This is a genomic window from Streptomonospora alba (genome assembly GCF_000826685.1).
Classification (GTDB): domain Bacteria; phylum Actinomycetota; class Actinomycetes; order Streptosporangiales; family Streptosporangiaceae; genus Streptomonospora; species Streptomonospora alba.
Map to the genome: position 1 here is coordinate 57,443 of NZ_JROO01000020.1, position 43,128 is coordinate 100,570.

Genomic DNA, 43,128 nt, shown 5'->3' on the forward strand with positions numbered 1-43,128 from the left:
AGATCGCCTACCGGGCGGCGATAGGCGCCGGGAACTGATCATGAGACGTGAAGGGAGACGTCGGTGAGCCAGCAGCGGCGCGGTCTGGGCAAGGGCCTTGGCGCATTGATACCGCAAGCGCCCGAGACAGCGAGCCTGGACGCTCCGACCGAGTTCGGTCTGGAGCAGCGGGCGCCCGAGGCCGTCGGCGGCGCTTACCTCGAGGAGATCGAGGTCGGCGCAGTCACCCCCAACCCGAGGCAGCCTCGGCAGCACTTCGACGAGGAGGCGCTCGAAGAGCTGCGCGCCTCCATCGCCGAGGTGGGGCTGCTGCAGCCCATCGTGGTTCGAACGCTCGGTTCGGGGCGCTACGAACTCATCATGGGCGAGCGCCGGTGGCGCGCCAGCAAGGAAGTGGGGCTGGAGACGATCCCCGCGATCGTCCGCGACACCACCGACGACGAACTCCTGCGTGACGCCCTTCTTGAGAACCTCCACCGGCAGCAGCTCAACCCTCTGGAGGAAGCCGCCGCCTACCAGCAGCTGCTGGACGACTTCGGTGCCACCCACGACGAACTCGCCAAGCGCATCGGTCGCTCGCGCCCCCACATCACCAACACCCTGCGCCTGCTGAACCTGTCGCCGTCGGTGCAGCGGCGTGTGGCCGCCGGCGTGCTGAGCGCCGGGCACGCCCGCGCACTGCTGTCCGTAGAGGACTCCGACACCCAGGACCGCCTGGCACGCCGGATCGTCGAGGAAGGGCTGTCGGTTCGGGCGTTGGAGGAGATCATCACGCTCGGCGAGACCGACGAGAAGCGTTCGGCGTCGCGCCGGGCTCCGGCGAGCAGCGCCCCCAGTCCGGAGATGGAGGAGTTGTCCCGGCGCCTCTCCGACACCTTCGACACCCGGGTGAAGATCAACCAGGGGCGGAACAAGGGCAAGATCGTCGTGGAGTTCGCGACGAAGGAGGACCTCGAGCGCATCATCGCGGCGATGGCGCCCGGGGCGGCCGAGGAGGAGTAGGCCGGCGCGCCGCCGCAGAGTCGGGGACCAGGCCGGGACGTCGTCATGTCGACCGGCGGGTGTCGACAAAACCTCATGGCTGCACATGAACGAAGCGACGACGTGCTTCCGTGCTGTGAGCCCTGATCGAACACCTCGCATAAAGAAGTGCCCCCGAGCCCGGTGGCTCGGGGGCACTTCTTGTTCGGGATGAGGCGGTCGCTCGGCGAGGCTGTTTCACGTGAAACGGGCGGCCACTGGCGTTTCACGTGAAACCGCTGCGCGGCGCCTGCGCCTCAGGCCCGGGAATTCAGCCGATGAACTCCTCGAGGTCCTGCAGCAGCTTGCGCTTGGGCTTGGCGCCGTGGATCTGCTTGACGAGCTCACCGTTCTGGTAGACGTTCATCATCGGGATCGACATGACGCCGGCGTCCCGGGAGGTCTCCGGGTTCTCGTCGGTGTTGAGCTTGACGATCTCCAGCTTGTCGCCGTGCTCCTTGGCGATCTCCTCCAGAATCGGGGCGACCTGGCGGCACGGGCCGCACCATTCCGCCCAGAAGTCGACCAGCACCGGCTTCTCGCTCTTGAGCACGTCAGCCTCGAAAGTGCTGTCGGTGACGTGCTTCAGGTCGGCCATGGTGTACTCCTCATCGGTTCGTCGGTCGCATGCGTTCGGTGTGGTGGAAGTCGAAGGGGCGCTGCAGGCGCGCGCGTCACCGGCCCTGATCGGCCAGGAAGCGCTCGGCGTCGAGCGCGGCGGCGCAGCCGGTGCCGGCGGCGGTCACCGCCTGACGGTAGTTGTGGTCGACGACGTCGCCGGACGCGAAGACGCCGGGGATGTTGGTTCGCGTGCTCGGGGCGTCCACCGCCAGATATCCCTCGGCGTCGAAGTCGAGTTGGCCCTCGAACAGCTCCACCCGCGGGTCGTGTCCGATGGCGATGAACAGGCCGCTGAGGTCGAGCTTGCTCTCCTCGCCGGTGACGGTGTTGCGCAGGCGCACGCCCGTGACCTTGGACTCGCCGACGACCTCGGTGACTTCACTGTTCCACAGGAAGTCGATCTTCTCGTTGGCGAAGGCGCGCTCCTGCATGATCTTGCTGGCGCGCAGCTCGCCGCGGCGGTGGATGATCGTCACCGAACGGGCGAAGCGGGTGAGGAAGGTGGCTTCCTCCATGGCGGTGTCGCCGCCGCCGACCACGGCGATGTCCTTGTCGCGGAAGAAGAAGCCGTCGCAGGTGGCGCACCAGGAGGTGCCCCGCCCGGAGAACTCCTCCTCGCCGGGGACGCCCAGCTTCCTGTAGCCCGAGCCGGTCGCGATGATCACCGTGCGGGCGTAGTGGACGTCCTTGCCGACCTTGACCACCTTGGGGTCGGCGCTCAGGTCGACCTCGGTGACGTCGTCGGCGACGAGTTCGGTGCCGAAGCGCTCGGCCTGCTTGCGCAGGTTGTCCATCAGGTCGGGCCCCATGATGGCGTCGGGGAACCCGGGGAAGTTCTCGACGTCGGTGGTGTTCATCAGGGCGCCGCCGGCCGTGATGGAACCTTCGAACACCAGGGGTTCGAGCTCGGCGCGCGCTGCGTAGACAGCCGCGGTATAGCCCGCGGGGCCCGATCCGATGATGATTACGTTGCGGACGTCGCTCACGATCGTCGCCCTCCGGTCGGCTCGGCGGGCAGGTCGCTGGCGGCTGCCCGCGGGGGAAAGTCGTCTGTCTCAACAGATGGTAGGTGCGTCTGATTCCCTCCGGTGCGGGGGGACGTACCGACCCGGCGAACCGTGGGCGCGGACGTGCCGTCGAAGGGCGCACTCGGTTGGCGGCACACGTGGAACAGCGGCGGTCGCGGCGTTCTTCCCCGGCGTCCCCCGCACATGCGACGGCCCTCGCCGAGGGACGCGGCGAGGGCCGAAGGAAGGTGCGTGCGCCCGTCTGCGGGGCGGGCCGACCGGCTAGGGAGCCGGAACGGTCGTCCGTGTGAGGACGTCGTCCTCGGGCGCGGAGTCCTCGGTGCCGCAGCCCGGTGCGAGGACGACCACGTCGTAGGAGTCCTGCGCCTCGTCGCCGGGCCGGGAGCCGTAGTACATCGCCCAGGCGGTGTCCGTCGACCCGCCGGAGGAGTACTCGGCGAGGTCGATCAGCAACGGTTGGTCACCGGAGTCGCCTGCGAGGCTCTGGACGCAGGAGGAGACGTCGGGAGGTATGTCCGAGGAACCTGCCCGGCCGTCCTGTGCCGAGCCGTCAGCGTCGCCCTGAGGGGCGCCCGAGCCGTCCGAGGCGGCGGGGTCGGTCCCGTCGAGCACTGAGGCGGCTTGCTCGTCGATCCCCGCGGCGGTGTAGACGGTCCCGCTCCGGACGACCAGCGGCTGGTAACTCAGCGCTGAGTCCTTGTGGGCCGAGGACTCGGCCGCCCCTCCGCCTGCGGGCCCGGACAGCTGCTCGCCGGCGGTCGGACCGACGGCCAGGTTGCGGACGACGGCGCTGCCGCCGCCCACGACCACGACCGCGGCCGCGGCGACGGCGAGGTAGTTGATCCACCGGTGGGAGGAGCCGAACCGGCGGCGCATGGGCACGACGTCGCCGGGAGGTTCAGAGCCGGCGACGCCGGGCGCTTCGGCCGCGGAGACACTGCCGCCGGAGTCTTCGGAGCCGCCGCTGCCGCTGCGGTTGCCGGCCTCGGCCCGCAGCACGTCGTCGAGGCGCGCGGCGATGGAGTCGGGGAGCGGGGGCGCGGACACCTCCGCCAAGACCTGTGGGACGTCGGCCAGTTCGGATCGCTGTGCGGCACAGGTGGCGCAGTCGGCCACGTGCTGCTGGACGGCGTCCTCCTCGTGGTGCTCCAGCAGCCCTTCGGCCGACAAGGCGAGAGTCTCCGCGTCCACATGAGACGTCACGATGCCCTGTCACCTCCTCTCGGAGATGTGACGTCTCGGGCGGGCCCAGGGTTCCTCAGGTGGGACAGATATGGCAGAAGTCTCGCGCGTCCCCGTGCACAGCGGCTTTTCACCGTTCCCGGAGCGACCTCGAGGATGTCGGCGGCCTCGTCGACGCGATAGCCCATCATGTCGACGAGCACCAGCGCCAGGCGCTGATCCTCGGGCAACCGGCCCAGCGCGGCGTGGACGTCCATCGCCGAGTCGCTGCTGCCGGTGGGATCGGGGGTGCTGACCTTGGTCCGCTCATTGGAGATGACATCGAGGGTGGCGTCGTCGGTGGGGACGGCGGGGCGGACCATCTTGCGGCGCATCCGGTCGTGGCAGGCGTTGATGACGATGCGGTGCAGCCAGGTGCTGACCTGGGCCTCGCCGCGGAACCGGTGCGCCCCGCGGAACGCCGAAAGGAAGGCGTCCTGCAGCGCGTCGGCGGCCTCCTCGGAGTCGCCGAGGACGCGGATCGCGACAGCCCACATCCGCTCGCGGTGGCGCCGGACCAGTTCTCCGAAGGCCCGGTCGTCGCCCTGAGCGTGCCTGGACAACAGCTCCTTGTCCGGGAGCTCCTGAACCGCGTCAATCACCGTAGTCACGTTTTCCCGCGCAGCTCGACCTCGTTGACGATTCCTCGATACCTGGATCCGTCCTGGGGCAGACTAGTGAACCATACGACGACATAGCGTCCCTCGGCAGGCTTGGAGAGCTCGAAGTCGACCTCGCCCTGGACACCGCTCTTGGCGGCTGCGGGGGAGTCGCCGGCGCCGAGCGCGGCGGGATCCTCGGAGTCGCCTACGAGGATCTCCGTGTCGTGGGGGCCCTGGCCCAGGTTGAGCGAGACCTCGTGTACCTCGGTGCTCTGGCCCAGGTCGACGCGCAAGCCCACGCCCGACTTCAGGCCGCCGAGGTCGGCGGAGTTGTATCCCTGCGTGTTCCACGCGGTGGTGGGCTGGCCGTCGATGGCCTTGCCGGCGATGTCGTTGTGCTCGTCGCCGTCGTCGCCCATCGGGTCGAATCCGTCGGCCCCCTGGGGCTCCAGCGTCGCCAACTCGGCTTGGTCGTCCTGGCCGCCCGCCGTGGTCTGGCCGCCGGGACCCTCGTCGCCGCCCGTGCCGTTCAGGTTGGTGCCTATGTTCCAGGCGACCACGACGACCCCGATGAACACGATCAGCGCCAGACTCCCGACCAGCACCCGCGTGATCCCGGCGGGCACGCCGGCCTTGGCGCGCCGCCGCTGGCGCGGAGGGGGCGCCTGCTGCTGCCGGGAGGCCGGTGCCGGCTGGGGTTGTGCCGGGAACTCGCCCGAGCGCCGCGACGTTCCGCGTACGGGTTCGGGCGCCATGGGCGCATTGGGCGGCGAGACGGGCAACGGGACCATGCGCGGGACGTCGGCCAGCGCGTCGGCGACCTCGCGGGCGCTGGAGAGCGCGCCCCCGTGGAGCGGGGCGAGGAACGCCGAGCGGCACACGAGGTCGTTGAGGTGCTGGGAGACGCCCGAGTTGAGCTGGACGGGTTGGCAGGGCGCGCCCGCCACGAGCGGCGCGGCCGGCAGCCCGTTGCGCGCCTCCGCGGGCCAGTAGGCGGTCAGCGCCGCGTACAGCAGTCGGCCCAGCCCTTGGGCGTCGGCCGCTGCGGGGTTCTCCGCGCCGACACCGCGCAGTGCGGCGTCGACGCCGATACCGGTGACCTTGACGGCGCCCCCGAGGCTCCAGATGAGTTTTCCCGGGGTCAGGTTGAGGTGGTACAGGCCGGCGGCGTGGGCGGTGGCCAGGGTCTCCGCCGCCTCGGCCACCAGTCCGGCGGCGCGTGCGGGTTCGAGGGGGCCCTGCCCGAGGAGGTCGGTAAGGGACTGCCCCGCCACCCACTCCTCGACGACGTAGGGGGTGGGACCGCTGTCGTCGGCGTCGAACACCTGGGTGACGCGGGAGTCGGCGATGCGGCTGGTGGCCCGCGCGGCCCGGACGACCTCGCTGGTTCGGGGGAAGTCTTCGGTGAAGGTCCACACGGCGACGAGCCGCGCCAGGGTCTCGTCGGTCGCCTTCCACAGGGTGGCCCCTGCGGTCTGGCTCACCGGGTTGTCGAGTCGGTAGCGGCCTGCGAGACGGGCGCCGGGCTCAATCATGAAGGTGCTCATGCCGGGAGTGACGGACGTGACGGCCGAAGGCGGGCGCTCCCGCGGGGAGCGACCTGCGGAGCGGGTCCGGCCGTGTCTGTGCCTGTCCCCAACCTCCCTTCGGGCAGCTCAAGAAACTCATGGGCGGCGGCATAGAACTGCCGTTCCATGCTAGGACGCCTCTGTGGTCCCTTCGGTGGCCAGGAGTGGGCGGATGAACGAGCATTTGGGTCCTTATGTCGATTACGCAGGGTCATGTCCGCCCGGTGATCAGCGGCTGAGCAGGCGGCTGCGCACCATTTCCAAGAACGTTGTGACTTCAGTCACACCGATGCGTTTGGCGACCAGGACGAACAGCAGCGCGCCCACCGCGCCGCCCGTCGCCATGCCCAGGAGGTTCGGCAGCAGAGTCCCCGGAAGCAGGCCGAAGCCCAGCGCCATGGCGATTGCGAACAGCGCGCTGGGAACACTGGCCGCGTAGAGCAGCAGCAGGGTGCGCAGGATCCGCCGGCCGTCCATTCCGTTGAGCCGGCGGCGCAGCCCTCGCCAGGCCAGGGCGGACCCGACCACGTAATAGGACCCGTAGGCGATCGGCAGGAGCACCACGATCAGCTGCGCGGGCGCGAGGAAGAGCAGCGCGACGGCGAGCGCGGCGTGCGCGGCCTCGGCGGGCAGCGCGAACAGCGACGGCGTCCTGGTGTCTCCCAGCGCGTAGTAGACCCGCATCTGCAGCTGGAACATCGTGAAGGGGATGAGCATCACGGCGAACACCATCAGGATCCGCCCGATCGAGCGGGCGTCCTCGACCGAGGTGTTGCCGTTGGCGTAGATCATCACGCAGAAGGGGATGGCGAAGACGATCATCGCCACCGACAGCGGAACGATCAGCACCGCCGACAGCCGCAGGCCGCGGGAGAAGTCCAAGCGCACCAGGTCCTTGCGCCCGTCGGCGACGTGGGCGCTCATCCGCGGCAGCAGCGCTGTGATCACCGAGACCGCGATGATCGCGTAGGGCAGCTGGAAGAGCATGGACGCGTACTGGTAGGCCGTGATGCCGGCCCCCGCCACCGACTCGCCCTCCTGGGCCGCGCGCACGCCGGCACGCGTGGCGACGTTGGTGGTGACCAGCAGGCCCGCCTGTGCGACACCCACGTAGACCAGCATCCAGGCGGCTGTGCGCACCGCTTCGCCCAACCCGGATCCGCGCAGGTCCAGTCGCGGCCGCCAGCGGAACCCCGCGGCGAACAGCGCCCACACCAGCACCAGTGCCTGCAGTACCTGGCCGCCGGCGGTGCCGACACCCAGCAGGGTCAGCTGGCCGTCGGTGACCGAGTCCGGTGTGGCCGGCCCGGTGATCACCAGGAACATCACGCCGACGCCGATGATGACCAGGTTGTTGAGCACGGGTGCCCACATGGGCGCCCCGAACCGGTTGCGGCTGTTCAGCATCGCGCTGGCGATGCCGCTGGCGCCGATGAAGAAGATCTGGGCCAGCAGGAAGCGCGCCAGCAGTGTGGCCGCATCGTGCTGAGGGCCGGTGAAGTCGCCGGCGTAGATGCGGATCAGCCACTCCGCCGCGGCGATGGCGGCCATCGTCATCACGGTCAGTACCAGCAGGACCACCGTGAACAGCCGCTGCTCGGTGGCCGTGCCGCCGTCGGCGTCCTGCTTCTTGCGCTTGACCAGGAACGGCACGAACACACTCGCCAGCAGACCGCCGATGAGCAGGTCGTAGACGGCGAACGGCACCATGTTCGCCGTCTGGTAGGCGTCGCCGAGAAGCTGTGTGCCAAGCGCGGCGGCCAGGACGATCGTGCGGATGAACCCGGTGATGCGCGAGACGACGGTGCCCGCGGCCATGATCGCGCTGGAGCGCAGCAGGTTGCCCGGTGCCGAGTGCGCGGCACCGCCGATCTCGTTGCCCTCTTCGCCGGGGCGGTCGGCGGTGCCCAGGTCGCCGTAGTCGGAGGGATCGTGGTCGGGGTGCAGGCCGGGCTCGGGCTCGGTGCCGGGCTCGGAGCGCTCCACCGCATCGAGGAACTCGTCGGGCATGGGCAGGCGCCGCCTGCGGGCCGCTTGTGCCGAGCCGTCCGAGCCGGTGCCGTCCTCGGGCTGGCCGTCGGCCACAGGTTGCGTCATGTCGCTGGTGCTTCCTCGTGGGGTGGCGGGGAGCCGCGGGTGGGGGCGGAGCGGGCGGCCGCGGTGGTCAGGGGCCGCGCCGGACTACCGCCGCAGGCGTGCGCGCACCAGGGCCACGGCGTCCGACAGCTCGGGTACGAGCGGCCGGGCGCAGAGGAAGAACAGCAGAGCGCCCGCCAGGCAGCCCACGACCGGTGCTCCGATGTTGGTCGCCGCACCTCCGCCAAGCCAGGTGGTGAACAGCCACAGCACACCGATGCCGACGACGACGCTGGGGATCGCGGCCGCGTGCAGGCGCAACAATGTTGCACCGATGCGCCGCCCGTCAAGCCCGCCGAGTCGGCGGCTGAGGACGAATCCCGCAATGGTCAGCCCGGAGACGAAGGAGAGCATGAACCCGGCTGCCACGCCCACCACGACGAGGTTGGGCGGCAGCACGAGGAAGGCGATGCAGGCCAGTACACCGTGCACGGTGACGTTGGCGATGCTGATCAGCGCGGGCGTGCGGGTGTCGCTCATCGCGTAGAACACCCGCAGCATCAGCTGGAAGACGGTGAACGGCACCAGGCCCAGCGCCATGGCGGTCAGCACGGCGCCGATGTTGGCGGCGTCGCCGGCCGAGGTGTTGCCGCGCGCGAAGACGAGGGTGGCCACCGGCACCGAGTAGATCGCCAGGGCCAGACCAAGCGGAACCAGCACCAGCGCCGACATGCGCATGGTGCGGGAGAACCCGGCGCGCACCTCGCTCCAGTGCTGCTGCTCGGCATGGGCGCTCATCCGCGGCAGCAGCACGGTGATCAGCGAGACCGCGATGATCGCGTAGGGCAGCTGGAAGAGCGTGTAGGCGAAGTTGTAGGCGGTGAGTCCGGCGCCGACGTCGTAGCCGCCCTTCACGCTTTCGGCGCCGGCGCGGTTGACCACGTTGGCGGTGATCAGCAGGCCCAGCTGGGTCATCAGGGTGTAGACGAACATCCATCCGGCGCTGCGCAGCGCCTCGCCCAGGCCCGAACCGCGCAGGTCCAGCCGTGGGCGCCAGCGGAACCCGGCGCGCCACACCGCGACGAGCAGCACCGCCGCCTGGAGCGCCATGCCCGAGGAGGTGCCGGCGCCCAGCAGCACCAGCTCGCCCTGGGTGACGCTGTCGACGGTGCGCCCGGCACCGGCCACCCACAGGAACATCAGACCGACGCCGATGATGACCAGGTTGTTGAGCACCGGCGCCCACACCGGCGCGCCGAACCGGTTGCGGCTGTTGAGCATGGCGCTGATCAGGCCGCTGAGGCCCACGAAGAAGATCTGGGCGAGCAGGAAGCGCGCCAGATAGACCGACACCTCCACCTGCCGGGGAGAGGAGTCGCCCAGGTAGAGGCCGACGATCGGCCCGGCGGCCAGGATCGCCAGCGCGGTCACCGCGAACAGCACGATCAGTGCACCGGTGAACAGCCGGTCCTCGGTCTTGACACCGCCGTCGGCCTCGCGCATGCGCCGCTTGACCAGCAGCGGCACCAGGACGCTGGCGATCAGCCCCCCGATGAGGAGGTCGTTGATGATGAAGGGGATGGTCTGGGCGGTCTGATAGGCGTCACCGAGCAGCCGGGTGCCCAGGGCGGCCGCGATGACCAGCGCCTTAACGAAACCGGTGACACGCGAGACCATCGTGCCGGCGGCCATGACGGCGCTGGAGCGCATCATGCCGCCCGAACCGCTGTCCTCGGCCGGGCCGCCCGGCTCCTGCGCCGCGGCGGAATCGGCGGCTGCGGCCGCAGCGGGCTCGGCCCCCTCCGCGGCGCCGCCCTGACCGCGGCCGGAGGCGGCCGGGTCGTCGCTGCCGCTGGCGGTCTCGGTGGCCACAGACGGCTCCCTTCGGATTACGGGGCTTGCAAGGCTTGGCGGGTGGCGCGGGGCTCGCTCGGCTAGCGCCGGGTGTCGGTGGGGCCGGGGCCGTCCTCGCCCTCGGCCTCTGGCTCAGCCTCGGGCTCGCCGTCGGACGACGCCTCGGGAGAGGTGGAGCCGGTCGGAGGGTCGCTCGCGGAGTCGTCCTCGTCGTCCTGCACGCCGGCACTCTCCGCGGAGGTCTCGTCCGGGGCGTCGTCCGCGGGGTCGGCGGAGGCGGCGGTGCCGTCCTCGTCGCCGGTGCCGGCACCGGCGACGGCCGCGGCGGCTCCGCCCGAGCGGCGGTCGCGAGCCCACTTGCGCAGAGCGCGCGGCGCCAGCGCCACCACCAGCACCAGGGCGCCGAGGCCGCTGATGACCAGCGCCTGGAAGCCCATGCCCGTCGCGTTGACCGGCAGGTACTGCTCCTCGGAGACGGGCTCGCCGCTGAGGTTGTGCAGGTTCATCTGGATCATCGTCCGGCCGTTGACGCGCGCCGACAGCTCGACGTAGACCGTCGTCTTCTCGCCCGGACCGATCTCGATGGTGTCCTGGTAGTTGCCGACGTTCAGGCGTTCAGGGTTGTCCGGGAGCATGGACAGGTTGACTCGGACGGGGTGGTGATCGAGGTCGTTCGCCAGCGGGATCCCGATGGTGCCGGAGTCGCTGGCCAGCGTCACCGGCTCGGTGGGGATGATGCGCACCTTGTCCATGTCGCGCTGGACCGCCTGCTCGACCAGTGCGCGCGCCGGGGCGGCCAGCTCGTCCTCCCGGCGCCAGGCGGCCGACTCCAGCCGCAGCACGGCCGGGCGGAACGGGTCCGCGTCGTCCATGAGGATGCTGTTGAACAGCCGCACCCGGCCCCGCAGGTCCTTGATCGACTCAAGGTAGGACTCACCCAGCTCGGAGTCGGTGCCGCGCTTGGGGTAGGTGAGGTCCTTCCGGTCCTCGCCCGCGCCGGGGCCGGCAGGTTCGACGTCGGCCAGGTCCACGGGCTCCAGCCACGGCAGCGACTTGCTGGATTCCAGCAGCCCCTGGGCGTACTGGGCGCCGGGGTTCCAGTCGGCCGGCGGGTAGGCCACCACCGTGCGTCGGCCGCCCGGGTCCTCGCCGGCGATCATCGCGCTCTCGGCGGCGAAGCGCTGCTGGGCCAGGGCCGCCTCGCCGGGCCGCGAGGCGTCCTGGCTGAGCACCTCGGTCAGTCCCGAGTCGGCGACCAGCGCGGTGCCCTGCTCGCTTTTGCCGAGCGCCACCGGCGCCTGGGCGGTGGGAGTGTGGTCGACCTGCGACTGCGCGGGCATTGCGGGGTCGCGGAGCAGGAATGTGCTGGCGCCGTGGCGCTGGTAGAACTCCCGGGTGGCGGTGTTCATCAGCCCGGCCTGAGGCACCGCGACGGTCTCGTCGGCGGAGCGTCCCAGCACCTGCTCGACGGTGCTGCGCCCCAGCGAGATCGCGGCGTCGGCGTCGTCGGCGAGCCCGTGGCGCAGCAGCGCGGCGATGTCGGCCGAAGCGTAGGGGGTCGAGACCACCGAGTCCTCGGCCAGCGCCGCGCGGGACTGCTCCAGCCACAGCTGCGCCTCGGGGCTGGCGTCCATAGAGGAGGTGGCGGCGTCGTCCTCGGCCGGGTCCGCGCCCTCGGCTTCGGCGCCGGTTTCGGCCTCGGCGGCGGCCCGCGGATCCTCCGCCACGTTGTAGGCGCCGGTCATGCGTTCGATGTCGGCGAGCAGCCCCGGATCGACGGCCCAGGTGACGGGGACGTCGGAAGCGTCGCCGTCACCTTCGTCCTGCGCCTGCGTCGACTCCTCGGGGGCGTCCTCGGCGCCTTCGGCGTCCGCGTCCTCCGCGGGCGCCGACGCGTCTTCGGCCGAGACCGACGGTTCGGGCGAGGAGGGCGTCTGGGTCGGCGAGGGGGAGGTCTCCTCGCCGGGGGTCTCGGGCTCCAAGGAGACCGCGTCGCTCTGGGCGCCGACGGTCAGCAGCCTGCCGAGCCGCCCCTCGGGGCCGAGACTCTCCTGCAGCGAGGAGTCCAGGTAGGTGTCGTCGTCGGCGCGGTGGGGCCGGTCGCTCAGCGGCCACACCCAGGCGATGTTGATGGGGGAGGGGGCCGCGCTCCCGCCGCGGTACGGCAGGAACGTGCGTTGGCTGCCGACCTCCTCACCGGATCCGTCGATCGCCTCGACGACCATGGGGTATACGCCCCAGGAGGACAGCTCGAGGTCCGCGGCGTCGGTGCTCACCGTGTACTCGGCGGATTCGCCCGGCGCGAGCGGGGCGTCCAGCTCCGCCTGACCGGCCTCGATGCCCGGATCGGCCTCCTCACCGGAGGCGAAGGAGTCGAGATCGGAGCGCTCCCGGAACCGGTAGGCCGAATAGCTGAAACGGACCTCGATCTCGTCGAGTTCACTGCCGGTGGTGTTGGTGACCTGCCCGCTGATGCGCACCGTGCTGTTGGCGCCGATGGATTTCGGCGTGATGGACTCGATGGTCAGCGGAGCACTCTGGGCGCCGTCCTCCTCGGGATCGGCGTCGGCCGGGGCCTGGGCAGGGCCGAATGCGGCCAGTGCCGGGATGACGGCGGCGGTCGTGGCCACGACCGCGCCGATGTGGACGATTCGACGCACGCCAGAAGGTCTTCCGTGTCAGGTTGACTGTGGCCCGCGGGGGATTGGGTACGAAGCCGCTCGATGCGGCGATCTCGCGACCCGCTTCCGCACCCTCCCGGGGCGCGCGGGAGTCGCGGCGGACTGGTAAGAACGATACCCCCTTACCGGCAGGGCTCCGTTGCATTACGGCCAGGGCGGAATGTGCCGCGGTACCGTCCAAGACCGGTCCGCGCTGCCGGCAGCGGGAGTGTCCCTATGCACAAGGGCTCCCGCCGATTCGCATGACCGGGGTGCGGCCGCCTAGTCTCTGGTGGTGTGCCGAACACAGCGTTTCCCGGTGAATCCCCCCGCGAGTCGACGGACGGGGCGGCGCCGCCTTCCCCGGGCGAGCTCACCGACCAGCAGCGGGCGGCGATAGCCGAGCTCTTCGGCTCCATCGACTCCGTACTCCAGGAGCTGGGGGAGCTCTTCCTCGAAGGCGGACACGAGCTCGCGATGGTCGGCGGTCCAGTGCGCGACGCGCTGCTCGGCCGCCGGGTCCACGATTTCGACCTCACCACCGACGCCGTTCCCCAGACCATCCTCTCCCTGGTCGAGTCCTGGGCCGACGCCGTATGGACGGTGGGCATCGACTTCGGCACCGTCGGATTGCGCAAGGGCGGCCTCCAGCTGGAGATCACCACCTACCGCAGCGAGTCCTACCAGCCCAAATCCCGCAAGCCCGAGGTCCACTACGGCACCTCGCTCCACGACGACCTGCTGCGCCGCGACTTCACGGTCAACGCCATGGCCGTGCGGCTGCCTGAGCGCGAGTTCGTCGACCCCTTCGGCGGTCTGGCCGACCTCAAGGCCGGCCGTCTGCGTACCCCCGGTAAGCCGGAGGACTCCTTCTCCGACGATCCGCTGCGGATCATGCGCGCGGTGCGCTTCGCCGCTCAGTTGGGGCTGTCCCTCGCGCCCGAGGTGCGCGAGGCCGCCTCCGGCATGGCCGACCGGCTGGCGATCGTCTCGGCCGAGCGCGTCCGCGACGAACTGACGAAGCTGATGCTCAGCGACGCCCCCCGAACGGGCGTCGAGCTGATGGTCGACCTGGGCCTCGCCGTCCACGTGCTGCCCGAGATCCCCCGCATGCAGCTGGAGATCGACGAGCACCACCGGCACAAGGACGTCTACGACCACTCGTTGACAGTGCTCGACCAGGCCATCGAGCTTGAGCGCAAGCGCGGCTTCGAGCCGGACCTCGTGCTGCGGCTGGCCGCGCTGCTGCACGACATCGGCAAGCCCAAGACCCGCGCGTTCGAGTCCGGCGGCCGCGTCACCTTCCACCACCACGAGGTCGTGGGCGCCTCCATGAGCAAGAGCCGGCTCAGCGCGCTGCGCTTCCCCAAGGACGTCGTGGCCGCCGTCGGTAAGCTGGTCGCCCTGCACCTGCGCTTCCACGGCTATGGAAAGGGCGAGTGGACCGACTCCGCGGTGCGGCGCTACGCGCGCGACGCCGGAGACCAGCTGCAGCGCCTGCACATCCTCACTCGGGCCGACTGCACCACCCGCAACCGCCGCAAGGCCACCGCGCTTGCCCGCGCCTACGACGACATCGAGCACCGGATCGAGCGCCTCGCCGAGGAGGAGGAACTCGACAAGGTCCGTCCCGACCTCGACGGCAATGAGATCCAGCAGGTCCTGGACATCAAGCCCGGCCCCATGGTCGGCAAGGCCTGGCGCTACCTCCTGGAGCTGCGCCTGGAGAACGGCCCGATGGGCAAGGAGGCCGCGGCCGAGCAACTGCGCGCCTGGGCCGAGCGTCACCTTGAGGAGACCGGCGGTAGCCCAGGCTCCGAGGGCGAGGCCGCCGAGTAGCGGGGTCTCACACGCGGCCGGCCGGGCCGATGTAGCGCCGTGCCGCCGTGTCCGCAGGCCGGTTTGTCGACAGAGCGCCCTGTCGGCACCGGTTCAACCGCCTCGGGGCGTCGGCGCCGGCTCCCCGCGGCGCAGGTTCCGTGCCCGCACGGCCCAGCAGGCGGCCATCAGTGCGTAGCCCGCCGCGAGCCCGGCGACCGCTGCGGCGCTCTCGCCGGAGCGGGGCACCGCGCCGGCGGTAAGACCGGCACCGGCGACGAAAGCCGCGTTGAACAGCATGTCGTAGATCGAGAACACCCGCCCCCGGTAGGCGTCGTCGACATGTCGCTGAACCATCGTGTCGACGCTGACCTTCGCTCCCTGCGACACCACCCCCAGTACGAACCCGGCGACGGGGAACAGGACCGGCGTGAACGGCAGCCCGAAGACCAGCAGGGCCGCGCATGCCGAACCCAGCAGCAGGGCGATCCACGTGTCGGCGGAGACGCGCGCCGTGGCCCACGGGGTCGCCGCCGCGCCGACGAAGTACCCGACTCCCGAGGCCGCCAGAGCGACGGAGAAGCCCGCGAAGCCGGCGACGCCCCCGGCGGTGAAGGTGTTGTTGTAAAGCAGCAGGGTCACCAGCGTGGCGACGCCGTAGGCGAGCCGGTGCCCGGCGATCGTGGCGAGTCCGTAGCGCGCGGGGCGTCGGCTCCAGACGTGGCGCGCGCCGTCGGCCAGTCCGACCGCCACGTTGCGCACGGCGTTGCGCACCCGGTCCGACTGCTCGCCGAGGTCGGGGCCGAGTTCGCTGCGCCCGAGAGTGAGGGCGGCGGGCGCGGCCAGCGCCATCGCCGCGCCGGCCCCCAGCAGGATGAGCGCTGTGCCCGCGTACCCATCGCCGCCCAGCAGGCGGAGTCCCGCGCCGGCGCCCGCACCCAGGAACGCGGCGAAGGTGCCGCTCGTGGGCGTCACCGCGTTGGCCATCATGAGCTTGTGCCGAGGGACCACGTGCGGCAGCGCGGCTGAGAGCGCGGCCAGCACGAAGCGGTTCACGCTGAGCACCACGAGGGCGGTGGCGAAGAAGGCGGCACCGTCGGAACCGGACCACACCAGCGCTGCGGTGCAGGCGGCGGCCAGACCCTTGGCGAGGGTGGAGACAAGTAGGACCTGTCGACGTGACCACCTGTCGATAAACACACCTGCGAAAGGGCCGACGGCCGAGAAGGGGAGGAGCAGGACGGCGAAGGCGGCGGCGACCTGGGCGGCTGTGGTGTGCTGCTCGGGGGAGAAGAAGATGTAGCCGGCCAGGCCGGCCTGGTACACGCCGTCGCCGAACTGGGAGATCAGGCGAGTGGCGAACAGGCGGCGGAACCGCGGTCCCCGGAGCACCTCACGCAGGTCGCGGTAGAAGGACACCGCCCAAGCCTACGAGGACCGCGCAGCACACGGACGCGCGGCCGCGCCTGGGCGGATGTTCCACGTGAAACGCACGACGAGCAGTGCCGGGTGGCGGCCCCGGGCGTTCCCGGGGACTCCGCCTCCGCCCCGGGGGTTGCGGGGGCGCCCCGCGCCGGACTACTGCCGGTGCAGCGTGCCCCTGGACTCGCTCTCGCTTCCGTCGGACAGTGTGCCGGTCACGGTGATGTCGAGGGAGTCCTCGCCCGCGGGCTCGATGGTGACGTCGCCGCTGTCGGCGCAGTCGGGGTCGCCGCTCACCGAGTAGCTGAACGTCAGTTGGGACTCACTGCCCTGGGCGTTGGGGATCTCCCAGGTGCAGCGGCTGTCGTCGGGTCCGTCGAGACCGTACTCCTCGGCCGAGATGGTCTCCTCGCCGACCTCGATGGTGACCGACCAGGTGCCCATGGCGTTGCCGTCGGCGTCGTACTGCTCGAGAGTCCCGTCCCAGGTGCCCTCGTAGAGGGCTTTGACGCTGCCGTCCGCCCCCTGCTGCTTGACTGAACCGGAGGAGCCGCCCGAGTCGGCGAACAGCCACCACACCCCCACTCCGCCGATCACGACGAGGATGGCGAGGCAGACGGAGATGATCACCAGGACGAGTCCGGCGTTGCCCCCGCCTTCGGGTGGGCGCCCCCCGGGAGGAGGGGGATAGGGACTGCCCGGTGTGCCCGGACTACCGCCGGGCGGCGGTCCCGGAGGCGTCCCGTAGCCGGGGCCGCCGCCACCGGGGGGCTGCTGACCGGGGTACTGCGGGCCGCGGGGGCCGCCGGGCCCCGGCGGTTGCTGCTGCCACGGCCCCTGCGGCCCCGGCTGCTGGGGCCGGCCGGGGTCCTGGGGATAGGTCATCGAGGCTCCTTGCCCTGCTCGGGCGCATCGCCCGGGTCGGCGCTTCACGGGGAACGGCCATTATGGCGCGCGAAACCGGGCACGGGACCGGGGACGGCCGACCCTGGCCCCACGGCACCGGCCGCCGCGGCGCGCCGCCCCGCGTCCGGCCCCGGCGGGACCTGAGACGAGGCGGCACCGCGGCCGCGGCTCAGCGGTCGATCTCGCCCGCGATGAACCGCTCGACCATGGTGTGCCCGTCGCTGTCGCTGTGCTGCTCGGGCGGGGACTTCATGAAGTAGGAGGAGGCCGAGAGGACGGGGCCGCCGATCCCGCGGTCCTTGGCGATCTTGGCGGCGCGGATCGCGTCGATGATGATCCCGGCGGAGTTGGGGGAGTCCCACACCTCCAGCTTGTACTCCAGGCTCACCGGCGCGTCGCCGAAGGCGCGCCCTTCCAGGCGGATGTAGGCCCACTTGCGGTCGTCGAGCCAGGGAACGTGGTCGGAGGGGCCGATGTGCACCGATCCGGCGTTGAGCTCGTGGGGGATCTGAGAGGTCACCGACCGCGTCTTGGAGACCTTCTTGGACTCCAGCCGCTCACGCTCCAGCATGTTCATGAAGTCCATGTTCCCGCCGAAGTTGAGCTGGTAAGTGCGGTCCACGACGACCCCGCGGTCCTCGAAGAGCTTGGACAGCACGCGGTGCGTTATGGTCGCGCCGATCTGGGACTTGATGTCGTCGCCCACGATCGGCACGCCCGCCTGGGAGAACTTCTCGGCCCACTCGGGGTCGGAGGCGATGAAGACCGGGAGGGCGTTGACGAAGGCCACCCCGGCGTCGATGGCGCACTGGGCGTAGAAGCGGTCGGCGTCCTCGGAACCCACGGGAAGATAGGAGACCAGCACGTCGGCACGCGCGGCCTTGAGCGCGGCGACCACGTCCACGGCGTCCTCGGTGGACTCCTCGATGGTCTCGCGGTAGTAGCGGCCCAGCCCGTCGAAGGTGGGGCCGCGGTTCACGGTCACTCCCGTGGGCGGCACGTCGCAGATCTTGATCGTGTTGTTCTCGCTCGCGCTGATCGCGTCGGCGAGGTCGTGGCCGACCTTCTTTGCGTCGACGTCGAACGCGGCGACGAACTCCACATCGCGTACGTGGTAGGAGCCGAACTGCACATGCATGAGGCCGGGCACCCGAGCCTCGGGGTCGGCATCTGAGTAGTAGTGGACGCCCTGGACGAGCGACGCCGCGCAGTTTCCGACACCGACGACGGCTACACGTACCGAACCCATTGGTCCTTGCTCCTTTTTCGTTGCTGACTCGGAATTATCGCGGCGCGCCGGGGACAACGCGCCGGTCTGCGGCGGCCGGGGCCGCCCCGGTTAGTGCCGATTGTCGGTGTGCGGCGGCGCTCCCACGCCTGGCGGGGCGCTCCCGCCGATGCTCGCATCGCTGCTCGCCGACCTCTCGGCGCACCGCCGCTCTTGGCGGATGAGGGCGTCGAGCCAGTCGATCTCGCTTTCGATGGCCGCTGCCCGATGGCGGTTCAATTCAACGGTGTAGGGGTCCTGGAGCTGTCCGCTCAGGCGTTCCCGCAGGACAGACAGCCGCTCCAGCAGCCGCGTGCGCCGACCGTCGAGGATACGCAGCCGCACTTCGGCGGCGGTGCGGCCGAACAGGGTGAAGTGCACCCCGAAGCACTCGTCGTCGGTGGCCGCCGGCGTGCTCTCGGAGAGCAGCTCGTGCAGCCGGTCCCGACCGCGCTCGGTGAGGCGGTAGACGATGCGCGAACGACGCCCCCGCGCGCCGCCGCCCTCGCCCGGCGCCGAAGACGTGACCAGATCGCGGTGCAGCATCGACTTCAGACACGGGTAGAGGGACCCATAGGAGAAGGCGTGGAAGGCGCCGAGGTCGGCGTTGAGGCGTTTGCGCAGCTCATAGCCGTGCATCGAGGCTTCCGCGAGATGCCCGAGGACGGCGAGCTCCAGCACTCGCGCCCGCCCTGCACTCATCCGCGCACCTCCTGATTCGTCGCACCTTAGAAGTCAGCCGCACGGAGGCCGGATCTGTTCCCGCCGCAGGCGTTCGGTGTGCCACCCGCCCGGCGGCGAACTCCGTTCACGGATGCGGACGTCTTGGAGCGATGGGGTCAATGTGTGCTTTATGTGCGTCTGAGTATATCGCGTCGATATAACGCAACCCCCTGTTGAGTATCTAACACCCCGGCACAGGCCGGGCTCCGCGGCCTGTGCCGAAGGAGTCCGGAACGACCTGCGGATTCGTAATCGCGGGAGTGGAGTCGGGCCCCCTGCTTCGCCGAGCGGGCGCACAAGCCCTACGCTCTTCTCCACGCACGCAGGGTGTGCGGGTGCCGCCGGAGCCGCTCCGCCGAGCGGTACGCTCCCGCGTGGGTTGTGCTATCGGGCGGCATCGCTCTACCGTGACGGGTGCTTTACCCGTGAGGCCCGATGCGCCTGTGGCCCGCCCCCGAAGACGGACCCGGCGCGCGGCGGTGGGGCCGGGGCCCGCCGTGGCCGAACGGACCGTCGCCCGACCGTGCTCCGCCACGGGATCCTTGCCTAGAGGTCGCCGAGCAGGAGGAAGCAGAGGACGAGCTTTCCGGAGGGTCGAAAACCATCCGCTGCAGTCGCGCGTCCCATTGTGTGGACGCATGAACCCCCGAAACGACTGGTGCGGTTCGATCCGCGAGCCGGATTCTCCTTCGCGCGGGGCTTATCCCCCTCCCTTACCCGAGTCGCAAGGCCGATCGGCCGCTTAACAGCAATCGAGGACGCGTGAGTACCGAAAGACGACGGAATGCCGGTGGGCGCCGCCGGGCCTCTGGCCCGGCCGACGGCGCACGCGGCAACGGCGGCAGGCGCCGGGCCGGCGGCCCGGCGGCGGACGAACGCGCCGGTGATCGGCGCGGTTCGGGCAACGACGAGGCTGCCGGCTTCTGGGACGACGACCGCCCGCGGCGCAGCCGCGCCGAGGCGGCGGCCGGACCGGACGACGGCCGCAGGCGGCGTTCCCCCGAGCCCGCCAGGCAGGGCGGAAGCCGGCGGGCCGGAGCGGGAGGCGCACGCGCCGAACCCGGACCCGGGCGCCGGGCCGCACACGGAAGCGGAGGCGGCGGCCGCCGCAAGGCCTCGCGCGACGGGTTCGACGAGAACGACGACCGCGGGCCCGTCAAGCGCTTCTTCGCCAAGGCGTGGAAGCCCGCGCTGGTGGTCTGTGCGCTGATGTTCGTCACCGGTGTCGCGGTCCTGGGCATCGCCTACGCGAAGACCCCCGACCCGCGCACCCTCGACCAGCAGGACGACGCGATCCTCGCGTCCACGAGCATCGCCTACGCCAACGGCGACGAAGCCGCGACCACGGGCGAGATCAACCGCGTGCTGGTCAAGCGCGAGGACATCCCGCCGGAAGTGGTCAACGGTGTCCTCGCCGCAGAGCAGCGCAAGTTCTACGAAGAGCCGGGCATCTCGATCACCGGCACCATGCGCGCCGTGCTGAGCGGCGGCTCCGCCGGCGGCGGTTCCACCATCACCCAGCAGATGGCGCGCAACTACTACGACACGCTGTCCCAGGAGCGCACCTACACCCGAAAGCTGCGCGAGATCCTGATCGCCATCAAGGCGGGCCAGGTCATGCACCCCGACGAGATCCTGGAGAAGTACCTCAACACGATCTACTTCGGCCGCCAGGCCTACGGGGTGCAGGCCGCCGCCCAGGCCTACTTCGGCAAGGACGTCCAGGACCTCAACGCCGCCGAGGGCGTCTACATCGGCTCCATCATCCAGATGCCCGGCAACTTCGAGAACCTCGAAGAGGGATCGGAGATGGACAAGTACCTCCGCGACCGCTGGGACTACGCCCGGGACGGCCTCGTCGAGATGCACGAGAACAACCCGGAACTGGGCATGTCCAAGGCCGAGGCCGAGAAGCTGGAGTTCCCCGAGACGGTCGCCTACAACCCCGGCCAGAACGTCACCAACCAAGAGGCCTACATCCGGCAGGCCGTGGTCAACGAACTGTCGCAGCGGTACGGGGTGGAGCCCGGGCAGGCGACCACCGGCGGCTACTCGGTCGAGACCTCGCTCGACCCCAAGCTGATGAAGCAGGCCAGCAAGGCCTTCGGCCAGACCCTGCCCGACATGCCCGATGCGACGGTGCAGCACTTGGCCTCGGTCGAGCCGCAGACGGGCGAGATCAAGGCCTTCTACGGCGGTGAGGACTTCAGCTCCGACCCCAACAACTCCCTGCGCCTCGACGCGCAGGCCGGTTCGGCCTTCAAGCCCTACGTGCTGGCGACGGGTCTCGAGCAGGGGATCGGGCTGAAGAGCACCTTCAACGGCGACTCCCCGCAGGAGTTCCCCGGTATCGCCGAGCCGATCCAGAACGACAGCAACCGGTCCTATGGCGAGGTCAACCTCATCGAGTCGACCGCCAGCTCGATCAACACCGCGTTTGTGCAGCTGGCGATCGAGACCACGCCGCAGGCGGTCGTCCAAACCGCCGGCGACGCCGGTGTCAGCGACGACCAGTTCGAGACCGCGGACATGGGCCCCAACATCGCTCTGGGCACCTACCGCGTCTCGGCCCTGGACCAGGCCGCCGGGTTCTCCACCTTCGCGAACGAAGGTGTGCACATGCCCCAGCACATGATCACCAAGGTGACCAACGCCGAAGGCGACGAACTCGAGCCCAAGGACAAGGCCAAGCTGGAGTCGGGCACCCGGGCGTTCAGCCAGGAGACCGCCGCCGACGCCACCTACGCGATGACCCAGGTCGTCGACGGCGGCGGCGGCGAATCGGCGGCGCTGCCGGACGGGCGCCCGGTGGCGGGCAAGACCGGTACCTCCAACAGCGCCAAGTCGGCGTGGTTCGTCGGCTACACCCCGCAGCTGGCCACGGCGGTGGGGCTGAGCCGCGACGACGGCGAGGCGCTTGTCATCCCCGGTGTGAACGACGTCTACGGCGGTACCACCTCCGCCAAGATCTGGAAGGCGTTCATGACCGAGGCGATGGACGGCAAGGACGTCCAGCAGTTCCCCGAACCCGTGTACTCGGGGTCCTCCGAACGCTACGGCCCCACGCCCACGCCCACGCCGAATCCGACCCCGACTCAGGAAGAGGAGCCGGAGCAGACGCAGGAGCCGGAGGAGAGCACGACTCCGTCGATCCCCGACGAGACGCCGTCGGACACCGAGAGCCCGGAGTGCCGGCCCGAGGACTGGCCCTGCCTCCCCAACGACGAGTCGCCGACCGGCGAACCGTCGACCGATCCCACTAATGAGGATGAGAATCCCCCCTTCGGCGGACTCGGCGGCGGCAACGGATAGATGACAGCGACACCCGATGCGCGGGCCGGCGGCGTCGAAGCCGCCGGCCCGCGGTATATGTTCACCGGAAGCGGGCGAATCGGGCTCTGGCTGACAGCCCTGGGCGCAGTCGGCGCGGTACTGGCCTATCTCGCCAAGTGGCAGTGTCGCTTCGGCGGCGCGTGGATCGAGGGCGGCCAGTACACCTACGGCTGCTATAGCGACGTCTTCCCGCTGTACTACCGCGACGGGCTGGGCGAGGGCGCCGTGCCCTACCTCGACGTGGCTACCGAGTACCCGGTGCTGACCGGCGGGCTGATGTTCGCCATGGCGCGATCGGTCTCCTGGATGCCCGAAGGGCTCGGCCGCGCGTTCGCCTACTTCGACCTCACCGCCGCGGTGCTCGGCGTCTGCCTGATCGTCGCCGTGGTGGGCACCGGCTACATCGCCGGCCGCGGAGGCCTCGACGGTGACCGGGACCTCCGGCCGAGCGCCGCGCTGCTCGCCGGAGGATTCGTCGCCCTGGCGCCGGCCGCGGTGCTCACCGGTCTGATCAACTGGGATCTGCTGGCCGTCGCGCTCCTGGTGAGCGGACTGGTCTGCTACTCCCGCGGGCGGATGTGGGCGGCCGGTGCGCTGATCGGGCTGGCCACGGCCGCGAAGTTCTACCCCTTCCTGCTGTTCGGCCCGCTATTCGTCCTCACGGTCCGCGAGCTGTGGCGCAAGGAGGGCGGCCCGCCGGCCGCCGACTTCCTGCGGGTGCTCGCCGGAGCCGCGGCGGCCTGGGCCGCGGTGAACCTTCCCGTCTACCTCGCGGCGCCGCACAACTGGGCGACCTTCTTCCGCTTCAGCCAGGAGCGCGGCACCGACTGGGGCTCGGTCTACTACGCCCTGGGCGGCTACGGCCTGTTCGACTCCGGCGACCTGGACCTGGTCAACGCCACGGGCACGGGCACGCTGGTGCTCGCCTGCGCGGCGATCGCGCTGCTGGGCCTGCTGGCCCGCCGGCGGCCGCCGCTTGAGCAGCTGGTGTTCCTGGTGGTGGCCGCGTTCCTGATGACCAACAAGGTGTGGTCGCCGCAGTTCGTGCTGTGGCTGGTCCCGCTGGCCGCCCTGGCCTGGCCGCGAACGGTCCGGCCCGGCGTCGCCGCAGCGGTGTTCGTCCTGTGGCAGGCGGCAGAGGTCTGCTACTTCCTCGGGATCTGGCAGCACCTGCTGTACGTCTCGCACGAGGGCGACCCGTCGTCGGCCGGGCCCTCGGAGGGCCTGCCGTTCGAGGGGTATGCGCTGGTGCTGCTGGGCCGCTTCGGCGCCGTCGCGGCGCTGTGCGCGCTGACGGTTGTGGACTGCCTGCGGACGGGCCGTCGACGGCCTTGACTCCTGGTAACCTTGGCTCCCGTCTGGCTCATTGCCCTCCTGCCATGGAGAGACCATGGCCGCAACAGTCCAGAGGAGGTACGAACGCCCATGCGTCGTTACGAAGTTATGGTCATCCTCGACCCCAGCCTCGACGAGCGTACGGTTTCCCCGTCGCTGGAGCAGTTCCTGGGAGTCGTCCGCAACGACGGCGGCACCGTCGAGAAGGTCGACGTCTGGGGGAAGCGCCGTCTTTCCTACGACATCGCCAAGAACTCCGACGGCATCTACGCGGTGATCGACCTTACGGCCGAGCCCGCAACCGTCAAGGAGCTCGACCGCCAGCTCGGCCTCACCGAGTCCGTCCTGCGCACGAAGGTCCTGCGGCCCGCAGCGCACTAGGGACCCAGCCGCATACCGCGGCCACCGGCGCCCACCGCTCGGCGTTCTTTCGTCCGCACGCCTGATCCGTCTACACCAACCGGAGCCGATCCATGGCAGGCGAAACCCAGATCACGCTCGTCGGCAATCTCGTCGACGACCCGGAGCTGCGATTCACCCCCAGCGGTGCCGCGGTCGCCAACTTCCGCGTCGCCTCGACACCGCGCATCTTCGACCGGCAGGCCGGCGAGTGGCGCGACGGCGAGTCGATGTTCCTCACCTGCTCCGTGTGGCGGCAGTACGCGGAGAACGTCGCCGAGACCCTGCAGCGCGGCATGCGTGTCATCGTGCAGGGCAGGCTCAAGCAGCGCTCCTTCGAGACGAAGGAGGGCGAGAAGCGCACCGTCTTCGAGATCGACGTCGACGAGGTCGGCCCTGCGCTGCGCAGCGCCACCGCCAAGGTGACCAAGGTGCAGCGCCAGGGCGGCCAAGGCGGCGGTTTCGGCGGTGGCGGTGGCGGTTTCGGCGGCCAGCAGGGCGGCGGAGGCTACGGCAACCAGGGGGGCGGCTTCGGCGGTTCCCAGGGCGGCCGCTCCGGCCCTCCGGCCGAGGACCCCTGGTCCACCGGCGGCGGAGGCTTCTCCGACGAGCCTCCGTTCTAGGCCGCGGTTGTGAACCACGCGGGCGCATCCGGCCCTCGGCCGCGGCGTCCGCAATCTGTCCGATTGACCATCCCCGGGGTATCCGGGGCTCTTGCAAAGGAGCACCACGATGGCGAAGCCGGCAGCGCGCAAGCCCAAGAAGAAGGTTTGCCTGTTCTGTCAGGAAAAGCTGACCTACATCGACTACAAAGACACCACGCTGCTGCGGAAGTTCATCTCCGACCGGGGCAAGATCCGTGCCCGTCGGGTGACCGGCAACTGCACGCAGCACCAGCGCGACGTCGCCACGGCGATCAAGAACGCCCGCGAGATGGCGCTGCTGCCCTACACCAGCACCGCTCGCTAACGGGGAATCCGAGGGAGGTTTTGTCGTGAAGCTGATTCTGACCCAAGAGGTCACCGGCCTCGGCGCCCCGGGCGACGTCGTCGAGGTGAAGGACGGTTACGGCCGCAACTACCTGCTGCCCCGCGGTTTCGCCATGCGGTGGACCCGCGGCGGGCAGAAGCAGATCGACTCGATCCGCCGCGCCCGGCAGGCTCGGGAGATCCGCAGCGTGGAGGACGCTCAGCAGATCGCCGAGCGTCTGAACTCGATGCGCGTGAAGCTGAACCAGCGCGCCGGCGATGGCGGTCGGCTGTTCGGCTCCGTCACCGCCAACGACGTCGCCGAGGCCGTGAAGACGGCCGGCGGCCCGGAGGTCGACAAGCGCCGGATCGAGATCCGCAACCCGATCAAGTCGGTGGGCGACCACAAGGTGCAGGTCCGTCTGCACCCTGAGGTCAGCGCCACCATCGCGGTCCAGGTCATCGGCGTCTGACCGTAGGCCACGGGCTTCAGGGCCCCGGTTCCCGTGCGGAACCGGGGCCCTTTTCGTGCGTCCGGCCGGTGTGGCGGGTGACGTCGGCGCGACACGCCAGAACCCTAGGTGACTGATTAACGACATACCGTGACTTATCTTGTCCGGTGGGGCCGCGTCTCCACGGGAAGGGTGAGGCCGTATGTCCAGTAAGGATGCGGAGAGAACCGACACCGGCGTCGCGCGCCGCACGGTGCTGCACACCGCCGCCATGGCGGCCGGGGGAGTGCTACTCGGCGGAGCGATCGACCTGGCCGCGGCGGACGAGGCCGTTGCGGGGGTGCGGCCGCGGATCTACCACCGCGGCGAGTGGAACGCCAGGAAACCCAAGAGCTGGGCCGTGGTGCGCTCGGCCCCGCCCGATCGGATCGTCGTGCACCACACCGCCACGGGCAACAGCTCCGCCCGCTCCAGAGACCACGCGTTCCGGCTGTCGAGGTCCATACAGAACTACCACATGGACAGCAACGGCTGGGCCGACATGGGCCAGCACCTCACGATCAGCCGGGGCGGCCACATCATGGAGGGCCGCAACAGGTCGCTGAAGGCGATCAGCACCGACGACCACGTGGTCGGCGCGCACACGGCCAACCACAACTCGCACACGATCGGCATCGAGAACGAGGGCTCCTACATGTCGGCGACGCCGCCGCGGGACCTGATGACCGCCCTCGTCGAGACCTGTGCGTGGCTCTGCCTGGCCTACGGGCTCGACCCGGCGAAGGCGATCGTGGGCCACCGCGATTTCAACCCCACCAGCTGCCCGGGCGACAAGCTCTACGGCATGCTGCCGGGACTGCGCAGAGACGTCCGATCGCGGCTGCGGACCCTGCAGGCGCGGGTCGTACTGCGCGACGAATCGGCGATGCCCGAGGAGCACCGGCCCACCTATCCCGACGTCCCCTCCGGCGAGCGTCGGGCGCCGTTCTACCACGGTCCCGCCGTGGGGCCCGAAGAGGCCTGAGGAAGGTACCTGAGGGCTGCGGGTCCCGCGGGGGCCGCAGCGGACCCGCGGGCAGCGGTCAGGGTCGCGCAGACCCGACCACCAGCCACGCGTCGCCGCGGGCCCGCAGCCCCAGCGTCACTCCGCGGGCGGCCATCCACACGGCGAAGGCGCACCACAGTGCCACCAGGCCGGGGTCGGAGTCTCCGGAGAAGCCGTAGCGGACCGCCGCGGCGCAGGGCAGGAACACCACCATCGTCCAGAAGCTCGCCCACGCCAGGTAGCGCTGATCGCCGGCGCCCATCAGGATGCCGTCGAGCACCATCACGACGCCGCTCAAGGGCTGCATGAGCGCGACCACCACGAGGGCGCCGAGCAGCAGGCGGTGCACCTGCGGGTCGTCGGTGAACAGCAGGGGCGCCCACGGCCGTACCGCGAACACCAGCAGCATGAACAGCAGGCCGGCGAGCACCCCCCATTCGACCATGCGGCGGGTGGCGGCGCGGGCGCCGGCGGCGTCGGAGGCGCCCAGGTAGCGGCCGATGATGGCCTGTCCGGCGATCGCGACGGCGTCCATGGCGAAGACCAGCAACGACCAGATCTGCGTGGCGACCTGGTGTGCGGCGATCTCGGGATCGCCCAGGCGGGCGGCGACCGCGGTGCACACGATCAGCACGACGCGCAGCGACACGGTGCGCACGAACAGCGCGGCCCCGGCGCCGACGGCCGCGCGCAGGCCTTCGGTGCTGGGAGCGGGTGACACGCCGCGGCGGCGCGCGGCGCGCAGCACCACGGCGACGTAGACGGCGGCGCCGGCGCTCTGCGCGGCGACGGTGGCCCAGGCCGAGCCCGCGATCCCCCAGTCCAGTGCGAGCACCAGCAGGGCCGCCAGCCCGATGTTGGCGAGGTTGGTTCCCACCGCGACCGCCAGCGGGGTCGTGGCGTCCTGCAGCCCGCGCAGCACGCCGGTGCCGGCCATGATGATCAACAGGGCGGGTGTGCTGAGCAGGCTGATGCGCAGGTAGGTCAGCGCGTGCGGGGCGACCTCGGGCGAGGCGCCCAGGGCATCCACCAGCCACGGCGCGGCCGGGTAGCCGAGCGCGAGGATGGCCGCACCGATGATCAGCGCCAGCCACAGCCCGTCGATGCCGCTGCGCAGCCCGGCGGCGGCCTCTCCGGCGCCGAAGCGGCGGGCCACGGCCGATGTGGTGCCGTAGGCCAGGAAGATGCACAGGTTGGCCAGCGTCATCAGCACCTGTCCGGCCACGCCCAGGCCGCCCAGCGGCGCCGTGCCCAGGGTGCCCACGATGGCGGTGTCGCTGAGCAGGAACAGCGGCTCGGACACCAGTGCGAAGAAGGTTGGTACGGCCAGCCGGAAGATCTCGCGGTCGTGCGCGTGGCGGAAGGGCGGCGCGGAGAGGAATGCGGGCATGTCCTTGCGACCTTAGCGGACAGGTGTTCGACTGACTGGGCGGGGGTTGTCCACCACTACCGGGAGAGCCTGTGGATAACTTGTGGACAGAGACTGGAGAAATTTCTTTCACGCACAGCCGGTGCACAAGGTATTCGCTGGTCATAGACGATATCGACACACTCGGGCGAAGTTATCCACAGGCGGTGTGCACAAGCTATCCGCAGGATCACCCCAGTCGTCCACAGGATCTCCCCAAGCGTGTCCACAAGCTGCTTTGCGCTGCGGGTCCCGCAGTAGCGAGAATCCAAGCTCGGGCATGCACGTCATGCCGATCGTGAAGCAGGGGGAATCCACGTGAGCGTCGCCGAACACCCGCCGGACGACACCGGCACCGGATTCGAGCGCACACCGCCGCACGACATCATGGCCGAGCAGAGTGTGCTGGGGGGCATGCTGCTGTCCAAGGAGGCCATCACCCAGGTCGTCGAAATCGTGCGGTCCGCCGACTTCTACCGCCCGGCCCACCAGACCGTCTTCGACGTGACCGTCGACCTGTTCTCCCGCGGCGAGCCCGTCGACGCCATCTCGGTCAACGCCGAACTCACCAAGCGCGGTGAGATCGCCCGGGTCGGGGGCGCGCCCTACCTGCACACACTCACCGAGGCCATCCCGACCGCAGCCAACGCCGGCTACTACGCGCGCATCGTCTCCGACCGCGCGGTGCTGCGCCGCCTCGTCGAGGTCGGCACGCGCATCGCCCAGATCGGCTACTCCGGCGACGGCGAGGTCGACGACCTGGTCGATCATGCTCAGGCGGAGATCCATCGCGTCGCCGAGAAGCGCACCGGCGAGGACTACCTGCCGCTGAGCGACATCATGCCGGGGGCCCTGGACGAGATCGAGGCGATCTCCGCCCACGACGGCTCGATGACCGGCGTGCCCACCGGGTTCACCGACTTCGACCAGCTCTCCAACGGGCTGCACCCGGGCCAGATGATCATCATCGCCGCGCGTCCGGCCGTGGGCAAGGCGCTCGCGCTGGACACCCCGCTGCCCACGCCCCGCGGCTGGACCACCATGGGCGACGTCGGCGTGGGGGAGGAGCTGGTGGCCGCCGACGGCACGCCCACGCGGGTGGTCGCCGCCACCGAGGTGATGCGCGGGCGGCCCTGCTACGAACTGGAGTTCGCCGACGGCACCGTGGTGGTCGCCGACGCCCAGCACCAGTGGCCCACCCTGGGACACGCAGCGGGACCCCCGGTGCACGGTCTGGCCACGACAGGAGAGCTCGCCGCAGCGCTGGAGTACGCGCCCGCCGGCGCCGCGCCGGCCGGTATCGCGATCTCCGCCCCCAGGGCGAGGGGATCCGTCGCGAGTCCGGGGGGCGGCCTGGCGGCGGCCACCCGCGCACCGGGCGCGACGGCCCTGCTCGATCCCCAGCCTGTGGACAACGCAAGCGCGAGTCCTTCCCGACGGCATCGCCTCGTCGCCGCCCGGAGGGTGGACAGCGTTCCGGTGCGCTGTGTCCAGGTCGCCCACCCCGACCACCTGTACCTGGCGACCCGGGCGCGGATCCCTACCCACAACTCGACTCTCGCTCTGGACTTCGCGCGGGCGGCCTCGATCAAGAACCAGTTGACCAGTGTGTTCTTCAGCCTGGAGATGGGCCGCAACGAGATCGTCATGCGCCTGCTCTCCGCCGAGGCGCGGGTGCCGCTGCACACGATGCGCTCGGGGCTGATGACCGACGACGACTGGGCGCGCCTGGCCCGCCGCATGGGCGAGGTCGCCAGCGCGCCGCTGTTCATCGACGACTCGCCGAACCTGTCGATGATGGAGATCCGCGCGAAGTGCCGGCGTCTCAAGCAGCAGCACGACCTCAAGCTGATCGTCGTGGACTACCTGCAGCTGATGAGCTCGGCCGGCCGCGTGGAGAGCCGCCAGCAGGAGGTCTCGGAGATGTCGCGGTCGCTGAAGCTGCTGGCCAAGGAGCTGGACGTCCCCGTGGTCGCCCTGTCCCAGCTCAACCGCGGCCCAGAGCAGAGAACGGACAAGAAACCCCAGGTCAGCGACCTTCGTGAGTCGGGTTGCCTGACCGCTGACACTCGGATCCTGCGTGCCGACACGGGAGCCGAGACCACCATCGGCGCGCTTTACGCGTCAGGCGCCCGCGACGTTTCGGTCTGGTCCCTCGACGAAACGCTGCGGCTCGTTCCTCAGACGATGACACGGGTGTTCCATAGCGGTACGAAGCAGACCTTCCGCTTGCGCATGACTTCGGGGCGGGAAGTCACGGCTTCGGGCAACCACCCGTTCCTGACCTACGACGGATGGAAGCGGCTGGATCAGCTCACCCCGGGAGACCGGCTGTCCGTGCCCCGGCATGTCCCCGAACCCGAGCGGGTATGCGCGTGGCCCGATGCGGAGGTCGTGCTTCTGGCGCACCTCATCGGGGACGGTTCGTTCGGGCGGCGCCGACCTGTCCGGTACGCGTCGATGGACGAGGAGAATCTGCGGGCTGTCACGCGCGCGGCCGCTCACTTCGGCGTGACTCCCGTGCGCGACGAGCACGTGAGCGCGCGCGTGACGACATTGCGCCTGCCGGCGCCCTACCGCTTGAGTCGCGGAATGCGGAACCCTGTAGCGCAGTGGCTGGAGGGTCTCGGCCTCTTCGGCCTGCGCAGCGATGAGAAGTTCGTACCGGAGGGAGTGTGGAGTCTGCCCAGGGAAAAGGTCGCCCTGTTCCTGCACCACCTCTGGGCGACGGAGGGCTGCGTGCGCTGGGACGAGGAGGCTGGGCAGGCCCGGACCCACTACTCGTCGGCGAGTCGGCGGCTCGTGGACGACGTCTCTCGCCTGCTGCTGCGCTTCGGGATCATGACGCGCATCCGAACCGTCACCACGGCGGGGTATCGACCCGGCTACCACCTGGTGGTCTACGGAGCGGACTCCCAGAGGCGCTTTCTGGAGGAGATCGGGGTCCACGGCGAGCGTGGGAAGCAGGCGCGTCTGTGCCTGGAGCGGCTGAGCGGAACGCAGGCCGGCACGAACCTCGATACGGTCCCTGCGCAGGTATGGGACCGGGTGCGGACGGCCCTGTCCGAGCGTGAAACGAGGCACCGGGAGCACGCGGCGCAGACGGAGACGCAGTCCCGCGGGAGCACTCTGACGAAGACGGCGCCGAGTCGTGCCCGGTTGCGACGGGTGGCCACGGTCCTGGGAGACGCGGAACTCGAGATGCTGGCCACCAACGACGTCTTCTGGGACGAGATCGCCGAGATCGAGCCGCTCGGCGAGCAGGAGGTCTTCGATGCCACGGTCGCGGGAACGCACAATTTCGTGGCCGACGGGATCAACGTCCACAACAGCATCGAGCAGGACGCCGACATGGTCGTCCTGCTCTACCGCGAGGACGCGCACGACAAGGAGTCCCCGCGCGCCGGCGAGGCCGACATCATCGTGGCCAAGCACCGCAACGGGCCCACGGCGACGGTCACCGTCGCGTTCCAGGGCCACTACAGTCGCTTCGTCGACATGGCTCCGGGGTGACAGGTCGACACGGCCGGTGCAGCGGGGGCGGTGCCCCGCTCGTCGGTCGGTGCCTTCGCACCCCGGTTTCGGTCATGCTCAGAGCCGACGACTGAGGGGCCGATTTGTCGACAAAACGATGTGCGAGCACGGCGATTCGCCGGGGGCGGCGACCACCTGCCCGGCGCTTCGGGCAAACTGGCCTTCGATGCGGAACCGCGGCGGAGGAGGGAGCGGCATGCGTTTCGCGGACGGGCCGCAGACGGAGTGCGCAACGCGGATCGCGGCTTCGGCGGCGCGGGTCTGGGAGCTGGTCACCGACGTCGCGTTGCCGGCGGAGTACAGCCCCGAGCTGATGGGGGCGGAGTGGCTCACCGCGGACGGGGTTCCGGCCCTGGGGGCGCGGTTCGCCGGGTACAACCGCAATCGCCACCTCGGCGAGTGGCGGACCGTCGCCGAAGTGGTCGAGTTCGTCACCGAGCGCGCCTTCGGCTGGGCGGTCCTCGACGTCGACGGACGCTTCGGCCCGCCCGCTGACGATCCCGAGCGCCCGGTGGCGGTGTGGCGCTACTCGCTCGAACCCCAGGACGGCGGCATTCTGCTGCGGCAGTCGGTGCGGCTGGGGCCGGGCCGCTCCGGGCTCACCGCCGCGATCGAGCGCATGCCCGATCTCGAAGAGCAGCTGGTCGTCGGCCGCCTCGACGAGCTCCGTGCCGGTATGGAGACCACCCTGCGCGGCATCAGGTCCCGCGCCGAGACAGGAACCGGATAGCGCTCGCATCGCGTGGAGATCGCCCCCTATAGCGCTCCGATGAGGCAAGGTCGCTCCCGCAAGCCCGTCACGAACCGGCGGCACGCGGAGTGCCGCTTGCGAACGCGAGGTGCACTATGGCTCCCCTGTCCGTCGGCGAGCGCCAAGAGTTCCTGGCCCAGCCGCACGTAGCGGCGTTCTCCGTCAGCGCCGGCGAGGGCCGCGGCCCGCTCACCGTCCCGATCTGGTACGCCTATGAGCCGGGGGAGGACCCGTGGATCATCACCGGTCGGCGGTCGCGCAAGGGCCGGCTCCTCGACGAGCACGGACGGTTCTGCCTGATGGTGGAGTCCGTGCAGCCGCGGGTGCGCTACGTGTCCGTCGAAGGTCCGGCCGAGCGGCATCCGTTGACTGAGGCGCAGCTGCGCGCCATGACCGAGCGGTACATGCTCCCGGAGGCCGTCGAGGACTACTTCGCGGCGGCGTGGGAGGCCCGCACCGAGCTCGACGACGCGGTCTACGTGCTGAGGCCGCAGCGGTGGCTGTCGGCGGACCTCTCCGACCACGGCGGTACGAGTGGTCACCGGGTGCTGTAGCGCGCCTGAACCGGCGGTGCGGCGCCCGGCCGGGCTTGCCGTGGCGTGGCGGCGGCCCGGGGGCGCCCGGTGGCCGGGACGGTTCATCGACACGTCGCCGTACCCGCAGATCGACGCCCGGACCTCGTTCCCGACCGGCGCCGCGAGGGGGCGCCACGACAGCCGAGTCCGATAGGGCGAACGCCGAGGGCCGGCCGCGTTCGTGCGGCCGGCCCTCGGCGGATTCGAAAAGCGCGGCGTCTCAGCTCCAGCGCGCCTCCGGGCGTGTGCGCCCGCTGTCGTCGGTCACCAGCACCCAGCTCAGCAGCGGCCGATCGGAGGCGACGGCCTCCGCGGTCTCGCGCGGCTGCGGTGCAGCGGGCGCCGGGGCGGTGGCCTTGCGCCGCGCCGCGGTGCGCGGGCGGCGGCGTGTCGTCTTCTGCGGCGCCGGGATCACCGGTCGGTTCATTTCGGCACCCCTTTGTTCGCCTTAGTGAAGACTAAAGTTAACTCCTTGTTCACCGAGAAGTCAATCCGCGCGCCCCGCGCGTCCCGGTGGTCCCGAGGTCCCAGGAGGGTTCAGCTGGAGTGGCGCCACTTAGGTGAACGGAAGGTGAACAAAGGGAACGCCCCGCCGAACGGGCGCCCGCGTGGGGAGATGCGGCGCAGCCCGCGGGGGTGACGGCAAACGGCGAGGGCCCGGCCTGCGCGGCCGGGCCCTCGCCGTTCGTCGTGGACGGACACTGGTCATCGGGTCGCAGCGGTGCGGATCGACCCGGCCGGTGCCCTACTCGTTGGGATCTTTGAAGATCAGTCCGACGACCTCCAGGTAGAGCTGCTCGGGGTAGGGCACGAAGAGGATCCGGCTCAGGGCCTGGTCCTGGCCCGCCGACTCCATGACGAAGGTGCCGTACCCGAGGAAGCGCCCCAGGATCGAGCGCTCGAAGCGCATGTCGGTGACCTTGCCCAGCGGCATCATGTTCACCTGGCGGGTGATGAGCCCTTGGGTCAGCAGCAAGCGCTGCGACGTGATGACGAAATAGTCCACCGACCACTCGGCGACGCGCCAGACGAACCAGACCAGGATCAGCAGCCACACCCACCAGATGACCGCCAGCGCGGCCGCACTGCCCGCGATGGGGGTGTTGCTGAGAATGCCCGCGAAGATCAGCGCCCCGAGCACTGCGGCGACGGGGCCGATCAGCACCGCGGGATGCCGCCGGATGGTGACGACGTCCTGTTCGTAGGGCAGTAGATAGCGGTTGACCGATGCCGGCGCCCGGTTCGGCGGTGCGACGAGCCTCATGGCCGGTTGACCCCTATGCGCTCAGGGTGTTCACGAATCGAGACAGTGATTCGGCGGCCGACATGAGTCCTCCGACGCCAGTCTGGATGACTCCGGCAGCGCTTTCCGGTTGTGTGAGTAGATAGAACGCGACGAAAGCGATGAGGGCGTACCCCAGCCACTTCTTCAACCTCGCCATGTGACCGACTCCCCACGAATGCTGATGACCCACTGACCCAAGGTGATTGTTACACCGACATACGGGCCCGTAAAGCCAGATGACCGTTACCGGCGTGGCGTTCCGCCGGGGCGCTGTGGTGCCGGTCACCCCTGGGTCGACGGCGTCGGCGGGGCGGTCAGCGGCGTTCGGCGAAGGCGAGAGCGAGGACCTGCAGGTGCTGGCGCGCGATGCGTTCCACGAGTTCGGGAGTGCCCCGGCCGGTGACGTCGAGAGCGCCCTGGCGTGCCGCGTCCACACATCGCGTGACGGTGGCGGCGTCGTGGACACCGGTGAACTCGTTGTTCAGCCGGTCGACGACGGGGGAGAGGTCGCTCGGCGTAGTGGTCTTCTCGGGCATCTCACTCCTTCGAGGGAAAAGGGTGACCAGTTGCGCTGTGTACCCGCAAGCAGGCGCTTCGTAACCGCCCTCGGGGCCAGTTTAGGGGTCGGGCATAGGGCCGATGGCGTTCAGTGTGCGGAGATGGGGGGCGCGAGGGGGAGTGTTCGGCTGTGGTCAGGTCGGTCGGCCGGAGGCGACTGTGCACCATGATCGGCCTTATGTGTCACGACTCCGTCTCAGTCTGAATTCGGCCTACGCAAATCGATATGTCCTGCGTGCTCAGAACACGTCCTAGGCAGAACGCCGAAGGGCGGCTCAGCACTCTGGCGTCGTTCCCTGATTTCGGACGTCCAATCATCATGATCCAGATTGATACAAAAAGGTCTTACGGTGTCCTGTTCTTACTGTTCGGCGGCGACGCCCGCAGCGACCGGCGGGTGTCGCCGCCGAACAGGCGCCGCAACAACCGCCGTCATCGGGTCGGATGCCCGCAACCCCGCTCAGGTTCGGACGGATTCGTACGGCAGGTTCAGACCGATCCGTAAAGCCGGTCGCCGGCGTCGCCCAACCCCGGCAGGATGAAGCCCTTGTCGTTGAGCCGTTCGTCGACGGCCGCGGTGACCACCCGCAGAGTCGCGTCGGTCTGCTCGCCCAGGTTCTCGGTCAGGGTCTGCAGCCCTTCGGGGGCGGCCAGGAGGCAGATGGCGGTGACGTGGTCGGCGCCGCGCTCGATAAGCAGGCGCAGGGCGGCGGCGAGCGTGCCGCCGGTGGCCAGCATCGGGTCGAGCACGTAGCACTGCCGGCCGGAGAGGTCGTTGGGCAGCCGGTCGGCGTAGGTGGCGGGCCGCAGGGTCTCCTCGTCGCGGGCCATGCCCAGGAAGCCGACCTTGGCGGTGGGCAGCAGCCGCGTCATCCCGTCGAGCATGCCCAGTCCCGCCCGCAGGATCGGGACCACCAGCGGCGTGGGCCGGGTCAGCTGAGTTCCGGTCATGGGCGTCAGCGGCGTGTCCACGTCCACCTCGGCCACGCGAACGTCGCGGGTCGCCTCGTAGGCGAGCAGCGTCACGAGTTCGTCGGTCAGTCGGCGGAACGTGGGCGAATCGGTGTTCACGTCGCGCAGCGTGGTGAGCTTGTGTGCGACGAGCGGGTGGTCCACGACCAGGGTTTCCATTGAACACTCCGGTTGAGCTGGGCAAACGATGGGAAATCGGCGTCCGAGTCTAACCCTGCTCAAGCGGCCCGCTGCCTGTGTACAGCCGGGGATTCGGCGGTCGCGGCGACCACGGGAAGCAACCGTAAACAGATCAGGTGCGCCGTAGTGTTCTGCTGGGCGCCGGGTGTCCGATGTAATAGGGGGTGTGAGTGCCGACTTCTACCACGAGGCAGATTCCCTCTGGGGAAACCGGGTCGCGGGCGACCGCGACCGCTACGATGACGCCGCACCGGACGATCTGCGATCCTGGCCCGATCACAGCCGGGCTGGTGGGGTGACGATGACGGAACTCGACGAGGACGACGGCGGCGACTTCGCGGCCGTGGCCTACCGCGAGGAGGATTTCTGGGATCTCTACCTGCTCCCGGTCGCCCTCACTCAGGACTTCAAGGGCCTGCTGCACGCACTGCGGCAGCAGCCCAGCATCAGCGGGTCCATCGGCATGCTGTCCATCGGCGACGACTTCTTCGTCATCGTGCGGGTCTACGGCGACGATGTGAGCGTGTTCCTCTCCGACGTCACGGCCTCGGTGGACTGGCAGGTCGCACGCGACGTGCTGGAGTACCTCGACATCTCCGTGCCCGATGACGAGGACCTGGACCAGGTGCTGCCCGCCGGCGACATGTCGGTGCTCGCGGACCTGGGCCTGGACGAGATGGAGCTGGGCGCCCTCGCCGGCGACCTCGACCTCTATCCTGACGAGGTCCTGGCCAGCATCGCCGAGCGCGTCGGATTCCACCAGGCGTTTCAGCGTGCTGTGGACTCGATGGGGTAAGGACCCCAGGATCGATGATTGGGGCAGGCAGGCCCCCGGCAGGTCCGGCGCCCGCGAGAGAGGACGGGAGAGCTTTCGGTGTCGATCTTCTCAGCGGTCTTCTGCCGCGCCGCCGATGCGTGGACGGGAGCGGAGACGGAGCTCGACGACGCGACGACCATCGACGACGTCGCCGACGTCATGCGAGACGCCTGCGGTGCCGCAGCCGAAGGCACGATGGTCCTGGTGATGGAGGCCGACGACGAGTGGTTCGCCATCGTCCGCGTCGACGACCACTCCGATCCCCGGGTGTTCCTCTCCGACGTCCGGGTCGTACATGAGAACCCCGTGGCGGCGCTGCTGCTGGACAGCGGCGAGATCGACGCGCCGGAAGAGGGCGAGGGGTCCGGACAGAAGCCCTATCCCCAGCCCGGCGGCGACTTCCGCCTGCTCGACGACCTCGGCACGCCGGCGAGCGACCTGGTCTCGCTGACCACCAGTGAAGGACTGCTGCCGGGGGACGTCCTCGCCGACGTCGCCGAACGCGCGGGATTCGGCGACCCCTTGGAAGCGCTGCGGCTGTGAGCGGAACCGGGAGCGATCCGGCTCCCATGGACCGCGCGCGGGTCGACACCGTGCTGCGCCTGGCGCTGGAGGAGAGCCTCCACACCGCCGACAGCGGCGACGTCCCCGTGGGGGCGGTCGTCGTGGGCCCCTCGGACGAGGTGATCGGCACCGGCCGCAACGAACGCGAAGCCGGCGGCGACCCCACGGCCCACGCCGAGGTCCTCGCCCTGCGGGCCGCCGCCCGCCGACGCGGCGAGTGGCGCCTGAGCGGCTGCACGCTGGCGGTCACCCTGGAACCGTGCACGATGTGCGCCGGAGCCCTGGTGCAGGCCCGCGTGGACCGCCTGGTCTACGGAGCCCGAGACCCCAAGGCGGGAGCGGTCGGATCCCTGTGGGACGTCGTCCGCGATCCCCGCCTCAACCACCGCCCCGAGGTGGTCCCGCCCGACCTCGTCTCCCCGGACCTGGCCGAGCGGTGCGGAGCGGTCCTCACCGAGTTCTTCTCACTCCGCCGTATCCGGTAGAGTACCCAGCGGTGGAGTCGCCTAGTGGCCGAGGGCGCTCGCCTCGAAAGCGAGTGAAGGGCAACCTTCCGTGGGTTCGAATCCCACCTCCACCGCCGAAGGCCGCCGTCTGCGCAGGTAGACGGAAGGCCGACCGGAGTCGCGAAGCCGACCGCGCCGGTGCGTCGCACGTTCAGTGCACACTCGCCGGGGCGGTCGGCTTTTCGCTTGCTCGGGCGGCGATCCGGACGCGGTGCGCGTCCACGGCGTCGGCCACCTCGTCGAGCCGGTCCGGAAACAGTGGCGTCAGCCCGTACGGCGCCCAACGGAGTCCCCTCCGGGCCCTACGAGCTCGAGGGCTGCGCGTGCACAAGCCTGTTGAGGCGCGCAGCGCCCGCCATCTTCAACGATGCGTCATCGGACACGCCCGTGAGGACCCGGGGTTCCGGTACGCAACCCCCGGGAGCCGCCATGCAGGTACTCCTCAAGATCAACCGTCGAGGAGCGGGGCCGAACTACGGGTGAGACGTCTTCTCACCGTGCACCGCGGTGTACTCGGCGGCAAGCCAAGGCCCCAGGTCATCGATGAGCATACTGATCACCTCGGGATCGGTCGTGGGGGTGCGGGCTGTGGCGGCGGCGATCTGCATCTGTCGCCCACGCTCCGGGTAATAGCGACCGAACAGGGCCGCCGAACGGTGGAGGTCGCTGGTCCAGCCGCCCCAGGCCGGCATGATCAGGGTGAATCCCGTGCGGACGATGCGCCGGGCAACGGTGCGGGCCAGCGCGATCCGTGCGTCGGCGGTGGTGGTTTCGGCGGCGCGCGCGCTCCAGCGCATGAGCATGGCAGCGAGGTCGCCGTTGGTGTCGCGGGCGAGCAGGCTGGTCGGGCGGTAACGCGGCAAGTACTGGGCGAGGTCTTCGCCGAGCAGCGGCGTGCATAGGCACGCGACGAAAAAGCCGCCGTCGTGGCGTTCGTGTTCGCTGAGCAGAGATCGCTTGCTGTCCAGCAGGATCCCGGCCCCGTGAATCTGGGGAAAGCCGCGATCGAGTTCGGTCTCGATCGCCCTCGCTGCCGCGAGATCGGCGTCGGTAGGCTCGTCGTGAAGAGCGATCAGCATATCGAGATCAGAGATACCGGGTATCGCGCTGCCGCGGGGAATGCTGCCGTAGAGATAGACACTGTGGAGCCGGTCGCCGGCGAGCGCTGCGACGGTACGAGCCTGAGCGGCGGAGACGACAGGTGCGAACGCTGCAGGCACTCGGTCCCGAGCGCCTTCCCGCGCAATCGTGCCGTCCGCAGCGAGTCCCCGATCGTCCATAGGGTCACTCTGGTCGGGGGTGTACCGTACTGTCACCTGAATTCTGCGAGCTTCGCGTTCCGGGGTCTCGGCCTTCCGGCATCGAACGGTCCAACGGTCGTCGTTGCCGAACTGCGCGATGTGAGGTCAAGGCGACGGCGCGGAGCGCCGTCGGCCCGGCTTGCCGCCCGCCGCTCGGGCTGCGGGCCGGCGCCCGCCGAGCACGCCGTCGGCCGCAGGATCGCGGGGACCGCGCGTCCCCTGGATCTCAGCGCCCTCGGGATCGCGCCGTCGCGTGGGATCCGGCCTTCTCGGTTCCGAGGTCGGCCCATGCTCGGGAGGGAGAAGGGCATGTCCCCCAAGTTCGTCAGCGTCCAGTCGGCCTGTCGGGGGTGCTCAGTCCGACGTGTCGATGTGCGTACCGATCGAGCGCCTGCTCAACGACCCGAGCGCACTGCGGGCACGCGGCGATGACGGGACATGTATGGGCTGGGGAATGGATCCGGCGGGAAGCCGTGGTGATCGGCTGCGGGGCATAGCCACTCAGCAAACGCCTTCACCCCGGGAAAGACCGCAGGCGAGTCGGGGGCCGGCTCTTCGTCTGTGCGGCGATCGGCGGCGGAAGGGGCCGTGATGCCTGCTTTCGAAGGTCGGCGGCGACGGAGGCACTCCACGGATTCCGTGACTGCAGGGTTCGTCGATGCCGCAGTCGACGGGGGCGTCGATGCCGAGATCGAGCGTATCGGCGCCGCGGTCGGTGGCCTCGTCGCGCACGACGGCCGCCACGGAGCCGACGGAATCGCGCCGGTCGCGGTACGGCTCTGGCGGAGGGCGCAGCGGCGGCTGGACGGCGGTCACGTGCCCGGGGCGCGCCGGAACGATTACCGGGCCGCCGTAGCCGAAACCGCCGAACTCGCCGGATGGCTGCTCTTCGACGCCGACGACCAGCGAGCCTCCCGCAACGCCACCGTCCACGCCCGCATGCTGGCGCGCCAGGCCGGTGACCGGTCGATGGAGCGCTTCGCACTGACCAATCTCGCGATGCAGGACGTGGAGATCGGACGGCCCGGGGAGGCGCTGCACATCGCCGACGCGCTGCTGTCGCAACCGCGGATCCCGCCGCGCATCGCCTTGCTGGCGCGCATCCGCCGGGCTCGCGCGCTCGCCGACCTGGGCTGCGGGCCGCGCGCCGCGGACGATCTCCGCGTCGCCCGGGCGGCGTTGGAGGACTCCCTCTCGTCCCGCGACCCCGCATGGACGTGGTGGGTCGACGAGTGCGAGGTCGGGGCGCACGAGGGAGCGGTCTTGCTGGCTCTCGGCGACGCCGCCGAGGCGGCGGCCAGGCTGGAGGACGCGGCGTACCTCGCGGCGTCGCGCTCCGACGCCCGGGGGAGCCTGTACTTCCAGGTGTCGCTCGTCCAGTCCTACGCCGATGCGCGGGCATGGCGGGAGTGCGAAGACACCCTGACCGCGGTTCCCGCGACGCTGGAGACGGTGGTCTCCGGCCGCAATCGGCGCCGGCTGCGTGCGGCGATGCGCGGCGTCCTGAGGGACGAGCGCAGCCCGCGGTGGCTCAGGCACACCGTCCACGACGTCGCGAAGGCGACCGGGAACGGGCCGACGTAGATCGGGGGCGCTTCGGCCCTGCCGAACGCCACGGGTACGGCCGGACGCGGCGCCGGGAAGGCCGGGCCGGGATCCGGGACGAACGTTACGATCGCTGCGCCATCCCCCACACGAGGAGACGCTCGTGCCTCCCGGCGCCGATATACCTGATCCGATCCGCGCCTACCTGCTGGACCGCCTGCTCGTCTCCCGCTGGACGAGGCCGACAGCCTGGTGTATCGCGACGGGGCTGATGACGGCGCCTGTCCTGGCAGCGTTCATCGGCTGGAGGCTCGCCGCCGAGTCCTCCGCTACCGTGCTCAGTACGCATCCGTGGATCGCGGGCTCGGTTCTCAGCGGAGTGGTGACTGCTTTCATTCTCGCCGTCTGCGTCCCCATCTCCAGGTACGAGAGCGCAGAAGCGGGCCTCTCCGCTGCGCGCCCGCCCCGGCCCTGGCAGGCGCGTGCGGCGCGGCTCGCGCTGCGGCGCGGGGAACTCTCCGGCGACGCCGAGGCGAACCGGATCGCCGCGGCCATGGCGCGTAGGAACGCGGACCGGCCGTTCCGCCCGTGGCGGCTCCGGACGCTCCTTCTCGGGATGGCGACGCTTCCGGCCCTCGCGTTCACCTTCGCCGTGCTCGACGGGGACATGGCGGAGATGCTCCTCTGCGGCGCCCAGACCGTCCTGTTCGTCGTCATGGGCACGATAGGCCTGTCCGCGGAGAACCGGGCGCGAATCCGTCGCCGACGCCTCCTCGCTCTGCAAGCCGCCGAGGCCTGGTGCGCCCACGTCGACACGGACGCGCTCCACAGGGGGCTGTGAACGACAGCGGCCACGTGCCGGACGCGCCCTCACCCGGCCCCCTTGTCGGCACGCAGGCACGTCCTTCCGGGGCTCGGATCGAACGCATCCGGATACGGCGGTCGAGCCGCCCGGTCCGCCGGGGACGGGTCCTCATCGGAGGCCGGGCCGCACTCGGCGTCGGGGAGGGCGGCGACGCCGAGGCGAACCGGACGGCCGTCGGCCTGACGCGCGGCCGCCTGCGTCGTCTGTCGGTCCGTCCGCGCTGCGCGGCGGCCCCGGTCGCGGGCCTCGCGCTCGCGGCTTCGCCGGGATTCGTCGCAGCGGTCGCAGCGCTGGGGAACGGAGGTTCTCCGTGTGGTTCGGGCTTTCGACGGGATCGAACGCCCATGTCGGCCGTTGCGCGCCAACGCAACGAAACGCCTGTGCGCCTCTTCCGCAAACGAATCGTAGCGCTGTAGCCCACGTGGTCGGCGGGTCCGGCGAGGCCGGCCGCTGACGAATTCCTCCGGCGGACTTCGCTTCGCCTTCGCCGTCGTCGTGTCCGCAGCGGGGGCCTCGGCAGGTGGAGCCGCGTCGTGGCGGTCGAAGGACGGCCCGCCTACGGCGTAGACGGTCCTGGTCCGGGCGCGCCGTTTTCGCCTACGCCCTGGCGTACGTCCCGACGCCTGTCCCGATCCGCGAGGGCCCCGAACGGTTTCCGCCATGTCGGCCCATCCCTTTCCGAGGGAGGACGCGGCCGAATTCCAGAGTCGGGAGTCGGCCGAAATCGGCGATTCCGCGGTCTCCGTGCAATGACGCAGCGGGCCCGCTCGCAGAAGCGGGCCCGCGGCCGTTCGGTCTCAGGCCGACGCAGAAGGACTGTGGGAAAGGGACTCCTCCACGCTCGCGTGGATCGGTACCAGCTTGGCGATTCCGCAGATCTCCAGCACTCGCCGCACGTTGCGGTTCGGTGCGGCGACGCGGATCTGCTTTCCGTGTTCGAGGGCGCGCCGGCGGACGCTGAGCAGTGCGTGCACGCCGGAGGAGTCGCAGAAGGTCGTCTCGGTCATGTCCACGACGAGGACGCCGGCTGCCGCGTCGAGCAGTCCGGCCATGCGCTGCACCAGCGCGTCGCGATTGTGGATGTCGATCTCGGCTGGCATCGCGGCGACGGTGGGCCGGTCCGCAGGGCGGACCGGCTGGGAGGCGGCTGTACGCATAAGACTTCGTCCTTTGGGACCCAAGGCTGCGAGGTGGCCCTTGGCCGGACCGGGAGTCCTCGGCGGTCTCCACCATGTCTACCAACGGCATTGTCAATGCCGGGCAAATCGTAGTTATGTATCCGCCATTTTGCGCATGTCAGACATAGCCCTCATTCTGAAGCCGTATCGGGCCGCATGATTTCTACGTTTGCGGCGTGGAGCCGAGGGGCAGCGAAATGGGTGGGTCCGGAGGCGCGGCCCGAGGGTGCCCCCAGATCACCGATCAGGTGAGTGCGGGGACATCCGTGCACGCGGAGGTCCCGTAAGGAGGGGACCGGGCTTCCGGTCAGATGATTATGAAGCAACCTACGCAGATCGTCGCAAAGATCGACTACATCGGGGGCGGCGCCGTCGTCACAGTGCCGCAGAGCATCGAGCCCTGGCACACCCGCTGCTTGCGCGAGCAGATGCTGTGGCTGCTCAACGAGCGCATCAGCGAGGTCGTGATCGACTTCACCTCCACCGTCTCCTGCACGGACGACATGTGTGAGGTGCTGGAGCGCATCTACACCCGCACCAGAGCGCGCGGAATCAAGCTTTCGCTGGTGCTGGAGCACGATTCGCCCGCCGCGCGGGCCTTGCACGCGTCCGGTCTGACGCGGCTGCTGCACACGCACACCGACCGCGCCGAAGCCGAGCGCGGGCTGCTGGAACGCTCCGCGGAGAGGCGCAGGTGGCGCGCCTCGGGAGCGGTGCCCTCGCAGCGCGGACGCGGTCCGATCGCCCACACGCTCTGACCGCCTCGGCACG

At 70.2% G+C, this 43,128-nt stretch carries 38 protein-coding genes and 1 tRNA gene (1 of these 39 running past the window's edge); 20 read left to right on the top strand and 19 right to left on the bottom strand.

Annotated elements, in window-relative coordinates; genetic code table 11:
* Nucleotides 1–38, top strand: partial view of a ParA family protein gene (locus LP52_RS11490; protein ID WP_202966100.1) — the 3' portion only. 793 nt of this gene lie to the left of the window's left edge; 38 of the gene's 831 nt are visible here — the last part of the coding sequence; its start codon lies off the left edge, out of view; the stop codon is at nt 36–38.
* A 25-nt stretch (nt 39–63) separates the two neighbouring features.
* A complete protein-coding gene (locus LP52_RS11495) occupies nt 64–1,002 on the top strand; it encodes a ParB/RepB/Spo0J family partition protein (RefSeq protein WP_040273162.1) in 939 nt (312 codons plus the stop codon).
* Between the two features lie 289 nt (nt 1,003–1,291).
* Here the strand turns inward: LP52_RS11495 and trxA are convergent, their stop codons facing one another.
* The 8 genes from trxA to LP52_RS11535 all read right to left on the bottom strand — a co-directional run bounded on the left by trxA (nt 1,292) and on the right by LP52_RS11535 (nt 12,650).
* On the bottom strand, nt 1,292–1,618 hold the full coding sequence (gene trxA, locus LP52_RS11500; protein WP_040273163.1) for a thioredoxin: 327 nt from the start codon (nt 1,616–1,618) through the stop codon (nt 1,292–1,294).
* 76 nt (nt 1,619–1,694) lie between these two features.
* On the bottom strand, nt 1,695–2,627 hold the full coding sequence (gene trxB / locus LP52_RS11505; RefSeq protein WP_040273164.1) for a thioredoxin-disulfide reductase: 933 nt from the start codon (nt 2,625–2,627) through the stop codon (nt 1,695–1,697).
* A 303-nt stretch (nt 2,628–2,930) separates the two neighbouring features.
* The gene (locus LP52_RS11510) at nt 2,931–3,872 is read right to left on the bottom strand and encodes a hypothetical protein (protein ID WP_157036306.1); all 942 of its coding nucleotides are present in this window, start codon (nt 3,870–3,872) and stop codon (nt 2,931–2,933) included.
* Nucleotides 3,869–4,489 (bottom strand): RNA polymerase sigma factor SigM, encoded by a 621-nt coding sequence (gene sigM / locus LP52_RS11515; RefSeq protein ID WP_040273227.1) that lies wholly within the window; start codon nt 4,487–4,489, stop codon nt 3,869–3,871. Before sigM ends, LP52_RS11510 begins: the two co-directional genes overlap by 4 nt.
* Nucleotides 4,490–4,497: 8 nt before the next feature.
* Complete coding sequence (locus tag LP52_RS11520) at nt 4,498–6,039, bottom strand: protein kinase family protein (RefSeq protein WP_040273166.1); 1,542 nt, start codon at nt 6,037–6,039, stop codon at nt 4,498–4,500.
* A 249-nt stretch (nt 6,040–6,288) separates the two neighbouring features.
* Nucleotides 6,289–8,157: a murein biosynthesis integral membrane protein MurJ gene (gene murJ / locus LP52_RS11525; protein WP_084723126.1), complete on the bottom strand. Its 1,869-nt coding sequence runs from the start codon at nt 8,155–8,157 to the stop codon at nt 6,289–6,291.
* A gap of 84 nt (nt 8,158–8,241) precedes the next feature.
* Nucleotides 8,242–10,008 (bottom strand): murein biosynthesis integral membrane protein MurJ, encoded by a 1,767-nt coding sequence (murJ, locus tag LP52_RS11530; protein WP_040273168.1) that lies wholly within the window; start codon nt 10,006–10,008, stop codon nt 8,242–8,244.
* A 62-nt stretch (nt 10,009–10,070) separates the two neighbouring features.
* A complete protein-coding gene (locus LP52_RS11535) occupies nt 10,071–12,650 on the bottom strand; it encodes a DUF6049 family protein (protein ID WP_052809735.1) in 2,580 nt (859 codons plus the stop codon).
* A gap of 297 nt (nt 12,651–12,947) precedes the next feature.
* On the opposite strand from LP52_RS11535, the gene LP52_RS11540 reads away from it, so the two are divergent.
* Nucleotides 12,948–14,489, top strand: coding sequence for a CCA tRNA nucleotidyltransferase (locus tag LP52_RS11540; protein WP_052809736.1), 1,542 nt, complete (start codon nt 12,948–12,950; stop codon nt 14,487–14,489).
* A 93-nt stretch (nt 14,490–14,582) separates the two neighbouring features.
* Here LP52_RS11540 and LP52_RS11545 read toward each other — a convergent pair whose 3' ends face one another.
* The 4 genes from LP52_RS11545 to LP52_RS11560 all read right to left on the bottom strand — a co-directional run bounded on the left by LP52_RS11545 (nt 14,583) and on the right by LP52_RS11560 (nt 18,765).
* On the bottom strand, nt 14,583–15,887 hold the full coding sequence (locus LP52_RS11545) for an MFS transporter (protein ID WP_040273169.1): 1,305 nt from the start codon (nt 15,885–15,887) through the stop codon (nt 14,583–14,585).
* 159 nt (nt 15,888–16,046) lie between these two features.
* The gene (locus LP52_RS11550) at nt 16,047–16,775 is read right to left on the bottom strand and encodes a hypothetical protein (protein ID WP_157036307.1); all 729 of its coding nucleotides are present in this window, start codon (nt 16,773–16,775) and stop codon (nt 16,047–16,049) included.
* Nucleotides 16,776–16,965: 190 nt separating this feature from the next.
* Nucleotides 16,966–18,045: an inositol-3-phosphate synthase gene (locus tag LP52_RS11555; RefSeq protein WP_040273173.1), complete on the bottom strand. Its 1,080-nt coding sequence runs from the start codon at nt 18,043–18,045 to the stop codon at nt 16,966–16,968.
* 90 nt (nt 18,046–18,135) lie between these two features.
* The gene (locus LP52_RS11560) at nt 18,136–18,765 is read right to left on the bottom strand and encodes a PadR family transcriptional regulator (RefSeq protein ID WP_040273175.1); all 630 of its coding nucleotides are present in this window, start codon (nt 18,763–18,765) and stop codon (nt 18,136–18,138) included.
* Between the two features lie 783 nt (nt 18,766–19,548).
* Here LP52_RS11560 and LP52_RS11565 point away from each other — a divergent pair.
* From LP52_RS11565 to LP52_RS11595, 7 genes are all read left to right on the top strand, one after another.
* Nucleotides 19,549–22,098 (top strand): transglycosylase domain-containing protein, encoded by a 2,550-nt coding sequence (locus LP52_RS11565; protein WP_052809737.1) that lies wholly within the window; start codon nt 19,549–19,551, stop codon nt 22,096–22,098.
* Complete coding sequence (locus LP52_RS11570) at nt 22,099–23,454, top strand: glycosyltransferase family 87 protein (RefSeq protein ID WP_052809738.1); 1,356 nt, start codon at nt 22,099–22,101, stop codon at nt 23,452–23,454.
* A 90-nt stretch (nt 23,455–23,544) separates the two neighbouring features.
* A complete protein-coding gene (gene rpsF, locus LP52_RS11575) occupies nt 23,545–23,835 on the top strand; it encodes a 30S ribosomal protein S6 (RefSeq protein WP_040273177.1) in 291 nt (96 codons plus the stop codon).
* A gap of 92 nt (nt 23,836–23,927) precedes the next feature.
* Nucleotides 23,928–24,476 (top strand): single-stranded DNA-binding protein, encoded by a 549-nt coding sequence (locus tag LP52_RS11580; protein WP_040273179.1) that lies wholly within the window; start codon nt 23,928–23,930, stop codon nt 24,474–24,476.
* A gap of 109 nt (nt 24,477–24,585) precedes the next feature.
* Nucleotides 24,586–24,822: a 30S ribosomal protein S18 gene (gene rpsR, locus LP52_RS11585; protein ID WP_040273181.1), complete on the top strand. Its 237-nt coding sequence runs from the start codon at nt 24,586–24,588 to the stop codon at nt 24,820–24,822.
* 25 nt (nt 24,823–24,847) lie between these two features.
* Nucleotides 24,848–25,294: a 50S ribosomal protein L9 gene (gene rplI, locus LP52_RS11590; RefSeq protein WP_040273184.1), complete on the top strand. Its 447-nt coding sequence runs from the start codon at nt 24,848–24,850 to the stop codon at nt 25,292–25,294.
* 181 nt (nt 25,295–25,475) lie between these two features.
* The gene (locus LP52_RS11595) at nt 25,476–26,297 is read left to right on the top strand and encodes a peptidoglycan recognition protein family protein (RefSeq protein WP_040273186.1); all 822 of its coding nucleotides are present in this window, start codon (nt 25,476–25,478) and stop codon (nt 26,295–26,297) included.
* A 58-nt stretch (nt 26,298–26,355) separates the two neighbouring features.
* On the opposite strand, the gene LP52_RS11600 is transcribed toward LP52_RS11595, so the two are convergent.
* On the bottom strand, nt 26,356–27,708 hold the full coding sequence (locus LP52_RS11600) for an MATE family efflux transporter (RefSeq protein WP_040273188.1): 1,353 nt from the start codon (nt 27,706–27,708) through the stop codon (nt 26,356–26,358).
* Nucleotides 27,709–28,044: 336 nt separating this feature from the next.
* Here LP52_RS11600 and LP52_RS11605 point away from each other — a divergent pair, with 336 nt between their 5' ends.
* From LP52_RS11605 to LP52_RS11615, 3 genes are all read left to right on the top strand, one after another.
* The gene (locus tag LP52_RS11605; protein ID WP_040273190.1) at nt 28,045–31,239 is read left to right on the top strand and encodes a replicative DNA helicase; all 3,195 of its coding nucleotides are present in this window, start codon (nt 28,045–28,047) and stop codon (nt 31,237–31,239) included.
* A 217-nt stretch (nt 31,240–31,456) separates the two neighbouring features.
* Nucleotides 31,457–31,990 carry an SRPBCC family protein gene (locus tag LP52_RS11610; protein WP_040273191.1) on the top strand — a complete coding sequence of 178 codons (534 nt, stop codon included), beginning with the start codon at nt 31,457–31,459 and terminating at the stop codon, nt 31,988–31,990.
* A 116-nt stretch (nt 31,991–32,106) separates the two neighbouring features.
* Entirely contained in the window at nt 32,107–32,565 is a 459-nt protein-coding gene (locus LP52_RS11615; RefSeq protein WP_040273193.1) for a pyridoxamine 5'-phosphate oxidase family protein, read from the top strand.
* Between the two features lie 241 nt (nt 32,566–32,806).
* Here the strand turns inward: LP52_RS11615 and LP52_RS11620 are convergent, their stop codons facing one another.
* The 4 genes from LP52_RS11620 to upp all read right to left on the bottom strand — a co-directional run bounded on the left by LP52_RS11620 (nt 32,807) and on the right by upp (nt 35,560).
* Complete coding sequence (locus LP52_RS11620; RefSeq protein ID WP_040273194.1) at nt 32,807–33,013, bottom strand: hypothetical protein; 207 nt, start codon at nt 33,011–33,013, stop codon at nt 32,807–32,809.
* 318 nt (nt 33,014–33,331) lie between these two features.
* A complete protein-coding gene (locus LP52_RS11625) occupies nt 33,332–33,850 on the bottom strand; it encodes a PH domain-containing protein (protein WP_040273195.1) in 519 nt (172 codons plus the stop codon).
* 335 nt (nt 33,851–34,185) lie between these two features.
* Nucleotides 34,186–34,407: a hypothetical protein gene (locus tag LP52_RS11630; protein ID WP_040273196.1), complete on the bottom strand. Its 222-nt coding sequence runs from the start codon at nt 34,405–34,407 to the stop codon at nt 34,186–34,188.
* 511 nt (nt 34,408–34,918) lie between these two features.
* Nucleotides 34,919–35,560: a uracil phosphoribosyltransferase gene (gene upp / locus LP52_RS11635; protein ID WP_040273197.1), complete on the bottom strand. Its 642-nt coding sequence runs from the start codon at nt 35,558–35,560 to the stop codon at nt 34,919–34,921.
* A gap of 322 nt (nt 35,561–35,882) precedes the next feature.
* Here upp and LP52_RS11640 point away from each other — a divergent pair, with 322 nt between their 5' ends.
* The 4 genes from LP52_RS11640 (at nt 35,883) to LP52_RS11655 (ending at nt 37,542) form a co-directional block, all read left to right on the top strand.
* Nucleotides 35,883–36,377 carry a tRNA adenosine deaminase-associated protein gene (locus LP52_RS11640; RefSeq protein ID WP_040273233.1) on the top strand — a complete coding sequence of 165 codons (495 nt, stop codon included), beginning with the start codon at nt 35,883–35,885 and terminating at the stop codon, nt 36,375–36,377.
* Nucleotides 36,378–36,455: 78 nt separating this feature from the next.
* A complete protein-coding gene (locus LP52_RS11645; RefSeq protein WP_040273198.1) occupies nt 36,456–36,941 on the top strand; it encodes a tRNA adenosine deaminase-associated protein in 486 nt (161 codons plus the stop codon).
* Between the two features lie 26 nt (nt 36,942–36,967).
* Nucleotides 36,968–37,447, top strand: coding sequence for a nucleoside deaminase (locus LP52_RS11650; protein ID WP_040273199.1), 480 nt, complete (start codon nt 36,968–36,970; stop codon nt 37,445–37,447).
* A 10-nt stretch (nt 37,448–37,457) separates the two neighbouring features.
* Nucleotides 37,458–37,542, top strand: a tRNA-Ser gene (locus LP52_RS11655).
* A gap of 399 nt (nt 37,543–37,941) precedes the next feature.
* Here the strand turns inward: LP52_RS11655 and LP52_RS11660 are convergent.
* Nucleotides 37,942–38,748 (bottom strand): nucleotidyltransferase domain-containing protein, encoded by an 807-nt coding sequence (locus LP52_RS11660; protein WP_040273201.1) that lies wholly within the window; start codon nt 38,746–38,748, stop codon nt 37,942–37,944.
* A gap of 660 nt (nt 38,749–39,408) precedes the next feature.
* On the opposite strand from LP52_RS11660, the gene LP52_RS25755 reads away from it, so the two are divergent.
* Together LP52_RS25755 and LP52_RS11670 are read left to right on the top strand one after the other, a co-directional pair.
* Nucleotides 39,409–40,353, top strand: coding sequence for a hypothetical protein (locus LP52_RS25755; protein WP_052809739.1), 945 nt, complete (start codon nt 39,409–39,411; stop codon nt 40,351–40,353).
* Between the two features lie 124 nt (nt 40,354–40,477).
* Nucleotides 40,478–41,155, top strand: a complete 678-nt coding sequence (locus LP52_RS11670) for a hypothetical protein (protein WP_040273203.1) — start codon at nt 40,478–40,480, stop codon at nt 41,153–41,155.
* 821 nt (nt 41,156–41,976) lie between these two features.
* On the opposite strand, the gene LP52_RS11675 is transcribed toward LP52_RS11670, so the two are convergent.
* Nucleotides 41,977–42,336, bottom strand: coding sequence for an STAS domain-containing protein (locus tag LP52_RS11675; RefSeq protein WP_052809740.1), 360 nt, complete (start codon nt 42,334–42,336; stop codon nt 41,977–41,979).
* A 338-nt stretch (nt 42,337–42,674) separates the two neighbouring features.
* Between LP52_RS11675 and LP52_RS11680 the strand changes: the two genes are divergently transcribed.
* Nucleotides 42,675–43,115, top strand: coding sequence for an STAS domain-containing protein (locus LP52_RS11680; protein WP_040273204.1), 441 nt, complete (start codon nt 42,675–42,677; stop codon nt 43,113–43,115).
* The last annotated feature ends 13 nt before the right edge of the window (nt 43,116–43,128 follow it).

Coding starts and splice junctions, on each gene's coding strand:
- trxA (WP_040273163.1), bottom strand. CDS start 1,618: ATGGCCGACCTGAAGCACGTCACCGACAGCACTTTCGAGGCTGACGTG.
- LP52_RS11520 (WP_040273166.1), bottom strand. CDS start 6,039: ATGAGCACCTTCATGATTGAGCCCGGCGCCCGTCTCGCAGGCCGCTAC.
- murJ (WP_084723126.1), bottom strand. CDS start 8,157: ATGACGCAACCTGTGGCCGACGGCCAGCCCGAGGACGGCACCGGCTCG.
- LP52_RS11550 (WP_157036307.1), bottom strand. CDS start 16,775: ATGACCTATCCCCAGGACCCCGGCCGGCCCCAGCAGCCGGGGCCGCAG.
- LP52_RS11555 (WP_040273173.1), bottom strand. CDS start 18,045: ATGGGTTCGGTACGTGTAGCCGTCGTCGGTGTCGGAAACTGCGCGGCG.
- LP52_RS11560 (WP_040273175.1), bottom strand. CDS start 18,765: ATGAGTGCAGGGCGGGCGCGAGTGCTGGAGCTCGCCGTCCTCGGGCAT.
- LP52_RS11570 (WP_052809738.1), top strand. CDS start 22,099: ATGACAGCGACACCCGATGCGCGGGCCGGCGGCGTCGAAGCCGCCGGC.
- rpsF (WP_040273177.1), top strand. CDS start 23,545: ATGCGTCGTTACGAAGTTATGGTCATCCTCGACCCCAGCCTCGACGAG.
- LP52_RS11580 (WP_040273179.1), top strand. CDS start 23,928: ATGGCAGGCGAAACCCAGATCACGCTCGTCGGCAATCTCGTCGACGAC.
- rpsR (WP_040273181.1), top strand. CDS start 24,586: ATGGCGAAGCCGGCAGCGCGCAAGCCCAAGAAGAAGGTTTGCCTGTTC.
- LP52_RS11595 (WP_040273186.1), top strand. CDS start 25,476: ATGTCCAGTAAGGATGCGGAGAGAACCGACACCGGCGTCGCGCGCCGC.
- LP52_RS11600 (WP_040273188.1), bottom strand. CDS start 27,708: ATGCCCGCATTCCTCTCCGCGCCGCCCTTCCGCCACGCGCACGACCGC.
- LP52_RS11610 (WP_040273191.1), top strand. CDS start 31,457: ATGCGTTTCGCGGACGGGCCGCAGACGGAGTGCGCAACGCGGATCGCG.
- LP52_RS11615 (WP_040273193.1), top strand. CDS start 32,107: ATGGCTCCCCTGTCCGTCGGCGAGCGCCAAGAGTTCCTGGCCCAGCCG.
- LP52_RS11620 (WP_040273194.1), bottom strand. CDS start 33,013: ATGAACCGACCGGTGATCCCGGCGCCGCAGAAGACGACACGCCGCCGC.
- LP52_RS11625 (WP_040273195.1), bottom strand. CDS start 33,850: ATGAGGCTCGTCGCACCGCCGAACCGGGCGCCGGCATCGGTCAACCGC.
- LP52_RS11630 (WP_040273196.1), bottom strand. CDS start 34,407: ATGCCCGAGAAGACCACTACGCCGAGCGACCTCTCCCCCGTCGTCGAC.
- upp (WP_040273197.1), bottom strand. CDS start 35,560: ATGGAAACCCTGGTCGTGGACCACCCGCTCGTCGCACACAAGCTCACC.
- LP52_RS11640 (WP_040273233.1), top strand. CDS start 35,883: ATGACGGAACTCGACGAGGACGACGGCGGCGACTTCGCGGCCGTGGCC.
- LP52_RS11650 (WP_040273199.1), top strand. CDS start 36,968: ATGGACCGCGCGCGGGTCGACACCGTGCTGCGCCTGGCGCTGGAGGAG.
- LP52_RS11660 (WP_040273201.1), bottom strand. CDS start 38,748: ATGGACGATCGGGGACTCGCTGCGGACGGCACGATTGCGCGGGAAGGC.
- LP52_RS11675 (WP_052809740.1), bottom strand. CDS start 42,336: ATGCGTACAGCCGCCTCCCAGCCGGTCCGCCCTGCGGACCGGCCCACC.
- LP52_RS11680 (WP_040273204.1), top strand. CDS start 42,675: ATGAAGCAACCTACGCAGATCGTCGCAAAGATCGACTACATCGGGGGC.